Annotated in this window: 44 protein-coding genes, 5 pseudogenes and 1 riboswitch (1 of these 50 cut by a window edge); of the genes and pseudogenes, 32 read left to right on the forward strand and 17 right to left on the reverse strand. The window is 70.9% G+C overall.

The window, feature by feature from the left end:
- The 5 genes in view from ACYVF7_RS29570 to ACYVF7_RS29590 are tightly spaced (at most 2 nt apart) and all read left to right on the forward strand, a layout consistent with a single transcriptional unit that may run on beyond the window.
- Window positions 1–425, forward strand: the final stretch of a protein-coding gene (locus ACYVF7_RS29570; protein WP_460347199.1) for a cupin domain-containing protein. The gene continues 649 nt to the left of window position 1, outside the view; 425 of the gene's 1,074 nt are visible here — the last part of the coding sequence; its start codon lies beyond the left edge, outside the window; it ends in the stop codon at window positions 423–425.
- Window positions 422–586, forward strand: coding sequence for a hypothetical protein (locus tag ACYVF7_RS29575; RefSeq protein WP_460347201.1), 165 nt, complete (start codon window positions 422–424; stop codon window positions 584–586). Before ACYVF7_RS29570 ends, ACYVF7_RS29575 begins: the two co-directional genes overlap by 4 nt.
- A gap of 2 nt (window positions 587–588) precedes the next feature.
- Window positions 589–2,202 carry an FAD-dependent monooxygenase gene (locus tag ACYVF7_RS29580; RefSeq protein WP_460347203.1) on the forward strand — a complete coding sequence of 538 codons (1,614 nt, stop codon included), beginning with the start codon at window positions 589–591 and terminating at the stop codon, window positions 2,200–2,202.
- Complete coding sequence (locus ACYVF7_RS29585) at window positions 2,199–4,328, forward strand: acetate--CoA ligase family protein (protein WP_460347205.1); 2,130 nt, start codon at window positions 2,199–2,201, stop codon at window positions 4,326–4,328. Before ACYVF7_RS29580 ends, ACYVF7_RS29585 begins: the two co-directional genes overlap by 4 nt.
- Window positions 4,309–5,952 carry a (2,3-dihydroxybenzoyl)adenylate synthase gene (locus ACYVF7_RS29590; RefSeq protein ID WP_460347207.1) on the forward strand — a complete coding sequence of 548 codons (1,644 nt, stop codon included), beginning with the start codon at window positions 4,309–4,311 and terminating at the stop codon, window positions 5,950–5,952. Before ACYVF7_RS29585 ends, ACYVF7_RS29590 begins: the two co-directional genes overlap by 20 nt.
- A gap of 31 nt (window positions 5,953–5,983) precedes the next feature.
- On the opposite strand, the gene ACYVF7_RS29595 is transcribed toward ACYVF7_RS29590, so the two are convergent.
- Window positions 5,984–7,360: a cytochrome P450 gene (locus ACYVF7_RS29595; protein ID WP_460347209.1), complete on the reverse strand. Its 1,377-nt coding sequence runs from the start codon at window positions 7,358–7,360 to the stop codon at window positions 5,984–5,986.
- Between the two features lie 286 nt (window positions 7,361–7,646).
- Between ACYVF7_RS29595 and ACYVF7_RS29600 the strand changes: the two are divergent.
- The 15 genes and pseudogenes from ACYVF7_RS29600 to ACYVF7_RS29670 form a co-directional block, all read left to right on the forward strand.
- Window positions 7,647–8,231, forward strand: a pseudogene (locus ACYVF7_RS29600) (polyprenyl synthetase family protein); the annotation flags it as partial.
- Window positions 8,232–8,272: 41 nt separating this feature from the next.
- Window positions 8,273–8,854: a polyprenyl synthetase family protein gene (locus ACYVF7_RS29605; protein WP_460347212.1), complete on the forward strand. Its 582-nt coding sequence runs from the start codon at window positions 8,273–8,275 to the stop codon at window positions 8,852–8,854.
- Window positions 8,855–8,863: 9 nt separating this feature from the next.
- Window positions 8,864–10,816 (forward strand): class I SAM-dependent methyltransferase, encoded by a 1,953-nt coding sequence (locus tag ACYVF7_RS29610; protein ID WP_460347214.1) that lies wholly within the window; start codon window positions 8,864–8,866, stop codon window positions 10,814–10,816.
- A 3-nt stretch (window positions 10,817–10,819) separates the two neighbouring features.
- Window positions 10,820–13,360 (forward strand): annotated as a pseudogene (locus ACYVF7_RS29615) (thiamine pyrophosphate-binding protein); the annotation flags it as partial.
- 223 nt (window positions 13,361–13,583) lie between these two features.
- A pseudogene (locus ACYVF7_RS29620) lies at window positions 13,584–13,994 on the forward strand (thiamine pyrophosphate-dependent enzyme); the annotation flags it as partial.
- A 214-nt stretch (window positions 13,995–14,208) separates the two neighbouring features.
- Window positions 14,209–14,982 (forward strand): transmembrane-type terpene cyclase, encoded by a 774-nt coding sequence (locus tag ACYVF7_RS29625; RefSeq protein ID WP_460347216.1) that lies wholly within the window; start codon window positions 14,209–14,211, stop codon window positions 14,980–14,982.
- A complete protein-coding gene (locus ACYVF7_RS29630; protein WP_460358637.1) occupies window positions 14,979–15,230 on the forward strand; it encodes a ferredoxin in 252 nt (83 codons plus the stop codon). The genes ACYVF7_RS29625 and ACYVF7_RS29630 overlap by 4 nt, the downstream gene beginning before the upstream one ends.
- 19 nt (window positions 15,231–15,249) lie before the next feature.
- Window positions 15,250–16,440: a cytochrome P450 gene (locus ACYVF7_RS29635; RefSeq protein ID WP_460347218.1), complete on the forward strand. Its 1,191-nt coding sequence runs from the start codon at window positions 15,250–15,252 to the stop codon at window positions 16,438–16,440.
- A gap of 31 nt (window positions 16,441–16,471) precedes the next feature.
- Window positions 16,472–16,666, forward strand: a riboswitch (cobalamin riboswitch).
- 33 nt (window positions 16,667–16,699) lie between these two features.
- Complete coding sequence (bluB, locus tag ACYVF7_RS29640; protein WP_460347220.1) at window positions 16,700–17,320, forward strand: 5,6-dimethylbenzimidazole synthase; 621 nt, start codon at window positions 16,700–16,702, stop codon at window positions 17,318–17,320.
- A gap of 339 nt (window positions 17,321–17,659) precedes the next feature.
- On the forward strand, window positions 17,660–18,235 hold the full coding sequence (locus tag ACYVF7_RS29645; protein ID WP_460347222.1) for a PadR family transcriptional regulator: 576 nt from the start codon (window positions 17,660–17,662) through the stop codon (window positions 18,233–18,235).
- Window positions 18,232–19,737: a sulfatase family protein gene (locus ACYVF7_RS29650; protein ID WP_460347224.1), complete on the forward strand. Its 1,506-nt coding sequence runs from the start codon at window positions 18,232–18,234 to the stop codon at window positions 19,735–19,737. Before ACYVF7_RS29645 ends, ACYVF7_RS29650 begins: the two co-directional genes overlap by 4 nt.
- A 258-nt stretch (window positions 19,738–19,995) precedes the next feature.
- On the forward strand, window positions 19,996–23,142 hold the full coding sequence (locus ACYVF7_RS29655) for a tetratricopeptide repeat protein (RefSeq protein WP_460347226.1): 3,147 nt from the start codon (window positions 19,996–19,998) through the stop codon (window positions 23,140–23,142).
- A gap of 255 nt (window positions 23,143–23,397) precedes the next feature.
- Complete coding sequence (locus ACYVF7_RS29660) at window positions 23,398–23,664, forward strand: hypothetical protein (protein WP_460347228.1); 267 nt, start codon at window positions 23,398–23,400, stop codon at window positions 23,662–23,664.
- Window positions 23,657–24,709, forward strand: a complete 1,053-nt coding sequence (locus tag ACYVF7_RS29665) for a polyprenyl synthetase family protein (RefSeq protein ID WP_460347230.1) — start codon at window positions 23,657–23,659, stop codon at window positions 24,707–24,709. Before ACYVF7_RS29660 ends, ACYVF7_RS29665 begins: the two co-directional genes overlap by 8 nt.
- Before the next feature lie 35 nt (window positions 24,710–24,744).
- Window positions 24,745–25,935, forward strand: a complete 1,191-nt coding sequence (locus ACYVF7_RS29670; RefSeq protein ID WP_460347232.1) for an oxygenase MpaB family protein — start codon at window positions 24,745–24,747, stop codon at window positions 25,933–25,935.
- A gap of 104 nt (window positions 25,936–26,039) precedes the next feature.
- On the opposite strand, the gene ACYVF7_RS29675 is transcribed toward ACYVF7_RS29670, so the two are convergent.
- The gene (locus ACYVF7_RS29675; protein WP_460347234.1) at window positions 26,040–27,224 is read right to left on the reverse strand and encodes a cytochrome P450 family protein; all 1,185 of its coding nucleotides are present in this window, start codon (window positions 27,222–27,224) and stop codon (window positions 26,040–26,042) included.
- Window positions 27,225–27,371: 147 nt separating this feature from the next.
- On the opposite strand from ACYVF7_RS29675, the gene ACYVF7_RS29680 reads away from it, so the two are divergent.
- A complete protein-coding gene (locus ACYVF7_RS29680; RefSeq protein ID WP_460347236.1) occupies window positions 27,372–27,881 on the forward strand; it encodes an alcohol dehydrogenase catalytic domain-containing protein in 510 nt (169 codons plus the stop codon).
- A gap of 20 nt (window positions 27,882–27,901) precedes the next feature.
- Window positions 27,902–28,033: pseudogene (locus tag ACYVF7_RS29685) on the forward strand (NAD(P)-dependent alcohol dehydrogenase); the annotation flags it as partial.
- 123 nt (window positions 28,034–28,156) lie between these two features.
- Here the strand turns inward: ACYVF7_RS29685 and ACYVF7_RS29690 are convergent.
- Both ACYVF7_RS29690 and ACYVF7_RS29695 read right to left on the reverse strand, forming a co-directional pair.
- The gene (locus ACYVF7_RS29690) at window positions 28,157–28,984 is read right to left on the reverse strand and encodes a hypothetical protein (protein WP_460358638.1); all 828 of its coding nucleotides are present in this window, start codon (window positions 28,982–28,984) and stop codon (window positions 28,157–28,159) included.
- Between the two features lie 690 nt (window positions 28,985–29,674).
- Window positions 29,675–30,337 carry a hypothetical protein gene (locus tag ACYVF7_RS29695; protein WP_460347238.1) on the reverse strand — a complete coding sequence of 221 codons (663 nt, stop codon included), beginning with the start codon at window positions 30,335–30,337 and terminating at the stop codon, window positions 29,675–29,677.
- Window positions 30,338–30,577: 240 nt separating this feature from the next.
- Here ACYVF7_RS29695 and ACYVF7_RS29700 point away from each other — a divergent pair, with 240 nt between their 5' ends.
- From ACYVF7_RS29700 to ACYVF7_RS29710, 3 genes are all read left to right on the forward strand, one after another.
- Window positions 30,578–31,771, forward strand: coding sequence for an FAD-dependent monooxygenase (locus tag ACYVF7_RS29700; protein WP_460347240.1), 1,194 nt, complete (start codon window positions 30,578–30,580; stop codon window positions 31,769–31,771).
- Window positions 31,768–32,631 (forward strand): dioxygenase family protein, encoded by an 864-nt coding sequence (locus ACYVF7_RS29705; RefSeq protein WP_460347242.1) that lies wholly within the window; start codon window positions 31,768–31,770, stop codon window positions 32,629–32,631. The genes ACYVF7_RS29700 and ACYVF7_RS29705 overlap by 4 nt, the downstream gene beginning before the upstream one ends.
- A gap of 106 nt (window positions 32,632–32,737) precedes the next feature.
- Window positions 32,738–33,793: a maleylacetate reductase gene (locus ACYVF7_RS29710; protein WP_460347244.1), complete on the forward strand. Its 1,056-nt coding sequence runs from the start codon at window positions 32,738–32,740 to the stop codon at window positions 33,791–33,793.
- On the opposite strand, the gene ACYVF7_RS29715 is transcribed toward ACYVF7_RS29710, so the two are convergent.
- From ACYVF7_RS29715 to ACYVF7_RS29725, 3 genes are all read right to left on the reverse strand, one after another.
- Window positions 33,790–35,028, reverse strand: a complete 1,239-nt coding sequence (locus ACYVF7_RS29715) for a cytochrome P450 (RefSeq protein WP_460347246.1) — start codon at window positions 35,026–35,028, stop codon at window positions 33,790–33,792. The genes ACYVF7_RS29710 and ACYVF7_RS29715 overlap by 4 nt on opposite strands.
- Window positions 35,029–35,056: 28 nt before the next feature.
- Entirely contained in the window at window positions 35,057–36,070 is a 1,014-nt protein-coding gene (locus ACYVF7_RS29720; RefSeq protein ID WP_460347248.1) for a PDR/VanB family oxidoreductase, read from the reverse strand.
- Window positions 36,071–36,284: 214 nt separating this feature from the next.
- On the reverse strand, window positions 36,285–36,431 hold the full coding sequence (locus tag ACYVF7_RS29725; protein ID WP_460347250.1) for a hypothetical protein: 147 nt from the start codon (window positions 36,429–36,431) through the stop codon (window positions 36,285–36,287).
- Window positions 36,432–36,499: 68 nt separating this feature from the next.
- Here ACYVF7_RS29725 and ACYVF7_RS29730 point away from each other — a divergent pair, with 68 nt between their 5' ends.
- The gene (locus ACYVF7_RS29730; RefSeq protein WP_460347252.1) at window positions 36,500–36,724 is read left to right on the forward strand and encodes a hypothetical protein; all 225 of its coding nucleotides are present in this window, start codon (window positions 36,500–36,502) and stop codon (window positions 36,722–36,724) included.
- 103 nt (window positions 36,725–36,827) lie between these two features.
- On the opposite strand, the gene ACYVF7_RS29735 is transcribed toward ACYVF7_RS29730, so the two are convergent.
- Together ACYVF7_RS29735 and ACYVF7_RS29740 are read right to left on the reverse strand one after the other, a co-directional pair.
- The gene (locus ACYVF7_RS29735) at window positions 36,828–39,161 is read right to left on the reverse strand and encodes a serine/threonine-protein kinase (protein WP_460347254.1); all 2,334 of its coding nucleotides are present in this window, start codon (window positions 39,159–39,161) and stop codon (window positions 36,828–36,830) included.
- Between the two features lie 168 nt (window positions 39,162–39,329).
- Entirely contained in the window at window positions 39,330–40,052 is a 723-nt protein-coding gene (locus ACYVF7_RS29740) for a DUF2470 domain-containing protein (protein WP_460347256.1), read from the reverse strand.
- 112 nt (window positions 40,053–40,164) lie between these two features.
- On the opposite strand from ACYVF7_RS29740, the gene ACYVF7_RS29745 reads away from it, so the two are divergent.
- Window positions 40,165–40,686, forward strand: a complete 522-nt coding sequence (locus ACYVF7_RS29745; RefSeq protein WP_460347258.1) for a MarR family winged helix-turn-helix transcriptional regulator — start codon at window positions 40,165–40,167, stop codon at window positions 40,684–40,686.
- Window positions 40,687–40,700: 14 nt separating this feature from the next.
- A complete protein-coding gene (locus tag ACYVF7_RS29750) occupies window positions 40,701–41,405 on the forward strand; it encodes a DUF998 domain-containing protein (RefSeq protein ID WP_460347260.1) in 705 nt (234 codons plus the stop codon).
- Between the two features lie 6 nt (window positions 41,406–41,411).
- Here ACYVF7_RS29750 and ACYVF7_RS29755 read toward each other — a convergent pair whose 3' ends face one another.
- Window positions 41,412–42,506 carry a YbfB/YjiJ family MFS transporter gene (locus tag ACYVF7_RS29755; protein WP_460347262.1) on the reverse strand — a complete coding sequence of 365 codons (1,095 nt, stop codon included), beginning with the start codon at window positions 42,504–42,506 and terminating at the stop codon, window positions 41,412–41,414.
- Between ACYVF7_RS29755 and ACYVF7_RS29760 the strand changes: the two genes are divergently transcribed.
- Window positions 42,413–42,601 carry a hypothetical protein gene (locus tag ACYVF7_RS29760; RefSeq protein ID WP_460358639.1) on the forward strand — a complete coding sequence of 63 codons (189 nt, stop codon included), beginning with the start codon at window positions 42,413–42,415 and terminating at the stop codon, window positions 42,599–42,601. The two genes, ACYVF7_RS29755 and ACYVF7_RS29760, sit on opposite strands and share 94 nt — an antisense overlap.
- Before the next feature lie 133 nt (window positions 42,602–42,734).
- On the opposite strand, the gene ACYVF7_RS29765 is transcribed toward ACYVF7_RS29760, so the two are convergent.
- On the reverse strand, window positions 42,735–42,857 hold the full coding sequence (locus tag ACYVF7_RS29765; RefSeq protein ID WP_460347264.1) for a hypothetical protein: 123 nt from the start codon (window positions 42,855–42,857) through the stop codon (window positions 42,735–42,737).
- A 226-nt stretch (window positions 42,858–43,083) separates the two neighbouring features.
- Between ACYVF7_RS29765 and ACYVF7_RS29770 the strand changes: the two genes are divergently transcribed.
- Window positions 43,084–46,020 (forward strand): hypothetical protein, encoded by a 2,937-nt coding sequence (locus tag ACYVF7_RS29770; RefSeq protein WP_460347266.1) that lies wholly within the window; start codon window positions 43,084–43,086, stop codon window positions 46,018–46,020.
- 99 nt (window positions 46,021–46,119) lie between these two features.
- Here the strand turns inward: ACYVF7_RS29770 and ACYVF7_RS29775 are convergent, their stop codons facing one another.
- Complete coding sequence (locus ACYVF7_RS29775; protein ID WP_460347268.1) at window positions 46,120–48,345, reverse strand: RICIN domain-containing protein; 2,226 nt, start codon at window positions 48,343–48,345, stop codon at window positions 46,120–46,122.
- Between the two features lie 383 nt (window positions 48,346–48,728).
- On the opposite strand from ACYVF7_RS29775, the gene ACYVF7_RS29780 reads away from it, so the two are divergent.
- Together ACYVF7_RS29780 and ACYVF7_RS29785 are read left to right on the forward strand one after the other, a co-directional pair.
- Window positions 48,729–49,730 carry a LacI family DNA-binding transcriptional regulator gene (locus ACYVF7_RS29780; RefSeq protein WP_460347270.1) on the forward strand — a complete coding sequence of 334 codons (1,002 nt, stop codon included), beginning with the start codon at window positions 48,729–48,731 and terminating at the stop codon, window positions 49,728–49,730.
- A 417-nt stretch (window positions 49,731–50,147) separates the two neighbouring features.
- Entirely contained in the window at window positions 50,148–50,297 is a 150-nt protein-coding gene (locus tag ACYVF7_RS29785) for a hypothetical protein (RefSeq protein WP_460347272.1), read from the forward strand.
- Window positions 50,298–50,330: 33 nt separating this feature from the next.
- Here the strand turns inward: ACYVF7_RS29785 and ACYVF7_RS29790 are convergent, their stop codons facing one another.
- The 5 genes and pseudogenes from ACYVF7_RS29790 to ACYVF7_RS29810 all read right to left on the reverse strand — a co-directional run bounded on the left by ACYVF7_RS29790 (window position 50,331) and on the right by ACYVF7_RS29810 (window position 57,654).
- Window positions 50,331–51,365 carry an integrase core domain-containing protein gene (locus ACYVF7_RS29790; RefSeq protein WP_460347274.1) on the reverse strand — a complete coding sequence of 345 codons (1,035 nt, stop codon included), beginning with the start codon at window positions 51,363–51,365 and terminating at the stop codon, window positions 50,331–50,333.
- A 94-nt stretch (window positions 51,366–51,459) separates the two neighbouring features.
- Entirely contained in the window at window positions 51,460–54,321 is a 2,862-nt protein-coding gene (locus ACYVF7_RS29795) for a helix-turn-helix transcriptional regulator (RefSeq protein WP_460347276.1), read from the reverse strand.
- A gap of 1,357 nt (window positions 54,322–55,678) precedes the next feature.
- Window positions 55,679–56,281, reverse strand: a complete 603-nt coding sequence (locus ACYVF7_RS29800) for a hypothetical protein (RefSeq protein WP_460347278.1) — start codon at window positions 56,279–56,281, stop codon at window positions 55,679–55,681.
- Between the two features lie 98 nt (window positions 56,282–56,379).
- A pseudogene (locus tag ACYVF7_RS29805) lies at window positions 56,380–56,715 on the reverse strand (hypothetical protein); the annotation flags it as partial.
- A gap of 66 nt (window positions 56,716–56,781) precedes the next feature.
- Window positions 56,782–57,654: an NADP-dependent oxidoreductase gene (locus tag ACYVF7_RS29810; protein WP_460347280.1), complete on the reverse strand. Its 873-nt coding sequence runs from the start codon at window positions 57,652–57,654 to the stop codon at window positions 56,782–56,784.
- Window positions 57,655–57,671 lie beyond the last annotated feature (17 nt).

The following is a 57,671-nucleotide window of genomic DNA, read 5'->3' on the forward strand; positions in this document are numbered from 1 at the left end:
CGTTGATGGCCTATCGCTGGGAGCACACCGACGCGGCGCTCACCGCCCAGTTGCAGCTGGAGGACGAGGGCTTCCCCGGTGTCACCGAGCCCGGTCACGCCGTCGTCCGCTTCACCAATCCGGCCACCGCGCGCGACGCGCTGTCCACCATCCGCACCGAGATGCACCGGCTCCGGCCAGGGACCCGCACCGCGACCGTCCGGGTGGTCGGCTCGGCCGTTTGGCAGGTCTTCGACGGCAGCGGCACGGTGACCGTCGCAGACCGCCGCTACGAGGTGACCACCGGCGACCTGTTCGCCGTCCCGTCATGGGCGCCCCTGACCATCGAGACCCGTGACGGCCTTGACGCCTTCCGATTCTCCGACGACCCCGTCTATGAGGCCATCGGCCTGGCCCGCACCCGCCGAGAGGAAGGCTCGGCATGAGGCTCGCCACGATCCGTACCCCTCATGGCACCCGCGCCACCGGTACGCCCGGCGGGGTCGGCCACGCTCGCAAGCCGTCGCGTTACCTCGGCGAAGGCACCGAGCTGATCACCCGCATCGAGGGCATCGGCGAGTGCCGCGACCTGCTGGTGAGGCGCTGACCATGCGCATCGCCGTCGTCGGCGGAGGCCCGGGCGGGCTCTTCTTCGCCACACTGATCCGGCAGGCCGTCCCCTCGGCCGACGTCACGGTCTTCGAGCGCAACCGCGCCGACGAGGCGTTCGGCTTCGGCGTCGTGTTCTCCGACCGTACGCTCGCGGCCATCCACGCCGCAGACCCCGTGCTGCGGGAGGCGCTGACGGCGCACGGCCGCCACTGGGACGACATCGAGGTACGGCTGAAGGGCGAGCGGATCCGCTGCGGCGGCAACGGCATGGCCGCCATCGCCCGGCGCACGCTGCTCGCGCTGCTCCAGGAGCGCGTCCGTGAGATGGGTGCCGACCTGCGCTTCCGCACAGAGGTACGGCCGGCCGACCTGGACGGGTACGACCTCGTGGTCGCCGCCGACGGCACCGGGTCGGCCATCCGCACCGGCTTGCAGGAGCGGCTGGGCCCTTCGGTGGAGACCGCGGCCGCCAAGTTCATCTGGTTCGGCACCGACTACATGTTCGACGGTCTGACCTTCGTGCACGAGCGCGGCCCGCACGGCGTGTTCGCCGTCCACGGCTACCCCATCAGCGCGGACGTGAGCACGTTCATCGTGGAGACCGACGAGATCTCCTGGCGCGCCGCGGGCCTTGACGCCTTCGACACCGGCCGGCCCCCGGGGCCGAGCGATCTCGCCAGCAAGGCGTACCTGGAAGAGCTGTTCGCCGAGCAGATCGACGGGCATCGGCTCCTGGTCAACAACTCCCGCTGGGGCAACTTCCGGACCCGCCGGACCCGTCACTGGTACCTCACCGAACCACGCCCGGTCGTGCTGCTCGGCGACGCCGCGCACACCGCGCACTTCTCGGTGGGCTCGGGTACGAAGATGGCGATGGAGGACGCGGTCGCGCTGTCGGCCGCGCTGGCCGAGCACGGTGACGACCTTCCGCTGGCACTGGCCTCCTACGAAGCGGCAGCGCGGCCCTCGGTCGAGGCGATCCAGGACGCGGCGGGGCCCAGCCTGGCCTGGTGGGAGCATTTCGGCCGCTACCACGACTCCTTCGAGCCCTGGCAGTTCGCCTATCATTTCCTGTCCCGCAGCATCGGCGACGCGCGGCTCTCCCGCCGGGACCCGCGGTTCGTACGGCGGAGCCACGACCAGTGGCGTGCCGAGCACGGCGCCGATCCCCTCGCCACCCCCTGCGCCCTTGCGGGGTGGACGCTGCCCGGCCGGGTCCTCACGGTGGAGACCGCCGGTTCGCAGGCGGTGGCCCGCTCCGCCACGGGCCCGGCGGAGCCGCTCCCTCTGCTCCCCGCCCCTCCCCGCGACCGGGAGATCCGTTGGGGAGCATGGCTCGCCGCTCCCAGCGACGCCTCGGCCCTCGACGCCGCCAACGACGCGCTCGCGGTCCTGTGCGCCGCGGGCCCGGTGCTCGTGGCCGTCCATGGCGGCACGCCTCACCTCCGCACGCTCCTTGCCGAACAGACGCGCCTCCACCATCGGCTGCCCGCGCTCCTGGCCGACGACACACTGGACCGAGACCGGGCCGTGACCGCCGTCCTGTCCGGCCGTACCGACCTCGTCGGCGTCTCCGCCACCACCCTCGCGACCTGGCAGGACCCCGCATGACCGCCGAGGCGCTCAACGGCCGCGCGGCCCGGGAGCCCGTGGCGGGCGGCCGGCGGGACGGGTCCCTGGGCGCGCTCTTCGCGCCGCGAGGGATCGCCGTCGTCGGGGCATCGCGCGATCCGGGGAAGCTCGGGGCGGCGCTGGCGCGGTCGGTGCGCGGTTTCCCGGGCCATGTCGGACTGGTCAACGGCCGAGATCCGGACCCCGCGGCAGGACTGTGGCCGTCGATCCAGGCCGCCGCGGAGCACGGGCCGGTGGATCTGGCACTGATCTGCGTTCCCGCCAGAGGATGTGCGGCCGCCCTCGCCGAGGCGGCGCGAGCCGGGGCCCGGGCGGCCGTCGTCTACGGCGGCGGGTTCGCCGAGGCGGGGCCCGAGGGTGAGCGGCTCCAGCGCGACCTGGCCGAGGTGGCGGCGAGCACCGGGATCCGGGTGCTCGGGCCGAACACCTCCGGATTCCTCGCCCCCGGCCGCGCGCTCACCGCGAGCTTCGTGCCCGGCGTCGCGGACGTGCCGGCCGGACGGATCGCGGTCGTGGCTGCGAGCGGCGGGGTCAACCACGCGCTGGCCTTCCTGCTCGCCGAGGCCGGCCACGGCGTCGGCCTCGCCGTCGGGCTGGGCAACGGCATGGACGTCACCGCCGCCGACGTGCTCGACCACCTGGTGGACGACGCCTGCGCCGACGCCGTCGCCCTGCACGTCGAAACGGTCACGGACGGGCGGCGGCTCACCGCCGCCGTCGCCCGGCTGACCGCGACCCGTCCGGTCGTCGCGCTGGTGGTCGGCCGGAACGACGTGGGCGCGTTCGCCGCCTCGCACACCGGCGCGCTCGCGACCTCGTGGCGGGTCACCCGGGCGGCGCTCGCCCAGGCTGGCGCGGTTCTCGTCGACGACGAACGGGAACTCGCCGACGCCGTAGGGGCACTCTCGCTGGCCCGGCTGCGCCCGGCGGCCCACCCGAGAGTAGGCGTCGTGACCGCGCAGGCCGGACCCGGGCTCCTGCTCCTGGACGACCTGCGCGGCCGGGGAGCCCGCGTGCCCGAGCTCACCGAGTCCTCCCGTAACGCGCTCGCCGACCTGCTGCCCCCGATGACCTATCAGCGCAATCCGGTGGACACCGGCCGTCCCGGGCCCGCCTTCGCGGGCGTGCTCAACGTGGTCGCCGCCGACCCCGCGGTGGATCTGGTGACCGGGTACGCCCTGCACGAGCCCGACGCGTTCGACCTCGTCGCGGCTGTGGACGCCTTCCTCGCCTCGGCGCCCGGCACTCCCCTGCTGCTCGGCGTCGGCGGCGCGGGCGAGGCCGTACGGCAGACGCGCCGGGCGCTCCTCGACCGCGGGGTGCCCGTCGCCGCCGAGCCCCGTAGCCTGGCCGCCATGACGGCGGCGCTGCTCACCGACGCCCAGGCCCGCTCCCGCCGGACGGGTATCGGGGCACCGGCCCGTACGGCCGTCCCGGACCCGGGCCCGGGCCCATGGGATGAGCACCGGGCCAAGGCCCTGCTGGAGGAGCTGGGCGTGCCGACGATGCCCCGGCGGGCCTGCGCCGACAGGGCCGCCGCCCACCAGGCGCTCGCCGACCTGCCGGGACCGGTCGCGGTCAAGCTGCTCGACGCGGCCGTCCTGCACAAGACCGAGATCGGCGGGGTCTTCCTCGGCGTCGCCACTCCCGGCGGCCTCGATACGGCCCTCGACGCGCTCGAAGCGGTGGGCGCCCGCCGCTTCCTCGTGGAGTCGATGGCGCCGCCGGGCGTCGATCTGGTCGTCGGGGCCCGGCGGGACCCGGTGTTCGGCCCGGTCATCCTCGCCGGGCTCGGCGGCACCACCGCGGAGGCGTACGCCGACGTCGCCGTCAGGCTCGCCCCGCTGAGCCACGCGGAAGCCGCCGCGATGCCCGCCGAGCTGGCCGGGCACGCGCTGCTGGACGGCTGGCGCGGCGGACCCGCCCTGGATCGTCACGCGCTGGCCCGCGTGGTGGTGGCCCTGGGCGACCTGCTGGCCGCACACTCCTGGATCGCCGACATCGAGATCAATCCACTTCGGCTGACCGCGCAAGGCCTGATCGCCCTGGATGCCGTGTGCGTCGCCACCGACCCGGAGGTGCCCGATGGCCGCACCCATCAGTGACGGCACGGTGCCGTGGCCCGAGGCCGACGCCCAGCGCTACGCGGCGGCCGGATATTGGGCGGGCCGGCCGCTCGGCGACCTGCTGCGCGAGCGCGCGGACCGCAGTCCCGAGGCGATCGCGCTGGTCGACGGCGAGGTCCGGCTGACCTACGCCGAGCTGGCCGATCGCGGCGACGCCGCGGCCGTACGGCTGCGGGGGCTCGGCCTCGCCGCCGGTGACCGGATCGTCGTCCAGCTCGGCAACGGCTGGGAGTTCACCGTGCTCACCTGGGCCTGCCTGCGCGCCGGGATCGTGCCGGTGATGGCGCTGCCCGCGCACCGCCGCGCGGAGCTGGCATACCTCGCCGCCCACTCCGAGGCCGCCGCGATCGCCGTCCCCGACGTGCTGCGCGGCTTCGACCACCAGGCGCTCGCCCACGAACTGGGCGAGCAGGTCGCAGGCCCGTGGCATGTCCTCGTGGCCGGCGAGGATATCGCGCCCTCAAGCATCGACCTGCGGGCGCTCTGCGCCCCCGGCGCCCGCGAAGAACCGAAGCCGCCGAGCAGCCGCGACGTCGCGGTCTTCCTGCTGTCCGGTGGCACGACCGGGCTGCCGAAGCTCATCGCCCGCACGCACGACGACTATGCCTACAACGCGCGGGCCAGCGCGGAGGTCAGCGGTGTCGACGAGGGCACCGTCTACCTCGTGAGCCTGCCCGCAGGGCACAACTTCCCGCTGGCATGCCCCGGCATCCTCGGCACCCTGCTGGCCGGCGGCCGGATCGTGATGCTGCCCTCTCCCGAGCCGGTACGCGCGTTCGCCACGATCGAGGCTGAGCAGGTGACCCACACCGCCGTCGTCCCCGCCGTCGCGGGCCGCTGGCTGGAGCACGCGGCCCGGAGCGGCGCGGGTCCGCTGGCCGGCCTGCGGGTGCTCCAGGTCGGCGGGGCCCGGCTGGCCGACGAGCTCGCCCGCCGGATCGGCCCGGTGCTCGGCGCCAGGCTGCAGCAGGTGTTCGGCATGGCCGAGGGGCTGCTGAACTACACCCGTCTCGACGATCCCGACGAGGTCGTCCACACCACCCAGGGCCGCCCGTTGTGCCCGGATGATGAGGTACGGCTGGTCGACGCGTTCGACCAGGACGTGCCCGACGGGCAGCCCGGCTCCCTGCTCACGCGCGGTCCGTACACTCCGCGTGGCTACTACAAGGCGCCCGAGCACAACGCCCGTGCGTTCACCGCCGATGGCTGGTACCGCAGCGGCGACATCTGCCGCCGCACCCCCGCGGGCAACCTCGTGGTCGAGGGCCGGGACAAAGACATGATCAACCGCGGTGGGGAGAAGATCTCCGCCGAGGAGGTCGAGAACCTGGTCTACCAGTGGACGGACGCGGCGCAGGTGGCGGCCGTGGCCATGCCCGACGCCGAGATGGGGGAACGCGTCTGCGTCTATGTGGTCATGCGGGCCGGAGAGCCGACCCTCGACGAGGTGCGGGCCGCGCTCGATGCCGCAGGCGTCGCCCGCTTCAAGCTCCCCGAACACCTGGTCCTGGTCGACGAGCTGCCCACCACCAAGGTCGGCAAGATCGACAAGAAGGCGCTGCGCGCCGACATCGCCACTCGCCTCGTCGGTGGTGTCACGTAAGCGGAACCGCCGGGCTCGGTGCCGGCCGCGGTCAGCGGTCCCGCACCGCTGTGACCCGGGCGAGCACGCCGCCCTTGGGTGACATGGCGGTGAACCCGGTCGGCTCCACCGTCGTCGACAGCAGGTCGAGCTCGGTGCGCTGCAGCAGCCGCGCGAGCGTGGCGGTGATCTCCGGCCGGGCCAGGTTCGCCCCGAGGCAGCGTCGCGCGCCGACACCGAAGGGCAGGTACTCGTAGTTCGACGGGCGGCGGTGGCCCGGTCGGTCGCGGTCCCATCGTTCCGGCCAGAACCGATCGGCGTCGGGCCACAGGCGCGGCAGCCGATGGGTGACGTACTGGCTGAACACCACCAGCTCTCCGGCGCGGACCCGGTGCCCGGCGAAGGTGAACGGCTCGGCGACCTGCCGGGCTCCCGCCATCGCCGGCGGATAGAGCCGCAGCACCTCCGACGTCACCCAGTCGAGGTACGTCAGGTGCCGGAGGTCGGCCAAGGTGGGCGGTTCGTCCCCGAGCTTCGTCCGGACCTCGTCGCGGGCACGCCGCAGCGCCTCGCGGTCGGACCAGAGGGCGTGGACGGCCCAGGCCAGGGCCGCACTCGTCGTGTCGTAGCTTGCGACGATCAGGCTGACGACCATGTCGCGCAGCTCACGGTCGCTCATCTCCCCGCTGTCCAGCAGCAGCCCCAAGATGTCGTCGCCGTACGAGCCGACCTTCTCGCCGTGTGCCCTGACCGCGACGGCGGTCTCCGGCGAACGCCCGCCCGAGACCGGGCATCGTGCCCCGTCCACGCCTCCGGAGTCATCGCCCGGCGCACCCGCGTCCGCGCGGGCGGCGGCCCGCCGGCGCGTGATCTCTGAGTGGACCCGCCGGTCGATCCGGGCGATGGCCGCCTCCGCTCGGCGCCACACCGGATTCGGCACCCGTTGGAGGATCTGCTGCTTGGGCAGTGAGTGGTTCATCGTGCGCAGCACGGTCTCCAGGTCGGCGCCGAGCTCGCTCGCCTGGGCGGCCAGGCTCGGCCCGAAGAAGCCGCGGATGGTGGATGCGCGCACGGTCGTGCGGAAGTCGGCGTACAGGTTGACCGGGCGGCCTGGCCGCCAACCGTTGATGAGCTCGTCGATGTTCTGGAGGAGAACGGCCAGGTAATGGTCGATGCGGGTGCGCTGGAACGCGGGCACCACCAGCTCGCGGCGCCGGTCGTGCCCTGTACCGTCGCTCACCAGCAGCGCCGTCTCGCCGGCCAAGGGGATGAGCGTCTCGAATCCTCCTCGCCAGCGGAACAGCCGCGGGTTGCGGAATATGAATTCGTTCGCCTCCGGCCCGAACATGAAAGTCACTCGCGTCGGCCCGGCCCCGAACGTGCACACGGGGCCGGCCATCTCGTTCAGGCGGGTCATCGCGACCGCCATTCTCCGATCGAATTCGATTGCCATTCGAATGGAACGCCACGGCGACAGAGTCACGACCTACCTCCAGCTACGAATTCAGACACGCGGATTGTCACTCAGATAATCACGACGGTCAACGCAATATTTATGTCACCCTCTCCGTGAGTACAATAAGGTATTTTGAAATGTTAAGATCGCGCGCGAATAACAATTAATCATTCGCCTATCAAGGTGACAATTATCACGTTGTAAATAATCTTGAAAATTTGCCCGTTCACGCAAACAATCCGCTCATCTCCGCCATTCGGTGTGCGCTTCGGCGGCACAGGTCGGCGGCCCGATCACCTGGAGGCACCAATTGGACACGTCACTGGACAACTCACCGGACACGGCATCGGACCCGGCACTGAGGACGACAGCGGACGCGAAACCGGAAAGGACGCCGGGTCCGGCGGACCCCAACTTGGTCGGCGGTTCGCCGCCCGCGCGCGACCCCGTCCGTGGTCGGGTACAGGCGCTCCTCGAGACCACCCCCCATCGGGTCGTCGCGGAGTTCGCCGGAGAGTCCCGCCTGGCGGCGGACCTCGCCGAATGCGTCACGGAGCTTGGCCGCGTCGTCCCGGACGACCTCCCCGTCATCTCGGCGGCGACGCGGGAGATCCTCGGCGGTGGCAAGCGCCTGCGTCCGCTGCTCGTGCTGACGACCGCCTACTGCGGGCCGGCCGATCGAGAACGCTCCATCGGGGCGGCCGTCGCCGTGGAGCTCCTGCATGTGGCGAGCCTCGTCCACGACGACGTGATGGATGAGGCCCCGCGCCGGCACGGCGTCGCGAGCGCCAACGCACGGACCGGCAACATCCGCGCGATCCTCGCGGGTGACTACCTCCTCGCCCAGGCGCTGGCCACCGCCGGCTGGGCCGTGCCGAGTGCCTCTTGGCGGCCGAGACGTTCGCCCGCCTTTGCGAGGGACAGGCGCACGAGTCGGCGGCGCTGTTCGACGTCGCCCGGCAGGAGAGCGCCTACCACACGGCGATCGGCGGAAAGACCGGCGCCCTGTTCGCCGCCTCCTGCCGGCTCGGTGCCATGGCCGCGGGCCTCGGGGCCGAGGCGACGGCCGCGCTGGGCGACTTCGGCCTGCACCTGGGCGTCGCCTATCAGCTCGTCGACGACCTTCTCGACCTCACCTCCTCGTCCGGCGTCCTCGGCAAACCGGCCGGCCACGACGTGCTCGAAGGCGTCTACACGCTGCCCGTCCTGCACACGCTGCGGGCGCACCCGCCGGTGGCCGACCTGCTGCGCCGCGCCCGTACGGGTTTGGACGGGGCCGAAGAGGCCGCACGGGAGGTCGCCGACGTCGTACGGGACAGCGGAGGCCTGACGGTCACCCGCCGCGCCGCCGAACACCGGACGGCGCTGGCCGTCGGGGCGCTCTCCGGTGCGGCCGGGGAGATCGACGCGACCGGGATCGCCATGCTCACCGAGCTGGTCGCCGCACTCGTCGGCCGCGGGCGATGAGGAGGCCCCATGTCCACCTCTCCCCTCTCCGCCGACCTCGGCGCGGCGGCTTTCCGCTCACTGCCGCCTGACGCGCAGGCTCAGGCCGTACGCGGTGGTCGCACGCGGGCACGACCGGGTGAGGCCCTGCGCCTGCTGATCATGCTCGGCCGCCCACGGACGTGCGTTCCCGGCCTGCTCGCCTACGGGCTGGGCCTCGGATACGTCGGTGCGCCCTCAGCGCCGCGCACTGTGCTGGGGGCGGTCCTCGCCTTCCTCGTCGGCTTCTCGGCCAACCTCCACAACACCTACACCGACGTCGAGGAGGACTGCCGGAACCTGCCGGGGCGGATGTGGCTGCTGTACCGGTTCGGCCGGCGCCGTCTCGGCGCGGTCCTCGTGGCGACCGACGTGTTCATGGCGGCGGCCGCGCTGGTGTACGGCACGGGATTCTTCGTGTTCGTCCTGATCGGGCTGGCCGGGCTGCACCAGTACTCCTTCGGCCCGCTGCGAATGAAGGCCCGTCCGATCCTGGGGCTGTACGTCTTCGCCCAAGCCGTGGTCGGCCCCTTCCTCATCGGCTGGTTCGGCGCCATGAGCGACGTACGGGCGCCCGACGGACCGATCTGGGCGATGCTCGCCTTCCTGTTCCTCTGGTTCGTGGCCAAGGGATTCTTCAAGAACGTCCCTGACTACGACGGTGACCGCGCCGTCGGACTGCGCACGTCGGCCACGCTGTTCCCCAGCCGGGCCGCCGCCGCGCGGGCCGCCGCGGCCGTCACCGTCCTCGCCTACCTGGCGATGCCGCTGCTCGTGCCGGCCGGTGCGAGCCCGCGCCGGGTCCTGTTCGCCACGCCGCTGACGCTCGTCGCCGCGGTCCAGGCCCGCCGGCTCGTCCGGGCCTCCGACGGCGCGGCCGCCAATGACGTGCTGCGGACCGACATGGTCCTGTCGAGCGTGTTCCTGGCCGCCGTACTGCTCCTACAGGATCCGACCTGGACGAGTGGGGCCCTGGTGGCGGCGGGCCTGGCCGCGATCGTCGGCTCCGACCTGCTGGCCATGGACTCTCGCCGTCCGGCCGACTCCACCGCCCCGCCCATCGCGGTCACCACCCCCGCGCGGAGGCCACCCGCCGACGACGCCCCTACGCCCACGGCACTCGGAGCACCGCCGGTCCCGGCGTCCAGGCCGCCCGCCGACGACAGCCCTGCGCCCACGGCACCCGGAGCACCGCCGGTTTCCGTTCCGCCGGCGGACGGGCCCGAACCGCCGCGCGGTACGAGCCGTCCGGCCACCCCGCAGGCGCTGTTCGACCGGGTCGCTCGACGCTACGACCTGCTGAACTCGCTGCTCAGCGCCGGCTCGGACCGCCGTTGGCGGCGTAAGACGGCGCGTGTGCTGGGCGCCGGACCCGGCGACCGGGTCCTCGACGTGGCGACCGGCACCGCGAGCCTCGCCATCGCCGTCGCGGAGGCGGCGCCCGGTGCCGAGGTGATCGGCTGTGACCTGAATGCCGCGATGCTCGCGGTCGGGGCCGAACGCGTCCTGCGTCGCGGCCTGGCGGACCGTGTCGCGCTGTTGCGGGCGCCGGGAGAGACCCTTCCGTTCGAGACGGCGTCCTTCGACGCCGTATGCATCGCGTTCGCCATCGACGACATGGCCGACCGGCGACGCTGTGCCGCCGAGATGGCGCGCGTCCTGCGCCCGGGCGGCCGCCTGGTGCTCCTCGAACTGGGAGTGCCGGAACGCCCGGCACTGCGGTCGGCGTACCTGGCCGGCCTCGGCGTGATGAGCCTCGTGGCGCGGCTGCGCGGGATGGACGGCTACGGGCACCTCCGCGAGGAGATCGCCGGCTACCGGGGGGCCGAGGCCGTCCGCGCGCTGTTGCTCGACGTGGGATTCGAAGGCTACGCCCGTACCCCGCTGACCGGGGGGATCGCCGTGTTGCACGTCGCGACCGCCCCTGCCGCCGGAGAGGAGTGAAACGTGCAGGCCAACCGACACGTTTACGCCGACCTGCTCGGTCGGCGGCGGTTCGCCGACGCGGCCGTGTCCGCGCTTGCCGAGGCGGGCGTCCGCGCCCTGTTCGGGATGCCCGCCGAGTCGCTGAACGCCCTCATCGACGCCGTGCGCCGCGACGGGCGGATCCAGCTGGTGGGCGTACGGCACGAGGGCGCGGGTGCGCTGATGGCCGCGACGTACGGCAAGCTGACCGGCGTCCCGGGCGTGTGCATGGGAACCGCGGGCCCGGGCGCGACCCACCTGCCCTTGGGCGTCTACGAGGCGCGGGCCGACCGCGCGCCGTTGCTCGCCCTGTCGGGGCAGGTCCCGGTCGAGCACGTCGGCCTCGACTCCTTCCAGGAGATCGACCCGGTCGCGCTGATGACCGGGGTGACCGCGTACAACCGGCACATCGGCTCGCCGCGCCAGCTCGGCGTGCTCTACCGGGCGCTCGCCGAGGCCGGGCTACGGCGAGCACCGGCGCACGTCGCCTGCTCGTCCGACGTCTTCGCCGCCTCGGTCGGCGGGTCCGGCTTCGTTCCGCGCGCCGGACGGCCCTCGGCCGGGACGACGGCGGACAAGACGACACTGACCGAGGCCGCGGAGCTGATCGCCGCGCCCGGCACGGTGGTGCTGGTCGGCGCGATCCCGGATCGGCTCGCGGCGTCGATCGAGAATCTGGCCGAGCGGGCCGGCACACCGGTGCTGGTGCTCGCCGAAGGGCACCGGTACCTCGGCGCGGTCCCCGGAGGACGAGGGGTCGCGATCCTCGGCAGTCGCGCGGACGCATGCGCGGACCTGCTGTCCCGGTGCGCGCGGCTGGTGGTCGTCGGTCCGGCCAGTGCCTCGGTCGACGCGCTGGCGGGTGGCCTCCCGGTGATCCAGATCGCGGACGGGGTCGAGGGCGCGCACCCGAACCCGGCCGGCTGGCTCCGGCTGCTGGGCGAACCCGCGGCCGTCCTGGAACGCCTCGCCGACCTCGTGGAACGCCGCGCGGACGGCGAACTGTCCGCGGCGGTCGACGAGCTCCGCGGGACCGCGGCGTCCGGCGCGCTGTGGGCCGCGCTGGACGGCGTCCTGCCCCACGATGCGACGCTCGCGGTCGAGTGCGGGGACCTGGTGGACGGCGCGCTGAGCGCGCTCCCGTTCCGCGACCGGTCGATGACCTCCTCGTACGGGCTGGGCGTGAGCGGGAGCGCGGTCCCCGCCGCGATCGGCGCCTGGTTCGCCCGGCCGGGTCACCCCATCGTCGCCGTGACGACGGATCGCGGGATCGAGGACTTCGCGGCCGAGCTCCTGACCATGCGGCGCTACCGCGTGCCGGTGACCGTCATCGCGGTGGAGGAGACCGGGCACGCCGACACTCGGCGGCTGGCGGCCGCGAGCGGCCTCACGGCGTATCGGGTGGAGGACGCCCGGCGCCTCGGCGAGAGCGTGGCGGCCGCCCTCGACGAGGACGGCCCCACCCTGGTCGCCGTACCCTCGGTCCTGTCGCGACCCGCTCGCGTCACCGCCGGCCGGGCCGCGACACCGACCGGGGCCGCCGCGATGACGACGGCCGCCGAGACCGGCCCGGACCCGGTCGCCCCCACCCGGCCCGCCGGGCCGGACGTACGGCCCACCGCCCGGCCGCGGACGCAGCCGACCGGCCGGGAGACGCCGGACGCCGCTGCGGCGGGCACCGTCGGCGCGGCGCTGGGCGCACTCCTCGCGGAGATCGGGGTGGCCGCGGCCTATGTCCGGCCCTGTGCGGAGGCCGCGTCGCCGGCCGAGGTGTGCCGCGCGGCCGGGATCACGGTGAACGACGTGCGCCATCCGGAGTCCGCGGCGATGACCGCGTCGGCCGTCGCCAAGCACAGCGGGCGTCCCGCGGTCTGTGTCGCCGCCGGGGACGCCGACGTGATCCTGCAGCTCAACGGCGTATTCGACGCACTGTTCGACCACGCGGCGGTCGTCGTCCTGGGATCGGCGTGCCGCGTGGTCGACGGGACGGAGCTGTTCGCGGGCATCGCCCGGACCGTCCGCCTGGACGGTTCTCCCGGCTCGTGGGGGCGGGTCTCCCGGGCGCTGCGGGCCCTCGCCCGGGAGCCCGGCGTCGTCTACGTCGACGTCGATCCCGGCGCGTTGACCATTCCGGTCGAGGACGCCGGGCCGACCGCGATCGGCGCCCAGCCGACCGTCGTGCTGCCCGCCGAAGCGGACCTCGACCGCGCCGTGGACCGGCTGACCGCGGCCCGCCGGCCGGTCCTGCTGGTCGGCCGCGGCGGGCGCGACGCGAGCACCGAGGTCACCGCGCTGGCCGTGGCGTTGCGGGCCCCGGTGGTGACGACGATGCCCGGTCGCGGCGTGGTTCCCGACGACCATGCTCTCTTCGCCGGAGCGGTGGGGTCGTCAGGGCACCAGTCCGCCACGGAGACCCTGGCGATGGCGGACGTCGTCCTGGCGTTCGGTATCTCACGCCGCGGCGCGTCGGCCTTCGACCTGCCGGGCGACTACACCCTCATCCAGGTCGACCGCGACCTCGGCCGGGCTCGCCAACGCGCCCCGCGCCGACCTGGCGCTGGCGGGTGCGGCGCGGGAGACGTCGCAGGCGCTGGCGGAACGGATCGGCGCGGTGTCCGCGCCGGACCCGGCGCGGGCGGCGTTCGTCCGCGACCGCCATGCGCGGTACCTCGCCACGCGGCGGCGCACGAGCCGGATCCCGACCCGGCCTGGCCGCCCGATCCGACCGTCCGCGCTGGCACTGGCGATGGCCGACGAACTGCCGGACGCGCTGGTCACCGTGGACGTCGGTCTCACCACTCTGTGGATCTACCGCTATCTCACCGGCCGGCAGGAGTTCGTCTGGACCAGCTCGTTCGCGACGATGGGCTTCGCGCTGCCCGCCGCGGCCGGGCTCGCCCCGCTGGCGGGCGGGCGACCGGTCGTCGCCGCGGTCGGCGACGGCGGGGTCGCGGTCACGCTGAGCGAACTGGGCGCGCTCCGCGACCTGGACCTGCCCGTGGTGGTCGTGGTCTTCGACAATGGCAAGCTCGGCGCGATCAAATTCGAGCAGGAGATCATGGGCTGGCCGGAATACGGGTCGGCCCTGCACAACGGCGATCTGGCCGAGATCGCCCGCGCGTACGGCGTGGCGGCCGAGCGCGTCACGTCCATGCCGGAGCTCCGTCGCGCGCTGCGGGTGGCCGCCCTCGTCCGGCGTCCCTTCCTCATCGACGTGGCGTGCGACGCCAACGAGATACCTTCGCCGGCCCAGGGCCGCCCGGCGGCGACCCAGGTCACCGGCTACCTCCTCGCCCTGGCCCGCGAGGGCCGCGCCGGCTTCGAGGCGGCGGCCCTGAGGACGGCCCCCTCACCTCCGGAAGGATCCGATCGTGATCGGTATCGTCATCCAGTCGTTCGCCGGCCTGCTGTGGACCGTGGCGTACATCCTGATCATCCGCGAGGGCGGCCGCAGCCGCGTGTACGGCATGCCGATCGTCGCGCTCAGCGCCAACCTGGCCTGGGAGTTCTTCTACACGTTCGTCGCGCTGCCGCCGCACCACGACCCGGTCAAGCTGGCCGCGCAGTTCGTCGTCAACTTCGTGTGGTTCGCCTTCGACCTCGTCATCCTCTGGCAGACGCTGCGGTACGGGCCGGCGCAGTTCTCGTGGCTGGTGTCCTGGTGTGGCCGGGCCGGCTTCTACGCGATGTTCGCGGCCTCGCTGGCCATCACCGGCGCCACCGTGGTCCTCCTGAACGAGGAGTTCCACGACGTGTACGGCGTGCGTGCCTCGTTCGTGCAGAACCTCGCCATGTCGGGCCTGTTCCTCGGCATGCTGAACGCCCGGCGCTCGCTCGCCGGCCAGTCGCTCGGCATCGCCCTGTCCAAGATGGGCGGCACGCTGCTCGCCGCGCTCGGAGTGCTGTTCTATCCCCCCGCGCCGGTGTACCGGCACTCCACACTGCTGCCGTTCCTCTATGTCGCCATCTTCGCGCTCGACCTGACCTACACCTGGATGGTCCGGCGCCTCGGCAGGACCCCGGCCACGGACGCCGCCGCCGGGACCACGGCGGCGCCCGTGGACACCGGAACCCCGCCGCTCCCCGCGAACGGCGCCCTCGAGCCGCCGCTCACCCCGCTCGGGCGCCGGGACCGCTCCCGATGACCCGGCCGTCCGATGAAACCGAGGCCGCCGGCCCCTGGCAGGTCGAGGTCGCCCCGCACTGCGTCGGCAGCGGGATGTGCGCCGGCACCGCGCCGGAGTACTTCCGGCTCCACGGCCCGCGATCGCGGCCCCTTCGCCCGCGCTCCGCGCCGGACCCGAAGCTCATCGCCATCGCCGAGTCATGTCCGGTGGAGGCGATCCGCATTAGCACGGCGGACGGCGTTGTGCTGGCCCCCGAAGACGACTGAACCGGAGAAAGGACAGGACATGACCGCACCGGACTACCCATTCGGCGACGGAACCCGGCTGGAGATGGAACCGGAGTACGGCCGCCTGCGGAAGACCGAACCGATCAGCAGGGTCCGGCTGCCGTACGGCGGCGACGCCTGGCTCGTCACGCGGTACGACGACGTCCGCCAAGTGCTGACCGACCAGCGGTTCAGCGCCCGCGCGATGACGTCGAGCCAGGACCCGCCCCGATTCACCCCGATGCCGCTGTTCCCGGCCGGGGTGATGAGCATGGACCCGCCCGAGCACACGCGCATCCGCAGCCTGGTGTCCAAGGCGTTCACGGCCCGGCGCGTCGAAGCGCTGCGGCCCCGGATCACTGCGATCGCGGACGACCTCGCCGATCGCCTGCTCGCGCAGGGACCGCCGGCGGATCTGGTGGCGCTGTTCGCCCTGCCGCTCCCGGTCACGGTCATCTGCGAGCTGCTCGGCGTCCCCTTCGAAGACCGAAATCGGTTCCGGGTGCTGTCGGACGCGCTGCTGTCCACGACCGCGCTCCCGATGGAGGAGATCGGGGCGGCGGTGGCGGAGCTCAACGAGTACCTCGCCGGCCTCATCGCGCTGCGGCGCGAGGCATCCCGGGACGATCTGCTCACCGCGCTCGTGCAGGCGCGGGACCAGGAGGACCGGCTCTCCGAGCAGGAACTCGTGGAGTTCAGCGTCGGGCTTCTGGTAACCGGCCACGAGACCGCGGCGACCCAGATCGCCGACTTCGCCTACGTCCTCGCCCGGCATCCGGACCAGCTCGCCGCGCTCCGCGCCGACCCGTCCCTGGTGCCGCAGGCGGTGGAGGAACTGCTCCGGCACACACCGCTCGGCGCGGTCAGCGGCATCCCCCGCATGGCGGTCGAGGACGTCAAGCTCGGCGACGTGCTGATCCGGGCGGGCGAGGCGGTGATCCCGTCCATCAATTCCGCCAACCACGACGAGGGGGTGTTCGACCACCCAGAGGCCCTCGACATCCGCCGAGAGGCGAATCCGCACATCGCGTTCGGCCACGGCGTGCACTTCTGTCTCGGCTCGCAGCTTGCCCGGGCCGAGCTGCAGGTCGCGCTGGAGACGCTGGTGACGCGCCTGCCCGGGCTGCGGATCGAGGTCGCGGACCAGGATCTCGCCTGGAAGACGGGCCTGCTGATCCGCGGCTTCCGGGAACTGCCCGTCTCCTGGTGATCGGGGGCGGCGGGGATTGATACGCTCGCGGCGGCATGAACTGACGCGAGGTGCCCCTACGAGGGGAGAATCGGGAAGCCGGTGAAATTCCGGCACGGGCCCGCCGCGGTAACCGGGGAGCCGCCGTCCACGCGCACACGCGCAGCCACTGGCCGCCAGGCCGGGAAGGCGGATGGTCAGGCATCGATCCGGAAGTCCGAAGACCGGCCTCGCTCCACCGGCCACCGCCAAGGTGGCCTGACGCAGCGGGAGCCTGCCCATGAACCCCGGCATCTACGACGTGGTCCACCGTCGCCGTGACGTGCGCGCCCAGTTCACCGGCGCGCCGATACCAGAAGACGTCATCCACCGGATCCTGACGGCCGCGCACGCCGCGCCCAGCGTCGGGCTCTCCCAACCCTGGGACTTCATCATCGTGGCGGACCCGGCCGTCCGGCACGCCTTCTACGACCACGTCCAGCACGAACGCGCCACGTTCACCGCCACCCTCACCACAGCCGCCGCCGACCGTTTCGCCCGGATAAAGATCGACGGTGTACTGGAGAGCAGCCTGTCGATCGTGGTCACCTACGATCCCGACCGAGGCAGCCCCGCGGTCTTGGGCCGACACGCCATCGCCGACGCGGGACTGTACTCGGTCTGCCTGGCCATCCAGAACCTCTGGCTGGCCGCCACCGCCGAAAACCTCGGCGTCGGCTGGGTCTCCTTCTACCGCGAACCGCATCTGCGTCAACTGCTCGGTATCCCGACCGGGATCCGGCCCGTCGCCTGGCTGTGTCTCGGGCCGGTCACCCACCTGGAACCCGTACCGGACCTCGAACAGCACGGCTGGCGCCACCGCCGCCCCCTGGAGACCACGATCCACCACGACCACTGGTGAGCCCCGCAGCGCGTCATCGTAGGTCCACGGCGACGACCCGGGATGGCCGCCGTACTCGTCGTCCCGGTCGGTCATGGTGTTCGACACCGAACCCACCGTCGTCAGCGGAGGCTACGACTCGGCCCGCGCGCTCGCGCCGCGCTGACCCCGACCTCATCCAGGTACAGCCCTCGCCCAACGGGTCCTTGCGGGAAAAGCTCTCGGCAGTATATGCACACGGCCATAGCCACAGTCTCTGGCGCATGGCCCTGGCACGTCCGGCTCCCCCAGCACCATCCGCCTGACATGCAGTATCCGGGCATGTGATCACTTGACTTTCCATTGGCTCGCTATAGCCTAGTGCACATAGATACCACGACTCATCTCACCAACACCGAGGCGATCGTCCTCGGCGTTCTGGCACGCCGACCCGCCTCCGGCTACGACCTGCGGGCGTGGCTCGAAAGGCATGGCATCTTCCTCGGCTACCGGGCCTCGTTGTCGCCGATCTACCGCACGCTGGCGAGGCTGGAGCAACAGGGCCATCTGCAGCACCGGCTCGAGGACCGTCCCGCCGGCCCGGACGCGAAGGTGTACCGGCTGACCGCGGTGGGACGGCGGGCCGTCGTGGCCTGGGCGCGTTCCCCGTTCACGCCGTCACCCCGGCCGATGGACCCGGACTTCACGATCCGGTTCGTCCTCGGCGGGCAGTTCGGCAAGGACATCGCCGTCGAGGTCCTGCGCACGGAGCTGGAGTACCGGCTGAAGCAGAAGACCGGACCGGACATGACGCCCGCGCCTGCCACCGGCCCGATCCCGGAGCTCGACCCGGATTGGTGTGCCGAAGTACAGACCCTGGCCCACGAGCGCGGGTACGCCTCGACGGCCGCCTACATCGCCTGGCTCGAGCTCACCCTCGCCCGTTTGGAGAGATGATGCGGATCATCTACGTCGACGTCGACACCCTTCGCGCCGACCACACCGGGCCCTACGGATACGCCCGGCCGACGACCCCGAACCTCGACCGGCTCGCGGAGCGCAGCGTCGTCTTCGACCACTACTACGCGTCGGACTCGCCCTGCCTCCCGTCGCGCACCGCGCTCACCAGCGGTCAGTTCGGCATCACCAACGGCGTGATCGGCCACTGGGGCGAATCGGCCCGGTTCCGGCTCGACACCGGGCACGGCGCGCCGGAGGAGCGCCCCCTCCTGGGGCAGCACCTACAGCGACACGGGCACTACCTGGCCGCGGTGTCGATGTTCGCCGAGCGGCACCGGGCGTACTTCTTCCTGGGCAACTTCCGTGAGTCGGTACGGGCCACCGACCGGCTCACGGACGAGACCGCGGAGGAGATCAACGAGGTGGCCTTCGACTGGCTGCGCCGGCACGGTCAGGACGAGGACTGGTACCTGCACCTGACGTACTGGGATCCGCACACGGACTACCTGCAGCCGGAGGAGTGGACGCGGAAGGCCGCCGAGTCCGGTCCGGCACCGGCGTGGCCGGACCAGGAGGCCATCGAGGCGCACCACGAGATCTATGGGCCACGGACGGCGCTGGACCTGCACTACGCGTTCGGGCCCCGGACGTCGCCGGTCCCACACAACATGCCGGACGCCATCAACGATCGCGCCGACTTCGAGCACCTCATCAACGGGTTCGACGGCGCGATCATGTATTGGGACCATCACTTCGGCAAGCTGCTGGAGCTGCTCCAGGAGCTGGGGATCGCCGACGAGACCGCGATCATCGTCAGCGCCGACCACGGTGAGTCTTTCGGTGAGCACGGGTCGTACGGTGAGCACGGCCTGGCCAGCGAAGAAGTCCACCGCCTGCCGCTGGTGTTCCACTGGCCCGGTGTGACCGACCACCTCCGTGACGACCAGCGCCGCAACGACGCGCTGCTCTACAACATCGACCTCGCGCCGACGCTCTGCGAGCTGCTCGGCATTCCCACCCCGGCCGGCTGGCAGGGCGAGTCGTTCGCCGATGCCGTCCGCGGCGAGGACCACGCGTCCCGCGACTATCTGGTGCTGGGCCACGGCGCGCACACCTACCAACGCTCGGTCCGCACCCGCGACCACCTCTACACGCGCACGTACCATCCCGGTGCCTTCATGGCCGAGTGGGAGCAGCTGTTCGACATCACCGAGGACCCGCACCAGACCCGCGACCTGTCGCCGTCGCACCCGGAGCTCGTCGACCACATGCGCAGCCTGCTGGCGGAGTGGTGGAACTTCTACGCCGCCGCCCGGTGCCCAGCCCGACCCGATGCTCACCACGCTCGAGAACGGACCGTCGCTGTACAACAACCCGGTCAGGTATGCCGAGCATCTGCGCCGGACCGGCCGGGAGCACCTCGCCAAGGACCTCGAAGACCGAATCGCCACCGCCGCCGGCACGGTTCCGGTGTCGTGGCACGCGAGCATGCCCGGTGATTATGGGATCGGACGCTTCGCCGCCCCAGGGCAGCGGCGACCGATCCATCCCGGACCGGGCCACGCTCAAGCGGACTGACCGCCGGAAACAGGGCACCCACCGACGTACGCCCGGGTGCCACGGCACAGTTCTCCACCACTCTGATGAGCCGCTCGCCTCCCCAGGTTGGCCGGGAAGCGCCGCTTTCTGGGATTTTGACGGCTAGGGTCGCTCTCGGGGACGGCCGCGGGGGCACGGGTGGGCAAAAGGAGAATGCGGTGACGGGGGACGAACCGCCGGCGGTAGCCGCCGCTGGAGATCTGAAGCGCGCGGACGACCGCCCGAGCGGGACCGGAATCCGGTTGCGGGCGGAGGCGAGCGGGAAGGCCCGGATCTACCAGGCCGGCCGCGACCTTTACGTGCGGGAGGCCGGACCGCCCGAGCTCCGTCCGGTCTCCGAGGTCGCCGCGCCCTCGCCGCTGATCAACATCCCGCGCCGCGACCGGTTCATCGGGCGTAAAGCCGAGCTCACCCGGCTTGAGGACCTGCCGTCGAATAAGGCGGCGATGGGCGTGCTGCACGGCCTCGGCGGCGTCGGTAAGTCCGCCCTCGCCGCGCACTACGCGACCTTGCCGGCCAGGACTGTCAACCCGGTGTGGTGGGTCACCGCCGACACCCCCGCCGGGTTAGAGTCCGGACTGGCCGAGCTGGCGGTCGCGCTGGAACCACAGCTGGATGAGGTGCTCTCGCCCAAAGCGCTGGCCCGGCGGGCCATAACGTGGCTGGGCGCGCATCCCGGCTGGCTGCTGGTGTTGGACGATGTCACCCATCCCTCGCACCTCGACCCGTTGCTGAAAAGCGTCCGCGAGGGTGGCACGATGATCGTGACGAGCCGGCTGGCGACCGGCTGGCAGCGCCTGACCCCGTACGTGATGCCGCTGGACGTCCTCGCCATGGACGAGGCGGTCGAGCTGCTCGCCGCGAGCGCGGGAACCGCCGACGCCGACGAGACGCGAGAGTTGTGCGCCGAGCTCGGCTGCCTCCCGCTGGCCGTGGAACAGGCAGGCGCCTACCTGGGGCAGATCGGCACCAGCCCGCGCGCCTACCTTGAACAGCTCACCCGCCATCCGGCCACGGTCTACCAGCAGACCGCCGAGACGACCCTGCCGCAGCGCAGCATCGCCCGGATCTGGCGAGTCACCCTGGACCACCTCGAAGCCACCGGGACCCCGGACGCAGGGGACCTGCTCCGGATTCTGGCCTGGTTCGGTTCCGAGGCGATCCCGCGTGACCTGCTGCAGCCACTGGCCGACGGTCCCGAGCTGAACCATGCGCTGGGCAGGCTGGCCGCCTACAGCCTCATCTCGCTGACGCCAGACGAGATCACCGTGCACCGGCTGGTCCAGGCGGTGGCCCGTACGGCCGACCCCGACGACCCGCACCGGCAGGCCGCCGACCTTGACGAGGCACGGGTGGACGCGACCCGGCTGCTGGGCTCGGCCATCTCCGATCCGCGGGAGGCGTCCGGCTGGCCACGCTGGCGGTCCGTACTCCCCCACATCGCGGCCCTGGCCGATCACATACAGGACACCGACGATTCGATCGAGCAGGCCTATCTGTTCAATGAAGCGGCGGTGTTCCTCCACCACCAGAGCGCTTACGCCGAGGCGGTCTCCTACTATCAGCGGGCCGTCGCCGCGTTCGCCCGCACGTGCGGGCCCGACTCTCCGGAGAACCTCGGCGCCCAGGGCAACCTCGCCGGGGCGTTGATGGAGACCGGCGATGTCACGGGGGCCATCAGCGTGTTCGAGCGGGCCTTGGCCGACTGCGAACGGGTCCTGGGCGTCGAGCACCGCACCACCCTGACCTTCCGCAACAATCTCGCCGCCTCCTACCGTGTGGCCGGCGACGCACGTCGGTCGGTCTCCCTGCACGAGACCAACCTCGCGGACGCGACGCGAATCCTCGGCGGAGACGACCCGGACACCGTCCTGTTCCAGACGACGCTCGCGAACGCCTATCGCGAGACCGGACAGATCCGCGCGGCGGTCGAATTGCACACCAGGGTTCTGGAGAACATCGAAAGGGAGCAGGGCCCGCTTCATCTGCACGCCTTGACCGCTCGCAACGACCTGGCCCGGGCGCTCGCCGAGGCCGGTGAGCCGGATGCGGCCATCGAGGTGCTCGAACGCGCACTGGAACTGCACACCGATGCGCTGGGAGAAGGACACCCGCAGACTCTTTCCTGCCGCAACGGCCTTGCCCTGGCCTATCAGGACGCCGGGAACTCCGGACGCGCCATCGAGTTGCATGAGCTGAACCTCGCCGCGCAGACCCGGATGCTCGGACCCCGCCACCTCCACACGCTCTCCACCCAGGGCAACCTCGCCGGCGCCCACCTCGCGGCGGGGAGAATCGACAAGGCCGCGGAACTCTTCGAGCGGACACTCGCCGAAGAACTGCAGGTCCTCGACGACGACCACCCGAACGTGCTCTCAATCCGGAACAGTCTCGCCGTGGCCTACCGGACCATGGGCGACCCCCAGCGAGCCATCACGCTGTTCGAGCGGAATCTGGCGGTGCAGCTCCGCGTCCACGGAGAGAACGACCCGCGCACCCTGGCGACACGTGTTCATCTGGCGGTCGCCGTCGCCGACACCGATGACATACGGTCGGCGATCCGATCGCTGAAGGGCGCCCTGGACGACTACCGGCGGATCCTGGGAGATGATCACCCGCAGGTGCTCGGCACCCGCGACGACCTCGCAGTCGTCTACGAGAAGGCAGGCGACTCACGCCGAGCGATCAGAATGTACGAACAGAACCTGAAAATCTGCCTTGGCGCATTCGGCCAGGATCACCTCCAGACCATTCGCGCAGCGGTTCACGCCGGCACGGCCCACGCCAACGCAGGCGACCCGCACACCGCGGTCCGGCGATACGAACACGCGGCGGCGAGCGCGGAGCGTACGTACGGGGCCGGCCACCCGACCACGCTGGCGATACGCGGAAGACTCGCCGAAGCCCTGCGGGCGTCCGGGACCCCGCTCGCGGCCATGCCCGTCTACGAGCACCTGGTCTCCGCCCACGCACAGGCGCTCGGCGCCGATCACGAACAGACCCTGCTCGCCCGGGACGGTCTGGCCCTCGCGCACCTTGAGGCAGGCGATCCGCGGGCCGCGGTGGATCTCCTCAGGCCGCTGGCGGAGACCATGGTCAGGGTGTTCGGCGCGGACCACCTCAGCACGTTGGCGACCAGACACCACCTGGCAGTGGCCTACTACAAACTCGGCAACACGCGGCGAGCCGCACGCCTCCTGAACGAGGTCGCCGCCGATTGCGAACGGGCGCTGGGCCCAGATCACCCGCAGACACTCGCGGCTCGAACCAACGGCACGCGGGTCAACAAGGCCACAACGGCGTAACCCGGCTACGCGTCCGTGGCCACCTACGGCCACCGTCGTTGACCATCTGCGACCGGTACGCGACCTTCGGTCACCGGCCCTGCCCGCCGTCTACCACCGGTTTTCACCGTCCACCGGCAGCCGGCCGCCGTGCCGCCGGGTGACCCGAGCCACGGGTTCTGCCCGCCCGACTCTCCGCCCGCTCTTTTCATTGGATGCGGCCGCCGCTACAGTTGCTAAAAGTAGTGACATGAGCACTCAAAGTAAGGAATGTTCATGACGGGGAAGGGCAAAGAACAGGCCCGGTTGGGCGAGGCGCTCGTCTACGCGGCCGCGGGGCTCGCCGACCTGGGCATCAGCCGGGTCCGGGAGTTGTCACGGCGATCAGATCTGGGCGACCAGGCCAGGGAGGGATGCCGGGAGCTGGTCGCCCGCGGAGAGTTGTCGCTCAACCGGCTCAGGCACCTCGCGAACGCGCCAGAGCCCTATTTCGAAACGCTGGCCCGGCGGGCCGCCGACCGGGCCGATCGCGACCATGCATGACCATGAGCTCTTCAAGGCCCGGGTCGACCGGATCCTGGAGACCGTCGTCGAGCAGGAGATCGCCGAGCTGATCGCGATCGACGAGGTGCTGGCCCCGGTGGCGGAGCAGGTCCGGTCGGCCGTGATGCGCGGCAAACGGCTGCGGGCCGCGTTCTGCTACTGGGGATGGCGAGCGGCCGGCCAGCCGGACCGGGATGCGGCCGTCAAGCTGGCCGCGGTCATGGAGCTCGTGCACGCTGCGGCGCTCGTGCACGACGACGTCATCGACGACAGCCCCACCCGTCGCGGCATCCCTTCGGTGCACGTCGCACTGCGCTCGGTGGCCTGGCCCGATTGGCGCGGGTCCGACGAGTCCCGCCAAGGGGCCGCGCTCGCGATCATGGTCGGCGACCTGCTCATCGCCATGGCCGGGCACCTGTTCGCCGACTGCGGCCTGCCCGCCGGCTACCTGAGGCAGGCGCGACCGCTGTGGTCGGCGCTCACCCGAGAGCTGATGGCGGGCGAATGCCTGGAGATCCTGGTCACCGGGGAACGCCCCCGGCTCGAGCGGTCGATGAAGATCAACCGGTTGAAGACCGCCAAATACACCGTCGAGCGCCCGCTCCAGATCGGCGGCGTCGTCGCCGGGGCGCCCGACTCGGTCCTGGGGGCCTTCACCGCGTACGGCGTGCCGCTCGGCGAGGCGTACCAACTGCGCGATGACCTGCTCGGGGTGTTCGGCGACCCGCGGACGACCGGCAAGTCCAACCTCGACGACCTGCGTGGCCACAAGCCCACCGCCATGCTGGCGCTGGTCCTGGACGAGGCCGACCCGGAGACCCGCCGGGCGCTGGGCAGCCTGCTGGGCCGTCGTGATCTCGGCGAGCAAGATCTGCAGACCATCCGGGAGATCATCGACAGCACCGGAGTGCCGAGCCGTATCGAGTCGATGATCAAAGGACGGACCGCCGCCGCGCTGGACGCGATCCATCGCGCGAGGCTGCCTTCCGACGCCACCCTCGCGCTGACCGATCTGGCCGACGCGCTGCTCGACCGAGCCGCCTGACCAGCCACCACGCACCGGGAAAGGGCCGAACCGCCATGTACACCGACCAGACCATGGATCTGCTGCGCAGCCAGGGCGACCCTCTCGCCGACGCAACCGTCGAGACGCTGTTCGAACGCGGCGAGGTCGAGAAGTTCAACACCCTGATGCGCTGGTTCACCACGTCCGGCCATGAACTGCCGGACGGCATACCGGAAGCGGCACGCCAATACCTGCAGGAGACCGCCGAGCCGCCCGCGTGGATCGACTGGGAGATCATGGAACGGGCCCGGCTGTTCTTCATCGACAACAACGTCCATATCTCCACGGCGCTGGCGTTCGCCTCGATGCCGCTGTCGTACGCGGTCCCGCACGTGGCGAAGCTGCTGAGCGCCACCCACAGCCTGGAATACCCCGCCCGACGGATGTCCGAGACCGGGCAGTTCGTGGTTTACCTGATGCGGTCCGACGCTTTCGAGTCCGGAAGCCGCTTCATCCCCGCCGTCCAGAAGGTACGGCTGCTGCACGCATCGGTGCGCTACCACCTGCGCCGGAAAGGTCTGTGGAACGAGGCGGTCCACGGGGTGCCCGCGTGTCAGGAGGACATGATCGGCGGGCAGATGTGCTTCTCGATCTACGTCCTGGACGCCCTGCACCGGCTGGGCATCCACTTCAGTGAGGACGACGCCGAGGCCTACTACTACGCCTGGCGTGTCGTGGGCGCGATGCTCGGCTGTGACCCTGAGCAGAGCCCACCCGACCTCACGGCCGCCCGCGAATGGTCGGACCTCTACATGCTCCGCAGCCTGGGCCCGTCCGACGAGGGCGTCAAGCTGACCGAACAGCTGATCAGACTGTACGAGGGGGTCGTCCCGGGTACCTTCTTCGACCCGGTCGTCGCCGCCCTCATCCGCTTCCTGGTCGGCGACACCATCGCCGACTGGCTTCAGGTTCCCGCCTCTGGTGCTTGGGACCGGGTGGCACGGACCTCTCCGGTGATGTTCGACTTCCTCGAACGCATCGAGGACAGCGGTCCCTGGGGCGAGTGGGTCGCCGACAAAGTCGGAGCCGTCGTCGCCAACCTGGAGCTCAGCTCCCTCACCCGCGGTCGCGTCATGCACTACGCCATCCCCCCGCAGTTGAAGAAGGACTACGGAGTCAGGACGCCCCGCCGCCAAAGGTGGCAGCCTCCGCCGCCTTCCGCGCACATCACCCGAAGGTCGGTGGGCAGTCTGGGCGCCGTCTGAGGACGGCGCCTGTTTCCCGAAACCCGTGCGGTTGGGCCTTCCCATACCGCCCAGCCGGCCCCTCGCCGCCCCGAAGGCAGTGCGGCGAGGGGCACGGTGCGGGTTCAGTACAGGTGGACCGGGAGCGAGGCGGGGCCGCTCGTGGTGAACGAGGTGTACCTCACCTCGGACCGGTCGACCGCCATGCGTAGCTTCGGGAAGCGCCGGTACAGCGCGGACAGGCCGATCCTGCCTTCCAGGCGGGCGAGCGGCGCGCCGACACAGAAGTGCGGCCCGTGCCCGAAGGCCAGGTGGGCCCGCTGGGTGCGGGTGATGTCGAACCGGTCGGCGTCGGCGCCGTGCTGGGCCGAGTCGGTCCCTGACAGGGACAGCAGCAACGGGGCGCCGGCGGGCAGGTCCACGCCGGCCAGCGTGGTGTCCTGGGTGGTGAACCGGAAGACGGCCATCGGCACGGAGGGGTAGCAGCGCAGTGTCTCCTCGACCACCTGTTCCCACAGGCCGTCCCGGATGGCGAGGTCGCGCTGGTCGGGGTGCGCTGACAGGCCCACGACGGCGTTGTCGAGCAGGTGCATCGTGGTCTCGTGCCCGGCGATCACGAACAGGAAGAGCATGCCGGCGAGTTCGTCGTCGGAGAGGGTGACCTCGCCGTCCTGCTGCACCTTGATCAGCATTGAGGTGAGGTCGTCCCGCAGGTCGGCGCGCCGGCGTTCGGCGAACCGGGCGAGGTAGCCGACCATCGCGAACTGCGCCTCGACCGACTGGTCGCCGGCGCTGATCACCGATTGGGTCCAGTCCCGCAGCGGTGCCCGGTCCTCCTCCGGGATGCCGAACAACTCGCAGATCACCTTGATCGGCAGGGCCTCGCCGAAGGCCGGGACCAGGTCCACGCCGTCACCGGCCGCGGCCAGATCGTCGAGGAGCTCGGCGGTGATCTCCTCGATGCGGGGGGCCAGAGCCGCCACCCTGGAGGGAGTGAACGCCTTGTTCACCATCGTGCGCAGCCGCCGGTGGTCCAGGCCGTCCGCGGTCGCCATGTGGTCGGCCTCGATGAACGGCCGGAACGGCCAGTCCGCCGGGATGCTGCCGTCGTGCAGCGCGGGCCAGTTGCGGGCGTGGCGCGCGTACGCCTTGTCGTTGGCCAGGACCTCGTGCGCCGCGGCGTGCGTGGTCACCGCCCACGCGCAGACTCCGCCGGCGAGCTCGATCGGCACGACCGGCCCGATGTCACGGAGCCGCGCCTGAGTGTCGTAGATGTGCTCTGTCGGTACCGGGACCGGCTGCGGAGCCACCTGTTCCTCCAGGGGGAAGGCATGGAACGTTCCGACCTCACGGTCCGATCATCGTTGATAAATGCCTGGAATGCGAGGCTTCTACCGATTCCGCGACATAGCCGCGTCTCCGCCGACGACATCCGCGCGATGGACACGGTCGTGGCGGTGGATCCGTTGACAGCGACGGCGGCGCTCCTAGCCTTCGACTTCCAGTCCGACCTGCACGTCATCGACGCCGCTCCAGGCGTCATGCCCTTCGCGTCCGGGTTCACCCTCGGGCACGAGGCCGCCGGCCGGGTCGCGGCCGTGGGAGCGGCCGTCACCGGAATCGCCGTCGGCGATGCCGTGGTGGTGTACGGACCATGGGGGTGCGGGCGCTGCCGACGCTGCTCGGCGGGCCGGGAGAACTACTGCGACCGGCGAGCGACGCTGACCTGGGCCGGGATGGGACTCGGTCGTGATGGAGGGATGGCCGACTACGTCCTCGTGCCGTCCGCCCGCCACCTCGAGACGATCGGCGACCTCGATCCCGCGCAGGCGGCACCGCTCTCCGACGCCGGACTGACCCCGTACCACGCGATCCAGCGACGCCGGCCCTGGGCGAGGGATCGACGGTCGCGGTCATCGGGGTGGGCGGCCTCGGGCATCTCGCCGTCCAACTTCTCCGGGCCCTGACTCCGAGCCGGATCCTGGCGATGGACGTACGAGAGGAGGCACTCGCCCTCGCCGACCGCTGCGGCGCCCATCTGAGCACCCGGGCGTCGGCCGACACCGGCCGGGTCCTGCGGGCGGCGGCCGAGGGCGACGGCGTCGACGTCGTGCTCGACTTCGCGGGCACCGACGCGACGCTCGCCCTCGGCGCGAGCAGCCTCCGCGCCGACGGGCGACCTCGTGCTGGTCGGCAGTGGAGGCGGCCGGGCTGGCCCTCCGGAGACCACGCCCTCACGGGTTCAGGGGTTGCTGACGCGCCAGACGGAGTTGGCGGTGGGGAAGGTGGCGTGCAGGCTGGGGCAGCCGAATATGGTGCCGGTGGGGTCGGTGGTGGAATCGGAGCCGGTCAGGGACTTCCAGGTGCCGTTTTCTCGTTGCTGGATATCGCTGGCGGTGAAAGAGCTTCCGGCGGTGTCGCCACAGATGTAGGGGCGTCCGGTGGAGGGGTTGGTGGCGGAGTAGACCTCGAAGGCGTCCCAGCCGAAGTTATAGACGCCGTTGGGGCCGTGGGAGGTGAAATAGGGATCCCACTTCGATGTCGTGAAGTTGTAGAGCACCATCTGCCAGGTGTTGGTGGCCGCGTCGGTCTTGTCGACCATGACCCGGTAGGCGCCATCGCGGACGTAGGTGGACTGGAAGGCGGAGTCCATCACCGTGAGCTTGCCGACGGTTTGGCTCTGGCACCAGTCCCAGGCCCAGATCACGGCGCTGTCGTGCAGGTAGGCGGTGGTGTCCTCAATGCAGGCGTTACCGGAGGGGTACATCGTGGGCGCGTAGATGACGTCGCTGCTGTTCGAGGCGCGCAGGTTCGGGAGGACCGAATGGGTGGCGGAGACGCCGGTGGGATTGTTGCCGGCCGTGGGGTAGACGGCCCAGAACTGGTGGCCGTCGTCGTCGGCGCGGACCGCGGACGGAGGGCTGTGCCGAGTAGGAGCGCCGCGCCAGAGGGCGTGGCGGCTGCGGAACTGGGCGCGTTGCGCGGGAGTTAACCAGTTCGCGGCGGCGCGGCCGGTGATCCCGGGGACCGGGTGCGAAGAGACCGGGGCGGACAGGACCGGGTCGGTCACGGCGGGATGGGGAGACGGCGTGCTACTGGAGGCGCCGGCCGTGGGGATGGCGGCGAGGCAGAATGTGAGAGCGCCGGCCGCGATCGTCGCGGCCAGTCCTGCCTGCCGCTTCGTCTCACGGTAATGTCCGAAGGCCCTCATTTCAGGCCCCGAATGGAAACGATTGCGCGGGGGGACAACGTAACGACCTCCTGTTCGCAGGTTCGTGAAATCGCGTGTGCTGCGGCACGGTCAAGAGCCGGAAGCGTCAGTGAGGCGGGGTGGGCTTCGCGCAGCGTGACGCGATGGCCGGCGAGAAAGCCGTTCCGCGGGCGCGGGGACGGGACGCGGCACCGTGGCATGGCAGCCACGCATGGTCGCTCTCCTCTGGCGGGGGTGAGGACGGGGCGGGTCGTCAGATATCGGTCATGTGAAAGGCATGGGGGCAGGGCAGCCGGTCGTCGCCGGCAATGGGTTCGCGGCTGGGTGAACGAGACGGTAATTGGCGGGCATCGCCGGTTCTAGGCCCAGCTCAACGCTCGCCGGACAAGCTGTTATCGACGCTGGACACCCAGGTCAGCGATTCGGCAGGTCGTGGGGCGGCACTTCGCTGGAATCGCGCAGCGGCGGGCGGAGAAAACGGCCTCGGGGAGAGTGACGATTGCTGAAAGATTCAGACCCGCCACGACGAGTTGGGGAGCGGTACGGCCGTCAGGGCGCGTTCTGCGGTGCCAGCCACGGGGAGACGCGATCACGATCGAGGAGCTCAGGCTTGGCGAGCTGATCCAGCATGAGGTGCACCAAGTCTGCCGCGTCCTGGGTCCACGCGTAGCACTGCTCTTTGCCTCCGCACTGGATCGCGGCGCGGCTCTGCGCCACAGCGACGATCGCCGGCGCGTCGGCCCGGACCTGCTCGCCGTCCGCGGCGGGGTCCCGCAACGGTGTCCCGGCCGCCGCAGCAACACCGGCGATGTCGGACAACTGGTCGTGCAGCCACTCCCAGGGTGTGGCTTTGACCTCGTCGGCCCAATGACGTTCACACGGCTCGACACCCTCGAAGCGCGGATGGAAGTGCGCCGCCTCGAACCCTCCGCGCACGCCGTCGACGCGATCGAAGAGATCGGCTCGCCACAGCGGCTGATCCGCCACGATCCTCTGGGCCGCCGACTCGGTCCCGCGATGTGGCTCGGGGCTTCGCAGGCGCAGCTCGATGCGCACCCCATGCTCGAGGTGACTGTCCTCGAGGCTGACCTCGAACCAGTGCCGGATGAGGATCGCGATCTCGTTGTAGACGAAGGCGTGTAGCACCGCACCGCTCCTCAACGATCGTCGGGTGGCCGCCCAGGCGCAGGGCCACGACCAGTGGTCGATCACGGTCGGCGCCCGGACCGCCGAGGCAACAGATCATTCTTTTCACGCCCCACCCGACGCGCGCAATCACCGCCGCCGCGCGGTCAAGGATCAGACCATGGTGCTATCGGCCGGGCGGCGCCGGCGTGCCCCCGTGATGGAATGGTGTCCGATCAATGAACACCGCCGTTCCCCGCGGTGCGGGAACCGGTGACGATCGGGGTGTCATCAGAACGTTCTCTTCGGGGACGGAGGAGTCGATCGATGCCCGCAAGCGCGCCCGGTCCGCGGATCGTCATCGTCGGGGGTGGCATCGGTGGCCTGGCCGTCGGCGCCTTCCTGCGCCGCGCGGGGTTGACGGCCACCGTGTACGAGCAGGCGTCCGCCCTCACCGAGGTCGGCGCCGGGCTCGTGATGGCTCCCAATGCCGTACGGCTGCTGCGACGCCTCGGTGTCATGGAACGGTTCCTCCGCCGGGCCGTGCCGCTGGACTGGGGCTGGGAGTTCCGCCGCTGGGAGGACGGCAGCGTGCTGTCGGTCGAGCAGCTGAGCGGTGTGTGCGAGCGGCTCTACGGCGAGCGCACCTATGTCCTGCATCGGGCCGATCTGCTCGACACGGTCAGAGAGGCCGTGCCCGGCGAGTGGGTTCGGCTGGGCGCGCGGTGCACGGCGGTCGAGGCGGACCCGGACGGCGCGCTGGTGCGCTTCGCCGACGGCAGCCGGGTCCAGGCCGACGTCGTCATCGGCGCCGATGGCGTGCACTCCGTGGTCCGCGGCGCCGTGGCCGAGCCCTCGCCGCCGGAGTACTCCGGTATCTGCGCCTTCCGCACCATCGTGCCCGCCCACGCCGCTCCCGGCTTCGCCCTACGCCGTGCCCAGACGCTCTGGCTCGGGCCCGGCCGGCACTTCGTGCACTACCCGATCGCCGACGGGCAGGCGGTCAATGTCGTCGCGTTCGCCCCTGCCGGGGACTACACCGACGAGTCCTGGAGTGCGACGGCCACGATCGAGGAGTTCCACGCCGAGTTCGCCGGCTGGGATCCGCGGGTGACGGACCTGATCGCCGCCGGCGGTGTGCCCGGGCGCTGGGCGCTGCTGGACCGGGCGCCACTGCGACGCTGGAGCCGCGGCAGGGTCACCCTGCTCGGTGACGCGGCGCACCCCATGTTCCCCTTCTTCGCGCAGGGCGCGGCCCAGTCCATCGAGGACGCCGCGGTCCTGGCTCGCTGCCTGGCCGCGTGCGCGGACGACCCCGAGCAGGCGCTGAAGCAGTACGAGGAAGCACGCGTGGCACGCACCACGCGCCTTCAGCGGATCAGTCACGCCCGCAGGGACATCAACCACCTTGCCGACGGGCCCGAGCAACAGGCTCGTGACGCCGCACTGGCCGGATCCGACCCACTGGTCAGGAACGGCTGGATCTACGGCTACGACGCCGAGGAGGCGTCCGCCTCGTGAACGACCACGCCGACGACAGGAGGAACCTCAGCATGGCCAGCACCACTCCCCCGGTGTCGGACCGGCAACGTCAGGTCGAGGAGGACCTGGTCCGAACCGTGCTCGCATCGTTCCGCGAGACCCCGGATCCCCGGCTCAAGGAGCTGATGCAGGCCCTGGTGCGGCACCTCCACGCGTTCATCCGTGAGGTGCGCCTGACGGAGTCGGAATGGCAGCAGGCCATCGACTTCCTCACCGCGGCCGGGCACATCACCACGGACCGCCGCCAGGAGTTCGTGCTGCTGTCCGACGTCCTCGGCGCGTCCATGCAGACCATCAACGTTGACCACGAGGCCACCGCCGGCGCCACCGAGGCCACGGTGGTCGGCCCGTTCTTCGTCGAGGGCTCCCCCGAGATCCCGATCGGGGGTGACATGACCGCCGGCGCCCCGGGCGAACTCTGCTGGGTCGAGGGCACCGTCACCGACACCGGCGGCGACCCGGTCCCCGGCGCGCGCCTCGAGGTGTGGGAAGCCGACGAAGACGGTCTCTACGACGTGCAGTACGCGGATGATCACCTGGCCGGCCGGGCGCACCTGTTCACCGGCGACGAGGGCGACTACGCCTTCTGGGGGCTCACTCCCACGCCGTACCCCATCCCCCACGACGGGCCTGTCGGGGCCTTGCTCGACAAGACCCGGCGCTCGCCGCTGCGCGCGTCCCACCTGCACTTCATGGTCACCGCCCCCGGCCTGCGCACGCTCGTCACCCACATCTTCGTCGACGGCGACGGCCTGCTCGCCTCCGACGCGGTGTTCGGCGTCAAGGAATCCCTCGTCAAGCGGTTCGAACGGCAAGCCGCCGGGCACGCCGGCTCCTGACGGACGCGACCTGGCCGGGAAGAGCTGGTCCCGCGTGCGATTCGACATCGTGCTGCCAGTGCTAGACGGCCGCTGAGCCGTCGACGAACGAACAGGAGTACGACTGGTGCGTTTCGCACACGAGACCCTGGCGCAGCGCGTGTGCTTCGCCCCCGGCGAAGCGCCGGCGGTCGTGCGCGCCGAGGTGGAGCGGCTGGGCGGCTCGCGGGTGATGGTGATCGCGGCGGCATCCCAGGCCGGCATCGCCGGGAGGGTCACCGCCGATGTGCCGGTCGTGCTCGGCCACGACGAGGTGGTGATGCACGTTCCGGTCGAATCGGCCGAGCGGGCGCGCGCCGCGGCGGCCGAGCGGGAGGTGGATCTGATCGTGAGTGTCGGCGGGGGCTCCACGACCGGGTTGGCGAAGGCGATCGCGCTCACCAGCGGGATCCCGATCGTGGCCGTTCCCACGACGTACGCGGGGTCGGAGGCCACCAGCGTGTGGGGACTGACCGCGGGGGCGCGCAAGACCACCGGAGTGGACGCGCGGGTTCTGCCACGCTCGGTCGTGTACGACGCGACGCTGACGCTGTCGTTGCCGGTGGCCATGAGCGTCGCATCGGGGCTGAACGCCCTCGCGCACTGCGTGGATTCCCTGTGGGCGCCACGGACGGATCCGGTGGACCAGGCGCTGGCGGGCGAGGGCATTCGCGCGTTGGCGGCCGGATTGCCGGCGGTGGTGGCCGATCCCGCCGGGCTCGAGGGCCGTGAGCGGATGCTGTACGGGGCTTACCTGTCGGCGGTGGCGTTCTCCTCGGCGGGTTCGGGGCTGCACCACAAGATCTGTCATGTGCTGGGCGGCACGTACGAGCTGCCGCACGCGCAGACGCATGCCGTCGTGCTGCCGTACGTGCTGGCGTTCAACGGACCCGCCGCGCCGGCGGCCGAACGCCGGATCGCGGAGGCGTTCGGCACCCCCTCGGCTGTGGAGGGCCTGCGGCGTCTGCGGGTCGCGGTGGATGCTCCGAAGGCGCTGCGCGACTACGGGTTCGATGAGGCCGACATCGACGATGCCGTGAAGGCGATCCTGGAGGTGGTCCCGGCGAACAACCCACGCCCCGTGACCGCCCACGGCCTGCGGCGGCTGCTGCATGCCGCGTGGCAGGGCGCGGACGCACTCTAGTCATTTGGGGCGCACCGGGCCGCTCGAGCCGGCCGGACTCGCACGGGCAGGGACTGCCACGAGCGCAGCGTGTTGTTCGGGTGGCGGCGCGGTGTGCCGGTGAGTTCGATCCGTTCGACTCGGCCGGCCAGAGCGGTGAGCAGAGCCTCGGCTTCCAGGCGGGCGACGTGCTGGCCGACGCACTGGTGGATGCCCATGCCGAAACCGACGTGCCCGGACGGGTCGCGGGCAAGGTCGAACCGGTCGGGCTCGGCCCAGCGGGCTGGATCGCGGTTGGCCGACCCGAGGAACATGAGGATCTTCGTGCCCGCCGGGATGACGGTGCCGGCGATCGTCACGTCGGTGGTGGCGGTGCGGAAGAACGTCTGGACAGGCGACTGCCAGCGCACCGCCTCGTCGAACGCGACCCGCGCCGGCTCCGGCCGCTCACGAAGGCGTCGCCACTGGTCGGGGTGCGTGGCCAAACCGTAGAGCGCGGCCGCGAGGCCGTGCACGGTGGTGTCGACGCCGGCGGTGAGCAGGGAACGCACCACCAGCGGCGCCTGCTCGTACGTCAGCTCCCCACGGTCGGCGGCGGCCCAGATCCGGGCGCCGAACCCGTCCTCGCTCAGCGCCTCGCGGGCGCACTGGGCGGTCACCCACGCCGACAGTCCGGCCACGCGGTGCGCGTCGGCCCGTACCAGGTCATTGACGGGTCCGAAGGCGTTGAAGGCGAGGTTGCCGTACGGCAGGAGGTTCTCCCGCCCGTCGGGGCCGAGGCCCACGGCGTCCGGGAAGACCCGCAGCGGGAACGCCTCGGCCAGCGCGGTGAACGCGTCGAACTCCGGCCCGTTCGAGAGCACCTGGTCGACGAGTTCCTCGGCTCCCGTGGACCACGCCGCGCGCAGGCGGCGCAGAGCCGGCGGGGCGAGGATCTCGCGCAGCACCCGGCGGGGAGCGTCATGCCACGGCGGGTCGGCCTCCAGGAGCAGGCTCGGCGGGCGCCACGGCTCCTCGTTGCGGAAGTCGGCCAGGCCCACGCCCGCGCCCGACTCGAAGTGCTGCCAGTCCAGCAGGGCGGCGTGCACCTGCTCGTAGCGGGCCAGGGCGTGCACGTCGTAGCGGGACAGGTACACGACGGGACCGGCCTCGCGCAGAGTCTGGTGCAGCGGCTCCGGATTCAGGAGGACCTCGCGGGCGAACGGATCGGCATCGCTGACAGGCGGTACGACGGCGCGCTCCGGTGCTTCGGTCATTGCGGCTCCTTCGGGAAGCGCGGAGGTCTCACAGGTCGAGGACGAGACGGTCGCCGCAGGACCGCGACACGCACAGGAGCATGCAGTCGTTCGCGGCCCGTTCGTGGTCGGCGAGGATGGAGTCCCGGTGGTCGGGGCGGCCCTCCAGGACCGGCGTCAGGCATGTGCCGCAGGTGCCCTGCTCGCAGGAGGACAGCACGTCCGCTCCGGCTCGGCGCACCGCCTCCAGCACGGAGACGTCCGGGGTGACGGCGACGGTGCGTCCCGTACGCCGCAGTTCCACCTCGAACGGGGTGTCCCTGAGCGGCACGGCCTCGGCGGCGGCGAAGCGTTCGGTGCGCAGCGTGTACGGCGGCCAGGACGCGCAGGCCGCCTCCACCGCGGCGAGCAGCGGGGCCGGGCCGCAGCAGTAGACCTTGGTGTCCGGGCGCGGAGTGCTCAGCCAGGTGTTCAGATCCAGCAGCCCGAACTCGTCCTGCGGGACGATGCGCACCCGCTCGCCGTACGCCGCCGTCAACTCGTCGCGGAAGGCCATCGACGCACGGGTCCGGCCGCCGTACAGCAAACGCCAGTCCGCACCGAGCAGGTCCGCCTGCCGCACCATCGGCAGCAGCGGCGTGATGCCGATGCCGCCCGCGATGAACAGGTACTTCTCCGACGGCACCAGGGGGAAGTGGTTCCGCGGGCCGCCGACGCCGACCAGGTCACCCGGCCGGAGCCGGTCGTGAACCTGGGCGGACCCGCCCCGGCCCGCGGGCTCTCTCAGGACGGCGATCCGGTAGGTCCGCGCGTCCCATCGATCGCCGCACAGGGAGTACTGCCGGGTCGTCCCGTCCGGGAGTACCAGGTCGATGTGGGAACCCGGCGTCCAGTCCGGCAGCCGGGCGCCGTCCGGATGCCGGAGCGCGAGGGACACGACGCCCTCCGCCACCCGTTCCTTGGCGGAGACCGTGAGAGTCACCGCGTTCGCCGCTCTGCCCGGCGTCGGCCGTCCCGTGCCGGCGCCGGACACGGCACCCGCGACCACGCTGGTTCCGGCCACGTTCTCGCCTCCCGTCGTTGGCTTCCCGGCAGGATGCGCAACCAGGACGGACGGCCGCGAGGGCATTCTCAAACAGTGAGAGACGAACTTCCGGCGCGCTTTCACACCGCCTGCCTTCCGGCGCGCTTCACACCTCCTGCGCACTGCCGTCACGTGAGCCACGACGTCGGCCGCCGGCATGAGGGCCTCGATCGCGCGAGACACCGCGTACTTTTCAGCTCCAGGCCTGTCGTTCCCGGCTGCGCGGGTCGTCGACCTGGGTCCACTCGGCGTCGATGCGCATCGTGGCCCTGCGTTCGGTGTCGTACGGGTCCCAGCCGGGGTCGCCGGTCCTGGCGAACCGGACCCAGGTCTCGTGCATGCGGACGGCGAGATCGGCGGGGGCTTGTCGGGGCCGAGCATGGCGGCGGGGCCGTGCAGCCGAGGCAGGTGCGCGAGATCGAAGACGAAGGGCAGCTCGACCGCGTGGGTGGCGCCGAGCTCTCCGTTCAGGGCATGGGAGCGCCTCGACGATCGGGGCCGCCGCGAAGAGGCGGCCAGCGCACGGTCGGCTCGCACCTCTACCGCAGCTTCCCCAAGCTCGGCGTCACCGCCCGATCCCAGCTGCGCGACCTCATCGAGGGCGCCCTCGCGAGGGCCGGCCACCAGGAATAAGGGCACGCCCTCCTCTGTCGTGCCTCTGGCTGGCGGCTTCACGGCGGTGGTCACCTCGTTGGCGATCGTGCCCCCGCGGCCCCGTACACCCTGTCCATGCGGATCAGGAAGCGGTCGGTGTCGAAGGCCGGTACGCCCTGGCGATGCTGAGCAGGGCGACGGCCCGGGGGGCCGGTTCGGTGATGGTGCGGGCGATGCGCTCGGCACGGTCAGTGTCGTGTTCCGCGCCGATCTGGGCGATTCGCGACAGCGCGTGCGCTCGGCGCTGCGGGTCGCTGATCGCCGACGTGATGATCCGCTCGGCCTGGCCCGGACTGTAGGTGGCCACGACCGCGGCGATCTCACCGAAGAGGCCTGGGTCCGGCTCGAGATTTGCGCCCGCCATGCCGGCGAGGCGCTCGGCGTCGTCAACGAGCCTGCGGGCGTTGCCGGGATCGGTCACAGCCACGGCCTTGGCGGCGAGGGCGAGAGCGACCGCGCGCTGGTCCACGGCGTGGACATGGTGGGCCAGACGCTCCGCCCGGTCCGCATCGACATCGGCGAGCACCGGGATGAGCTCGATCATCAGCCGCCCGCGCAGACCGCAGTCGTTGATCTGAAACGCGGCCCGTTCGGCCTCCGGAGAACGCAGCCGGATCAGCGCTTCGCCGATGTCGAACTTGATCAGGTCTCTGGTGGTGCTGGACGAGACATCGCCGTCGACACCGAGCTCAGTGAGTCTCAGGAAACCTCGTGCGGTCTCCGGGTCGTGGGCGGCGACGACATTGGCGAGGCGCGCCCGCGCCCGGTGCCGTTCCGCGTCGCCGGAGATGTACTCGAGGAGGCGTTTAGCCTCCTTCTGGAGCCATGGGGTCTTTGCCAGGTCGCCGGCGGCCAGCGCGTGGACGACGGCCGCGCGGGCGCCGTCCCGCTCGGCGTGCGCGATTCCGCCGAGCGCCCGTTCGGCGTCTTTGAGGATCCTGGCGGCGCGCACCGGATCATAGGCCGCGATACGGGCCGCGATGTGCGCGAGGGCCCCCGACTGGTGGAGAGGATCGAGGGTGCGGGCGAGGCGTTCGGCATCGTCGGTGTCGTATCGCACGGCCGTATCGGCCAACGCGACGATCACGTCCTGGCGCCGTGCCGGATCGGGGATGCCACGCGCCGCGTTCTCGGCCCGGGCGGGGTCGTGCGGATACCATGCGCGTGCGACCAGTCCCAACAACGCCTCGGTGTTCTGGGCGGTGAAGAATTCCCGGTCGGGATCCGCGCGGGCGAAGTTCTCCGCGCTTTCCAGAAGCCCTCGTGCACGCTCGGCCGTGAGCACATCCACGATCGCCGACCAGGCGGTCAGCAGTTCGATCCAGACCAGCGACAGGGCGAAGGCGTCGTCGGTAGCGCCGATCAGGCGTTCGGCGTCGTCGATGAGACCACCCACGCGGCCGGGTTCATCGACGCACGCCTCTGCGGCGATTCTGATGAGCGCACGGGCCTGCTCGGGCGGGGAGTCGATGGACCGTGCGGCGGCCTCGGCGTCGTCGATCAACCGGCGCCGGACGGCGAACCGGTCCGCGCTCGAGGTCTGCGCGGCCGGCCGCGCCGGGCCACTGGAGACGGTGGTGTCCGCTCCGGCGGAGAGCAGGTCACCGATCCTCTCCAGCCTCGCCACGACGGCGGCGGCGCCGGCGGGACGGTCTTCGGGGTCTTTGGCCAACAGTTCCAGAACGAGCGCGTCGAGTTCTGCAGGCACCTCGGAACGGACGGCCCGTGGACCGGCCGGCGCCACCGCCAGGTGCCGGTGCATGAGCGCCGGTAGCCCTCCGGCGGCGAAGGGCGGCCGGCCGGTGAGCAGAGCGTGCAGAACACATCCGAACGAGTACAGGTCCGCGCGTGCGTCGACCCGCTCTCCCCGCCACTGCTCCGGCGACATGTAGTGCGGCGTGCCCAGCGCCTCGCCCTTGGCGGTGAGGGGTGATGTGGCATGCGCGGCCCACGCGATTCCGAAATCGCAGATCTTCACCTGTCCGTCGACCACGAACAGGTTGGAGGGTTTCAGATCACGATGGACGACACCGCGGTCATGAGCGACGGCCAGGGCCTGGCCGATCTGCACGCCCAAGGATATGACCCGGTCGATGGGCAGACCGGTCGGCGCGGTGGCCAGCAAGTCTGACAGATCCCGGCCGACCAGCAACTCCATCACGATGAACCACTGATCGCCATCTCGGTCGACGTCGTGCACCACGGCGATTCCGGGATGCTGCAGTCCGGCCGCGATCAGTGCCTCACGACGGAACCGCTGGATCAGCCGGGGATCGGAATGGAGACTCAACAGCACCTTGATCGCGACGCGTCGATGCAGTCTCTGATCGAAGCCGCGCCAGACCTCGCCGAAGGCACCGCGGCCGATTCGTTCCTCCAGCCGGTAGCGCTCACCGAGTTCGTTCCCGGGCTCCACCGCATGGACCTCCGGTGCCGTCGATCACAGTTCGAGAGACCGGCTATGGCAGGCGATTCATCCTCACCAGATCTGCTCTGAAATAGACGTCCCGCGAACCGGATTGGTTTCCACCCCGCCTCGCTTGCCACGAAGACGATTCGTGCTCGGGCGACGGCGTCGAAACCGTCAGCGCCATGAGCGGCGGGGGCAGGCCTTCGCCTGGGCCAGCAGGGCGCGTATCTGCAGCACGCCGTGGGCCGGGTTGCGCAGCGGGGTCGGGAAGGGCAGGCGTACGTCGTGGTATCCGCTCGCCCGGCGAAGGCGCAGGACGACGCCGTAGCGGTCCAGCCGCAGCGGGTCCACGCAGGTCACGCCGTGCAGGAGCCGGCGGTCGACGAGCTGGGCCAGGAGCTCGACGGCGTCCCCGTGGGCGCCGGCGAGGTGGGTGAGCAGCTCCGCCTCGGTCGCCGCGAGCGGATCGGGCTCGACGGCGGCCAGCTCGTCCATTTCCAGCTCGAACCGCTGACCGTCGTACTGGAGCTCGGCGATCTCCGTCTCGAAGCACAGGGCCTGCGCGCTCGCGCCCTGACGGTCGAAGCTCAGCCGGCCTCCCAGCAGGACGCGGGCGCGGACCCGGTCGGACACCGTCACCGGAGCGACGTCGGTGAACGCCAGCGAGGCCGCAAGGCCGCCACCCGGTGCCCAGGCCACCTCCACGCCCACGTGGCTACCGGCCGGAACCGTGAGCAGCAGGCGGCCGGGTGTCTCCAGCGAGTGCAGGCCGACGAGGTCGACGCGGTGTCCCTCGGTGGTCAGGGTCAGGGACGAGGCCGCCTCGAGCACGGAACGGACCAGCTCGGCGGGGGTCGGTTCCGTGACCGGTGCTGCGAAGTGATCGGTGGCGGACATCCAGCCTCCATAAATTAGGTAAGGCTAACCTTAGCTAGAGAAACGATGTCCATGACAGGCCCTGCCACTCTCGCTAGTGCTTCGATTTTCGGAATATCCTATAGTCTGAGTTATGTCAGACAGAGAGATCACGGTCGCCCGGTTGAGCGCCGCGATCCGGCGTTACCAGCGCGAGATCGACGCCTTCGACCAGGCCGTCGCCGAACGGCTGGGGCTCAACCGAACCGATCTTCGGTGCGTCGACCTACTCCTGGACCGGCCGCTCAGCCTGACCGAGCTGGCCGAACACGCCGGTCTCAGCCAGTCCGCGATGACGACGGCACTCGACCGCCTGGAAAGGGCCGGATACGCCTGCAGAACCCGTGACCCCGACGATCGGCGCCGCTACCTCGTGCAGCTCACACCCGCCGTCCTGACCCGCATCGCCGAGATCTTCAAACCGTTCGCGGCCGAGGCCACCGCCGAGCTTGACCGCTATTCCGTATCCGAGCTGGAGACCCTGGTCCGGTTCTTCGCCGACGGGTCCGAGCGGCGGGCCCGCCACGCCCAGCGCCTCCGGACCACACCGAAGGTTCGCCAACGGTCCGCACGCCCGGACGACGTCTCGCCGAACACGAGCCCGTCGGGCTCGTGAAGGGAAGGCACAGCATGACCGACATACGACCCGCGTCCCCCGGCACGGCCGCGCGGCCCGCGACCGGCTCCCTCGTCCGATGGGGCTGGATCGGCCTGATCTCGGAAGTCGTCGCCGTGTGCACGTGGCTGGCGGCCGGCGCATGGCAGGGCTCCGACTACAGCCCGGTTCACCACGACATCAGCGACATGGGCGCCCTCACCGCCCCGCACGCGTGGGCGTACCTCATCCCGCAGGCGCTCGCCGGTGCCGGAAGTATCGCCTTCATCCTCTTCGGGCTGCGTCCGTCGCTCGCATACGACGGGCGAGCCGGCCGATCCGGCCCCTGGCTGGCCGCGCTCTCGGGGGTTCAAGACCTGACCGACGCGGCGTTCCGGCTCGACTGCCGGGCCGCCGACGGCTGCGGCCAGGCCCGCGCGACCGCTTCCTGGCATGCGCAGCTGCACAGTGCGATCGGCTTCGCATGCGTCCTGGTGCTGATCGTCACGCCGTTCGTGCTCGCCCGCCGCTTCAGGCGCCTGCCACAGTGGCGTAGGTTCACCGTTCCCTCGGTCCTGCTGGGAATCGTCTTCATCATCGGCCTGATCGCGGTGCTGGCACCCCAGACGGCCGCATATCAGGGACTGAGCCAGCGAACGCTCGCAATCGGCGGCGCGATCTGGGGCATCGCCGTGGCGGCCCACGTCGTCCGGCTGGGACGAGACGGGAACCGTCGCTGACCGATGTCAGTGCCACCACCAGGCCGGAACCGTCCCGGTGTCGGCGGTCTCGGCGGGAGTGTCATCCCCGATCTGCCGGGATGCCCGGCTCCGGCCGTACGGATGAAACGGATGGCTGGAACAGGGCACACGCGGCGCTCGCCGCGAGCAGCAGCGTGCCGGTGAGCAGGCCGGCGCGAGACCGTACGGGCCGTCGGCCATCGCTCCGCTGATGAGCGGACCGGCGCACTGCCCGACCCCGAACGCGGCGGTGAGGCCGGCGATCGCGGGCGGCCACTGGGTGGGCGGCAGGGTCTGGCGTGCGGCGGCGGTGACGGTCGCGCTGACCGAGAAGAAACCGCCGAACAGCGCGGCGGAGGCCAGCTCGGCCGCGCGGGTGCCCGAAAGAAGGGGAAGGGCCGACGCCAGCGCGGTCATCGCCACCGGCGCGGCGACCCCGCCGCCCCCGCCGATCCGGCTCAGTGGCGCGGCCAGAGTCAGGCCGATCACGATGCCGACCGCGCCGAGGACGAACCAGAACCAGACGAGCTGGCCCGGCGTGCGCCCGTTGCCGCGCAGGTAGGCGACGGAAAAGGTCATATAGGTGATGTAGCCCGCGCCGAACAACCCGTACGAGGCGAGGAGCGCGCCGACGCGACGGCGCTCCCACGACCGCGGGCCGCCGCCCCGGACCGGCCGGGCGAGCGGCATCCGCGCCAGCACCGGGGCGACCAGCGCCACGCACACCGTGCACAGCGCGCCGGCCAGCAGCCAGCCGGTACGCCAGTGCCCGCTGACGGCGACGGGCGTGACGAGGAGAGCCGACACCGCGATGCCCAGCCCGGGCCCGGCGAAGTACATCCCCAGGGCGCGCGTCTCGCGCTCGGCGGTGAGTCGCGTCAGCACCGCGGCGCCCGCGACGAAGGCGACAGCCCCCGCCGCTCCGGCGACCGCCGCGGCGCGCGGGCGCGCTCGCCGATTGCGATCCGCCGAGGCGGGCCGCGGGCGTCGCGGCCGGCCTGCACGCGGTGGTGCCGCTGCCGGAGGGCACGCGCGACGCGCTCGCCCGCCTGGACCGGGTGGGTGTGGCCGTGAACGACATGAGCCGCTACACCGGCGCACCGAACCCGAACGCCCTTGTCGTCGGCTACGCGACACCACCGGGCCACGCCTGGCCGGCCGCCCTGACCGCCCTCACCACCGCTCTCGATCCGTGACCTGAACCAGTGCTCAGGCACTGTCTGGGGTTCGAACGCCCGCGCCCGGTCTCATGGGACCTGCGGCGCGACAGTGCCGACCTCGGTCAGGACCGTTCTGGGCGCGTGGCCCGTGCGGTGATCACCGTTGGGGTCAGTGGGTGTAGTGGTCCAGCAGCCAGGTGGTGATCGCGCGGGTGGCTCCGCCGAGGGCCCCGCGTAGCGCGGCTGCGGCGAGCAGGAGTCGTTCGGCGCGGGTCAGGTCGGGAGAGGTCATCGCAGGTCTCCTTCATCCGGTGTGGACGGGTGGTGTGCCGTCGGCTGGTGTCCAGGCTGTGCCCGCCCTGGGGTCCGGTTCTGAGTTGCGATGAGTGCGCGGGTACGCCCGGGCGTGTGCGCGTTTCAGCCCGCGTTGGCCGTCGGCGGGGTGATGATGGTTTGCGATGGGTGGCGATGGCAAGGTCGGTCCGGTGCGGCGGCCGCGTGTGATCGAGCGGCCTCGGGTGCCGCGCGGGCCGCTGGGTGATCTCAAGGCCTTGCTGTATGAGCTGTATCTGGAGGCCGGGGCTCCTTCGCTGGATGAGATCGTCGCCTGGGTCGCGGCGGACGATCGGCTGCCTGGGGCTCCGGGACGGGACACGATCAACCGGATCATCGGGGGCGCCGAGGTGCCGCCTTCGCAGGCCGATGTACTGGCGGTGGTCACCGTGCTGGCCCGCGCGGCCCGGTGGGATCGCGGCGATGCCATGGGCCGAGCCCGGGAGCTGTGGGTCGCGGCCCGGATGGACTCGGCCGTGGGGGTGCCGCTCGCCCAGGTGAGTGACCCGTTCGCCTTGGAAGTGCACCGGCCGATCAGTTTGCGTGAGGAGGAAGGTTTCCCGGTCCTGCCCGTGTACGTGCGGCGACGTCATGATGGGCGGCTGGCCCAACTGGTGGCTCAGACCGCGGGAGGCGCGAGTGCGATGGCGGTGCTGGTGGCCGGGTCCTCAGCAGGCAAGACCCGGGCGTGTTGGGAAGCGTTGGAGCCGCTGCGGGAAGCGGGCGGTTGGCGATTGTGGCACCCTTTCGACCCGACCCGGCCCGAGGCGGCGCTGGAGGCGCTGGGCCGGGTGGGGCCGCGCACGGTGGTGTGGCTGAACGAGACGCAGGAGTACCTGGGGGCGCGCGGCGACGGTGGGGAGAGGGTCGCAGCCAGGCTGCGCAGCCTGCTGAGCGATCCGGCGCGGGCGCCGGTGCTGGTGCTGGGCACCTTGTGGCCCGAGCACCATGCGGCCTTGACTCAGCGTCCTGGGTCACAGGTACGGCTGGTGCTGGAGGGCACGGTCATCGAGGTACCCGAGGCGTTCACCGGAACCGACCTGGCCGCCCTGAAGCAGGCGGCCATGATGGATCCTCGGCTGGCCTTGGCGGTCGAGCGTGCCGATGACGGTCAGATCACGCAGTACCTGGCGGGCGGGCCGGAGTTGCTGGAGCGGTTCCACGCCGCCCCGCCCGCGGCCAAGGCGTTGATCTTGGCGGCGATGGACGCCCGCCGCATGGGGCATCGCAACGCCCTGCCGCACGCCCTCCTGGCGGAGGCCGTACCGGCCTACTTGACCGACGCCCAATGGGACCGGCTGGGCGCAGACTGGCTGGAGCAGGCCCTGGCCCACACCTGTCAACCCTGTAAAGGCGCGCAGGGGCCGGTCACCCGGATCCGCCCACGCACCGGCCGCCGGACAACTCCCGCCGGCACGAGCGACGACGCGCCGGTGTACCGGCTGGCCGACTACCTCGACCGGTACGGCCGTGCCTATCGCGCCGACCAGATCCCTCCGATCGGCTTCTGGGCCGCGGTCGCCGCCCACGCCGACCCGACCGACCTGAACGCCCTCGGACGCGCCGCCTATGACCGCGGGCTGTACCGAGACGCCGTCCAACTCCACAAACACGCCACCGCCTGCGGCGATCCTCGGGCCGCCGGCTCCCTCATCGCCTGCACGCACTACCCGGACCTGGCCACTCGCCCGGCTGCCCGCTGGGCCGTTGCCCATGCCGCTCTCGATGCCCCAGAAGCCGTTGCGACGCTGCTGAACTGGTTGCGCGAGGACGAGGCGTACGCAGAGCGCGCCGCGCTGCTGGCCCGCGACCCCGCCGCCCACGTAGTTCTCAACGACCCGGGCGCCGTTGCCGGCCTGCTGCACTCGTTGCGCGACGTGGGGGCATATGACCAAGCAGCCGTGCTGCTGGCCCGTGACCCGGCCGCCCATGCGGTCCTCGACGACCCGACCGACGTCGCTCTACTGCTGGAAAAGCTACGTGAGGCGGGGGCGGACGACCAGGTCGCCGTGCTGCTGGCCCATGACCCGGCCGCCCGTGTCGCCCTCGATCACTCGTACGGCGTCGTCGATTACTCCTACGGCATCATCTGCCTACTCGAAGCGCTCCATGCGGTAGGGGCGGACGACCAGGCTGCGGCACTCGCCGAACGGGTCGCCGCCCAGGTCTCCGTCGACAATCCAGAAGCCGTCGCAAGCCTGCTGGACAAGCTGGGTGAGCTGGGCGCGGACGACGAGGCTGCCGCACTCGCCGAACGGTCCATCGCCCACGTCGCCGTCGACACCCCGGAAGCCGTGGCCAGACTGTTGAACGCGTTGCATCGTAACGATCAGGTCGCCATGTTGCTGGCCCGTGACCCCGCTGCCCATGTCGCTCTCGACGACGCGGACGCCGTTGGCGCACTGCTGTTCGGGCTGCATGTGAAGCGGGCGAAGACCCAGCTGACCGTACTGACCGAACGGATCGCTGAGGTCGCCGTCGACAACAACGCCGGTGCCGTCTCCGGCCTGCTGGACGGGCTGCGCGCGGTAGGGGCGGAGGATCAGGTCGCCGTGTTGCTGGCCCGTGATCCCGCCGCCCACGTCCCGCTGAACGACGCGCAAAGCATCGCCGCTCTGTTGCACCGCCTCCATGCGCTGGGAGCGGACGACCAGGTCACCGCCTTGCTGGCCCGTGGCCCCGCCGCCCACGTCCCGCTGAACGACGCGCAAAGCATCGCCGCTCTGTTGCACCGCCTCCATGCGCTGGGAGCGGACGACCAGGTCACCGCCTTGCTGACTCGTGGCCCCGCCGCCCACGTCCCGCTGAACGACGCGCAAAGCATCGCCGCTCTGTTGCACCGCCTCCATGCGCTGGGAGCGGACGACCAGGTCACCGCCTTGCTGGCCCGTGATCCCGCCGCCCACGTCACCCTCGACGACTCGTACGGCATCGTCCGCCTGCTTGGCGCGCTACGTGCGGTGGGGGCGGACGACGAGGCCGCCGCGCTCGCCGAACGCTTGCCTGCCGCAGGCCTGTTCCATCAGTTCATGGAGATCGGTGATCATAAGGAGCGGTTCCGGTTCGGGCGGGAACCGGACGGGACCGCCGCCGCTCCCTGGGCGTGGGAGGATCTGGAGTAAGGAGCATTCCCGCGTGCGCGGGGAGCACTGCGGAACCGGCTGCTCGACGTAGCGAGGAGTGAGGGCCGGGGTGCGGCCCTCACTCCCGGTGTTCTCGAATCAGGGACCGCTGGTCAGGTAGGCGACGGTGCTGCCGGAACGGACGGCGCCGCCGGAGTTGTTGATGACGTGGCTGATGGTGCCGGTGCCGCCGAGGGAGACGGTGACCATGTCGTGGAAGGCCGAGCCGGTGGAGGGGACCTCGATGGCCCGGTCGGCGACCACGCCCGAGTTCGTACTGAAGTAGCAGTAGACGCCGAGCCCCCAGGCCTGGTGGGAGGTGACGCCCGCGGCGACCTTGTAGGAGGGGTAGCCGTTGGTGCCGCCGCCCGGCGTCCAGCTCGCGTTGTCGGGGACGTCGTACGGCATCTCGGACTGGTAGAAGTACGTGCGGCCGCCGTTGCCGTTCCACAGCACCTGATACTGCTGATAGTGCTCGGCGAACAGGCCGTACGCCGTGACGTCCGCGCCGTTGACGACCAGGCCGTTGGCGGCGGTGTTGGTGTTCCAGTCGACGGTGCCGCCGTTGCCGTGGTCTGCGCGCCAGAGCCACGAATGGTCGATGATCGTGTTGTTGCTGTTGACCACCAGCGACTGGGTGGCCTTGCCGGCGACGTCGCCGCCGACGCGGAAGAACACGTCGTGCAGGGTGATGGGGTCGGCGGAGTGGCCGGCGGAGGAGCCCGCGGGACCGACCTGCATGAGCGTCTGGCTGTTGGTGGTGCCGGCGCTGATGATCAGGCCGGAGATGTCGATGCCGTCGACGTCGGCGGTGGTGATGGCGGTGACGCCGTTGTCCGGCACGAACGTGGCCAGGCCGAGCCCGAGGACGACGGTGTCGGACCGCGTGATGTTCAGCGGCGCGTTCAGGTGGTAGACCCCCGGGGTCACCAGCAGGTTCTTGCCGGACGCGAGGGCCGCGTTGATGGTCGCCGCGGTGTCGCCGGACTTGACGACGTAGAACTGGCTGATGGGAATGGTGGCGCCGGCCGTGCTGCCGGAGGTCCAGTCGGTCCCGACGGAGTTGGTGCGCTGGGCGGGAACGCGCACGTTGTAGAGGCCGGAAGAGTCGACGTAGAGGTACGGCTTCTCGCGCAGTGTCGGGGTGGCGGACACGTTGGTGTACGTCGGGAAGGACTGCCCGGGGGCGCCGGTGTCGCCGACGAACACCATGTTCCAGTTCGAGCCGGTCCAGCTGCCCATCGCGGTGTTGCGGGTGAGGAACTGCTGCTGGGTGCCGGAGTTGATCTGGCCCGAGACACGGCTGTCGCCGATGTATCCGCCGGATGACCAGTTGCTGGAGTTGTTGCCCGAGGTGTAGTCGTCCAGCGTCATGTTGCCGTGGACGTCGACGCGCCGGAACGGGTCGGCCTGCGAGACCGCCCATTCCAGGGTGCCGGAGCTGGGCGTGTCAGAGAGGTTCTCGACTCCGCGCCAGAAGTTCTGCGTGGCGTTGCCGCCGGACCAGGCCGCGTCCACGTGCACGCCGCCGCCGGTCAGCGAGACGTCGGTGGGCTGGGCGCCGAGCCCGGCCACCTGCGTGTAGAAGCCGACGGGGACGTCGACGTTGTAGCTGCCGGGCATGAACAGCATCGCGTACCGGTTCGTCCCGAACTGGTTGGTCTGCTGGGAGCTGTAGACCGAGTTGATCGTGGACTGGATGCTCGATGCCGACATCGACGGGTCGAAGATCTTGACGTTCGGTCCGAGATCGGGGTTGTTCGGGTTGGTCGGCGGCGTGTTCCCGCCCACGGGAGTGAGGGTGAACGACTGGGCGCCGGTGCCGTTGCAGGTGTACTGCTGGAGCTGGACACCGTCGGCGGTCGACGCCCCGGGGACGTCCAGGCATTTCCCGCTGTAACGGTCGACGAAGTGGTAGTTGCCGCCGGACTCCTGCACCGGCTGCCACTCCTGGCTCGTCCAGCCGCCGTTCGACCACAGGTGGATCTTGGCGCCGTCGGCGGTCGAGGGGCCGTCGACGTCGACCGCGGGCTGCGATCCGTTGGCGTTGACGATCACGTAGTAGCCGGCGTCGGCGGCGGTCTTCAGCTGCCACTGCTGGGCGGTGGTGGCGTTGCAGGTGTACTGCTGCACGGCGGTGCCGTTGGCGGTTCCGGCCGCGGCGGCGTCGACGCACTTGCCGCTGTTGGCGCTGACGAAGGTGTAAGGCGTGTCGACCGTGATTGCCGCGGACACGGGCGCGGCGGCGAGGGCGCACAGGGCGGCGACCGCCAGCACGGTCGCCGAGCTCAGCGCGAGCGCGCGTCTACCGGACAGATGTCGCATGGGGGTTCCTTCGCTTCGGGGCAGGATCGCGGTGGATCGCAGCGGAGGCATGGCGCATTTCGTGGGGCCCGACGCGCTGGCGGGCACGTGCCGGCCCCGGTCGGGACGTTCCGGTTCCGGTTCCGGTTCCGGCCCGCCCGTTGCCTCCGTCGAGGCGCGTGCCGGGCCCGGACGCCGCAACGGTGGCAACTGGAAGGAAACACCGAACGAAACAACGTGTCAATCAGATGACGCCTCTTTTTTCTCGCCGTGAATAAAGTGCGCCTCTCCTTCTAGACAGAGCTCTCGCGTCCTCGGATGATGGACTCGAGGTGGCATGGGACCCGTCGACTACCCTCGGAGAAGGAGGCCACATGTAACGGGTGATGAAAGAGGATCAGCCTGTGCGACAGCGAGCAACCGTCCGGCAGGTCGCCGAGGAGACCGGGCTTTCGATCGCCACCGTCTCCCGCGTGCTCAACGGCCAGAACAACGTCGCCCCGCGCACTCGTGAGGTGGTGCTGGAGGCCGCCGGGAGGCTCGGCCGCCGACCGCCGCACCGGCGCTCACCCGTCATCTACGTCCGCTGCCCGTACGTCCTGAGCGACTACTTCGGCCTCATCGTCTCCTCGATCGCCGAAGCCGCCGCCACCCAGCGGCTGGAGGTGCTCCTCAACGCCGGCGAGTCCGCCCAGCGCACCGACGCGCTGCGCGGCCTGCCCGCACGAGCCGGGGTCGGCGGCGCCATCCTCATCCTGCCGCCCGAACCAGCCGACGACCTCGTCCGGCTGCGCGACAGCGGCTTCCCCTTCGTCGTCGTCGACCCCCGCACGACTCCCCCGCGCGACATCGCGGCGGTCTCGGCCGCCCACTTCACCGGGGCCCGCGCGCTCATGTCCCATCTGGTCGCCCTTGGGCACCGCCGCGTGGGCATCATCGCCGGCCCGCGCGACTGGCTGGTCACCGACGCGCGCACCGCCGGTTACCTCGCGGCCCTCGCCGACGTCGGCGTCCTGCCCATCCCGGACCTCATGCGACACGTCCCCGAACCCACCGTCGACCATGGCCACCGGGCCGCCGCCGAGCTGCTCGACCGGCCCGGCCCGCCCACGGCGCTGGTCGGCTTCAACGACAAGATGGCCGTCGGCGCCCTACGCGCGGCCACCGAGCGCGGCCTGCGCGTGCCGGACGACCTCTCGATCGCCGGCTTCGACGACATCGACCTCAGCCGCGCGACCCACCCGCAGCTGACCACCGTCCGGCAGCCGCTGGCCGAGATGGGCCGCATGGCCGTCACGCTCTACACCCGGCTGCTGGACCAGCACGAGCACGAGGCACTCCACGTCGAGCTCGCGACCGAGCTCATCGTCCGCTCCTCCACCGGCCCCGCCCCGCTCCAGCCGTGACCGAGCGCCAGTCGTGGCCACGCGCCCGGATCGGGCGAACTGGCATAGCCTGAGGGTCAGAGCACTGACCTGACGCGAGAGTAGCGGACTCTCAATCCCCGAGTTCGGGGTTCAAGTCCCTGGCGGCGCACCCATCCCGACCTGGGCGTCCTCGGTACCGACCGCGAACGCCCAGTCTCCCTTTTGGGATAGTTGTTGCTCGGATGCCACGATCTTGCCAAAACGCAGCCTCGGTCGGCGCCCTACGGCCCCGGAAGGAGCGGTCGCAGGCGCGGTGGAACGCCCCAGCGACCAGCGATCAATTTCGACCAGCCCGCGTGTCTCAGCCGGGCCTTGTCACAATCGGTGGGAGCTACCGTCGAGGTCGGTAGTGGTGGACGTCGGTTTTTGTGCTCGACGAGGGCGGTGGTGGTTGTAATGCTGCTCATAGTCGGCGAATACGCGGCTTGGGTGGCGGTGGGTGTAGATCAGGAGCCGGTCGGTGCATTCGTGCCGCACGTCCCCGATCCAGCGTTCGGCAATCGCGTCGACGTCACCGCACCTGCCTGTGCGGTGCCAAAACAGTGAATGCTGGTACTGAGCTGGGCGTTCGCCGGTCGATCAGGCAAATCTGCGGTACTCGCTGATCAGCCCGGTGACGGTCTTTCGACGGTGAATCCGGGCGGTCATGTCGATGACTTCGCTGGGATCGTGCAATGGCGGTCGGAGAGAACGGGCCTGATGCGGGCGGTGATGGTTGAAATGGCGTTCATACTCGGCCAGGACCGTGCGCAGGTGCCGCTCACCATAGATAAGTAGGTGGTCGAGGCAGTCGCGGCGTAGCGTTCCCACGAATCGCTCCGCGAACGCGTTCGCCCGTGGCGACCGGACGGGCGTCTTGATGATCCGCACACCACTGGCGGCGAACACCTCATCGAACGGGCGGACGAGCTTGCCGTCACGGTCCCGGATAAGAAACTTGAAGGTGCTGGCGCGTTCGCCCAGGTCCATCAGCAGGTTCCGGGCCTGCTGGGTGGTCCAGGCACCGGTCGGGTTGGAAGTGACGCCCAAAATATGGACGCGTTGGGTCTGGATCTCCATGACGAACAAGACGTACAGGCGCTTGAGGAACACGGTGTCGACGTGCATGAAGTCGCACGCCAAGACTCCGGCGGCTTGGGCGATCAAGAACTGCCGCCAAGTCGGTGATGCCCGGCGTGGCGCTGGGCCCAGACCAGCCGCGGCCAGGATCCGGCGGATGGTGCCTTCACCGATCCGATGGCCGAGGCCGAGCAGTTCCCCTCGGATGCGCCGGTGCCCCCATCGCGGATTCTCGCGGGCCAACCGGACCACCAGATCCCGCAGTTCGTCCGAGATCGGCGGACGCCCGACCGTGTTCGGGTAAGTCCAGCGCTTGGTGACCAGCCGGCGATGCCAGGCCAACAAGGTGCCCGGTGTCACGATCCGGTGGAGCCGAAGCCGCGCAGGCAGCAGCCGAGCCAGCGCGGCTAGCAGTGCCCGGTCGGCCCAGTCCGGTCTCGGCCGGGTGACCTGACGGCGCAAGATTGCGACCTCGTGACGCAGTACCAAGATCTCCACCTCCTTGGCGGCGTCGCTTCGCGTGAGGAGCGTCAACCAGCCGAACAGCCGGACCATCAGCAGATACACGAGGCGTAGAAACACGAGCGCTGAGCGTAGAGGGCCAGGTCACATGGTGTGGAGGAGTTGTGGCACCGCACACGCGCCTCAATCACATGTCCGAGGTGTGGTCGGCGGCGAGTCTGGCGAGTTCGACGCGGGAGCCGATGTCGAGTTTGCGGAAGACTTGGCGGAGGTGGAACTTGACCGTGTGTGGGGAGATGAACATCTGGGTGGCGATCTGGGGGTTGGTGAGTCCTTGGGCGGCCAGTGTTGCGACGTTGCGTTCGGTGTCGGTGAGGCTGTCCCATCCGGAGACCGGGCGTTCGGATTGACGCCAGTGGCGGCGTCTTATGCCGAGCTTGCGTAGCCTGGCGCGGACGCGGGCTGCATCCCGCAGTGCGCCGGTTTGCTGGTAGTCCTGGAGTGCCTGGTCCAGGCTGTGGATCGCCGCGTCGTGGCCGGAGCCGCCGGGCGCGTGAGCGTGCAGGACGCCTAGATCTTCGGCGGCCGAGGCACGGGCCCACGGGCCCACGTGGGTGGCGGCGGCGCGGGCCAGGGCGGCGGGGTCGTGGTGGAGGATGCCGCGAGCGTGGGCGGCCGAGGCGGCAAGCGTGGGGAAGTCGCGGTTGTCTTCGGCGAGACGTTCGGCGGTAACCGCGATGGTCTCGGCGGCGGAGCGGTCGCCGGCGGCGAGCGCGGTCCGGGTCAGCCAGCCCGCGGCGCCGGGTTCGGCCATGAGCAGCCACTGTCGTTCCGTGGCAATGGCGAGTAGGCCGCTGAGCGCGTCGATCGCCTGATCCGGGCCAGCTCGGGCCTCGGTCACCAGCGCCATACCCCACTCGCACCATACGCGCCCGTACATCTCGCCTTGGCCTGCCTGACGTTGAGACTCGTAATGCTCGGCGTGCCTGGCGGCGGTGTCGATGTCCCCGCGGCGTGCTGCGACGATGGCGAGCACGGCGAGCCCCAAGAGATCGAATGCATGCATGCCCAGCTGGTCGGCCATGGCGAGCCCGGCTTCGGCCTCGGCCGCGGCGTCGTCGAGTCGGCCGGAGGCGAGCCGCAGCCGGGCTCGGAAGATCGCGGGGCTGGCGGCGTATGCGGTGTGGCCGAGCGTTGTGATCTCCTGGTCGACGGCCTGGAGCATGCTCTCGGCCTCCTCGAGCTGCCGAATGGACGTGAGCGTGTTGGCCAGGAGCAGGCGCGGATGCGCGTGCTTGGCTTGGATCGGCCCGCCGTTTGCGATGCGTACCGCTTCGCGGAGGTGACCGATCGTATCGACGGCCCGTCCCTCCGCCCAGCCGATCCCGGCGAGCAGTATGTGAGCCCCGACCCGGGCGGGAGGGTCGTGGCGTTCGGGGGCGGCCACGATGGTCTGCGCCCGCTCTCGCCCTAGTCGACGGTCGTGGGCGGCGAACAGCCCTTGGAACAGCACTTGTTCGGTAAGGCCTTGTAGCTCACCGGGTAGGTCCGGTTGGCTGAGCGCCGCCCGTGCCTCGGCCACCGCCTCCGCCGGTCGGCCGGCCAGCATCAGGACGTAGGCCAGTACGTAGCGCAGGTGGGAGGTCTGCTCGGGCAGCGTGGCCTGGCTCAGCGCGGTGCGAGCGAGCTCCGCCGCCTGGGCCAGCCGCCCGGCCGCCGCAAGAGCGTAGACGGCGGTCACCCTACGGTCGAAGTGGCCGGGAGCCGACGGCGCGGTGAGGTCGAGCGCCCGGACGGCCAGATCGGCCGCGGTCTGCGGGGAGGACGGCAACACCTCACCTACCGCCCGGTCAAGGCCCTCCAGAGCGGCCATGTCCCCCGGCCGCGTACTACACATCAGGTGGGCTGCGGCGGGAATCGCCGACCCGCCACGCTCCAATAGCATCTGCGCAGCCTGACGGTGCAGGGCTTGGCGCATCGACACCGTAACGGTCTCGGTCACGGCCCGCCACAGTAGATCATGCCGGAAGGCCAGCTGGTCCTCCGCGGGCACCACGACTCTAGCCGCTTCGGCCTCTTCCAGCGCCGGCAGCAGCCGGCTGGGCGGCTCGCCGAGCATGTCCGCGAGGTCGTTCGCGTCGAAGGAGCGGCCCAAGATGGCCGCGACCTGCAGCAGATGGCGTGTAGGTGAGGACAAACCACACAACCGGCTACGCGCGATCTCCTGCACCCGGCGCGGCAGCCGCCGGGAGACCAGACGCGCGTCACCGCCGCTGATCTCGACCGCGCCCTCGTTGCGAAGTCCCTCAAGCCATTCCATGAGCAAGAACGGATTGCCTCCCGCCCCGGCCGCCAGCGCGAGCAACTCCGAATCCGGCGCCGCATCGAGCATGTCGGTGATGACCTCGGCCACGGCCTGGTCGCCCAGCGCCTCCAGCACCAGCCGCGTGGCACCATCGCGTTCGAGAACCTCATACAACCGGTCCAGCCCCGAACCGCCACTGCCGATCGTACGAGACAAGATCCATACCATCGGGTACGACGCCAGCTCGGGTATCAACGAGCGCAACGCCAGCAACGTCATCGGATCGGCCCACTGCAGATCATCCAGCGTGACCAGATACGGACCATCTGCGGCCCGGTTCTCCAGCCGGGCCTGCAACTCCTCCACCAACAGCAACCGCGCATCCGCAGGCATCATCCCCCGGGACGCCAGCAGCGTCTGAGTGGACTCCCCGAACGCTGACATCAGCGGCTTCAGCGGCGCCAGCCGGGCTGACTCATCCGCCATACCCCGGGCGAGCACGAACCCCAATCCCGCTGCGGCCTCGACCGCCTCGGCGAGCAGCCGGCTCTTGCCCACGCCCGACTCACCCTCGACCAGCAACACCCCACCGCGGCCACTCACGGCCGCCCGCAGCGGACCTGCAAGAACCTGCCACTCGCGGTCCCGGCCACGCCAGCCACGCCGCGACGATCGCCCGAGGTCGATTCCAGTCGAGGTGTCTGAGACAGACGGCCACACGCCCGGCGAATGTCCATCAGACACGCTAAGAGCCTATCCGGTTGAGACCCTTACCACCTCGTTGACCTGCGGACGGGTAAGTGCGGCGGCGCATTCGACATCAGGCAGTGACGTGTCCACGTTGCCGTCAGGCATGGTCTTCCGGTGCACCGACCGGGCCCAGCCCCCTGAACCTGGGCCCGGTCGGTACGCCGTCACCGCGAGCTCCGAGCGGCGACATCAGCGCGACCATCGGTCGGCCTGGCCGACGATCTGAGCGCCGTCCCCTTGCGGGCCCAGCTCGATCGGTCACCGTCACCGCGAGCTACGAGCGGCGATAACTAGATACTGCTAAGAGGCCACGACCTCCGCATCGCCCATCCGTGCAGGATGCGCGAGCCGCGGTTCAGGCCAGAAGGTCCTACGCGACGCACAGGTCATAGGCGGCACATGTGTCAATGGAACCCCAATGTCGGCTCAGGCACTGATTCCGTGATCCTGACCGGGCGGTGACCCGCCCGAGCCCATCGAGGACCCCGCGGGTCAGGCTCAGCCGCGCAGTCGCGAGGGCGAGTTCCCCACCTGATAAGTCACCCGCGACGGCGGTCCGGCCGCGCCGCGCGACCTCTACCGCGTAGGGCCGTTCCGCCTCGCCATCGAGCGCACCTCAGACACCACCTGACACGTGACAGGCGGCAATACGGACAGAATCGGCGGAACCGCCGTGGGGCTCACAAAGCTCAGTTCGGCCGCCCCGCCGTGCCACTTTTGGCCGTAATCACCCTTCCACGCCGACGGCAGGCGTACAAAGCCCGCTCCGATGGGCGATGCGGGGTTATGGCCAGCCAAGCCGGGTGTGTGGCGACGCTCGGGGGGCAACGCCGCCACACACACCGTCGACAGCGCCGGCCGCCTGGGATCCGTTACCCGTCCCTGGGTTCGCCGGTCGTCCGGCGTGCGACGACCGTGCCCGCCGACGGCTATGAGGCCGCTGGGCGCCTCTGGGCCTGACGGAGGGTCAGAGTGTTGAACACGAACGCCTGAGCGGGCTGCTAAGGAGGAAGAAGCCCATCGATCCCGGTGGTCGGCGCGGCCGTCGTGGTGCGACCGACGGTTCGGCCGCCCGTCCCGGTGCGTGGCTTGGTGGCGGGGGCCGATTTGCCGGGAGCCGGCCGGGCGGATCTCACCGGCGCCACCTGTCGCTTCGCCAAGGCGGGCGTGCGGATCGATGTATGACGCACGGACGCCGCCGGGTGCGGCTGCGCGCGGGGAACGCGAGTCGGTGGGACGGCCTCGACCCACGATCGTCCGGACATGGACCGGTCGGGCGGCCTGCACCCCCAGGATGTGGTCGGGTGCGCGGTCACGCCCAGGATCCGGACCCGGCGACTGGCGCGTTCGATCACCGCGAGCACGTACATGCGTGCTCCGGCCAGGGGTGACCGTCTCGAAAATCACATGCCAACAGGGCCCCAGCCTGGGAGCGCAGGAAGCCAGCCCAGGTGCTGCAGACGCGCTCAGGAGCCGGGTCGATACCGGCCTCCTGCAGGATCTCCCACACCGTCGAGACGGCCACCTTCAGCCCCAGGACCAGCAGCTCACCGTGGACACGCCTATACCCCCAGCTCGGATTCTCCCGGACCAGACGCAGCACGAGGACGCGGACGGAACGCACCGTCGGTGGCCGACCCGGCCGTTTCGGCTTGGACCCGGCGGCGTGCCGCCGTGCGATCAGATCGCGGTGCCAGCGCACGATCGTGTCCGGGCGTACCAGCAGCCGCAGCCGACGTAACGCCTCCTGCGGCAGGCGGTGCAGCAACGCTGCCAGGAAGGCACGATCGGCTGGGGTGAACCGCGCCTTCTCGTTGCCCAGTTGGCGCTCCAGGACGGCGAACTGGTGGCGCAGGGCGAGGATTTCGGCGTTCTTGTCCCGGTCGCTCGTCGGGAGCAGCCGCAGCACCGCAAAGGTGTTCGTCACGGTCAGGTAGGCCTGACGCAGCAGCACAGCGGACCATCATGGCGTGGTGACCGCTTCCCGCGTGGCCCACTTCGACCTTTCGGCCGTGGCCGCCCTGCCGGGAGCCATACCGGCCTCCAACGCTCTCACCTGGGCGGATGATATTTTTGGCAACCGCAGCACCGCTGCCGAATGTCACCGCGTTGCCCGCCGGAAGTCGCCTGGGACACCTCGATGACGAGCTGCACCTGGTCGACTCGTTGAGCGCGGCGCCGGGATCGAAGACGGCGACGTCGGGCTCGGGCTGACCGTCGGCGGGCCCACAGCCGCCCGCCGACCTGTTTGGCGACGTCCCTGCGAATGGAGCCGATCAGACGCTGGTAGCGCTTGGCCATGCTCGCGTCGGACCAGCCCATGGTGGCCGTGGCGGCGGCGGTCGGCACTCCGAGCATGAGTAGGACGGTGGCGGCGGTGTGCCGAGCGTCGTGGAATCCGGCTCCCCGGACCCACGTCCACTGATGGCCCCCACCTTCTCAAACACGCTCTCCTTATGGACGAACGTTGATGATCGTCTTCCCTTTGCGGCGCTCGGTTGAGTTGATGGCCGCGACGGCGTTGTCGAGGGTCGTGACGGTGCCGATGTTGGTCCGCAGTCGTCCGTCCCGGACTCGCTGGACGATCTCACCCAGCTGGGCACGATCGGACTCGACAACGAAGTCGACCGCCAGGCCATCGGTGGGCCGCGCCTCGGTCGGCCCGACGACGGACACCAGCGTTCCTCCGGCTCGAATCAAGCCCGCGGACCGCGTCTGGATGTCACCGCCGATGACATCGAACACCAGGTCGACGCTGCCGACGTCTTCCAGCGCGTCGTTCTCAAGGTCGACGAACTCTTGCGCGCCGAAGTCGAGCGTCTTTTGACGGTCGGCCGCGCGTCCGGTGCCGATGACGTAGGCGCCGAACTCACGTGCGAGCTGCGTCACCATCGACCCGACTGAGCCGGCCGCGCCGTGCACGAGGACGCTCTGCCCCGCCCGAAGACGGCCATGCTCGAACAACCCTTGCCACGCGGTCAAACCCGAGATCGGCAGGCTCGCGCCCACCGTGAAGTCGACGTCGCCCGGCAGCGGCGCGAGGTTGCGTGCCTCGACGGCCACATACTCCGCCAGAGTGCCGTCACGATGCCAGTCCGTGAGGCCGAACACCCGCTGTCCCACCGACAGCCCCGTCGTGCCATAGCCGAGAGCGGTGACCACCCCGGCCAGCTCGTGCCCAGGGACCGACGGTGCTCGGTCACGGTCGGCGCGATCGGTCCAGGTCGAGGGCCACGCCATCTCAGTCGGGACGAACCCCGACGCATGAACCCGCACAACGACGTCGTTTATCGCCGCCGGCGGCTCGGGCCGCTCCACCAGCGCCATCCCGGCCGTTCCCGCGG

It is taken from the genome of Actinoallomurus acanthiterrae, from assembly GCF_054775715.1.

Bases quoted from the DNA above. Each gene is read 5' to 3' on its own strand.
- ACYVF7_RS29575 (WP_460347201.1), top strand. From the start codon at position 422: ATGAGGCTCGCCACGATCCGTACCCCTCATGGCACCCGCGCCACCGGT.
- ACYVF7_RS29580 (WP_460347203.1), top strand. From the start codon at position 589: ATGCGCATCGCCGTCGTCGGCGGAGGCCCGGGCGGGCTCTTCTTCGCC.
- ACYVF7_RS29585 (WP_460347205.1), top strand. From the start codon at position 2,199: ATGACCGCCGAGGCGCTCAACGGCCGCGCGGCCCGGGAGCCCGTGGCG.
- ACYVF7_RS29590 (WP_460347207.1), top strand. From the start codon at position 4,309: ATGGCCGCACCCATCAGTGACGGCACGGTGCCGTGGCCCGAGGCCGAC.
- ACYVF7_RS29595 (WP_460347209.1), bottom strand. From the start codon at position 7,360: ATGGCGGTCGCGATGACCCGCCTGAACGAGATGGCCGGCCCCGTGTGC.
- ACYVF7_RS29610 (WP_460347214.1), top strand. From the start codon at position 8,864: ATGTCCACCTCTCCCCTCTCCGCCGACCTCGGCGCGGCGGCTTTCCGC.
- ACYVF7_RS29630 (WP_460358637.1), top strand. From the start codon at position 14,979: ATGACCCGGCCGTCCGATGAAACCGAGGCCGCCGGCCCCTGGCAGGTC.
- ACYVF7_RS29635 (WP_460347218.1), top strand. From the start codon at position 15,250: ATGACCGCACCGGACTACCCATTCGGCGACGGAACCCGGCTGGAGATG.
- bluB (WP_460347220.1), top strand. From the start codon at position 16,700: ATGAACCCCGGCATCTACGACGTGGTCCACCGTCGCCGTGACGTGCGC.
- ACYVF7_RS29650 (WP_460347224.1), top strand. From the start codon at position 18,232: ATGATGCGGATCATCTACGTCGACGTCGACACCCTTCGCGCCGACCAC.
- ACYVF7_RS29660 (WP_460347228.1), top strand. From the start codon at position 23,398: ATGACGGGGAAGGGCAAAGAACAGGCCCGGTTGGGCGAGGCGCTCGTC.
- ACYVF7_RS29665 (WP_460347230.1), top strand. From the start codon at position 23,657: ATGCATGACCATGAGCTCTTCAAGGCCCGGGTCGACCGGATCCTGGAG.
- ACYVF7_RS29670 (WP_460347232.1), top strand. From the start codon at position 24,745: ATGTACACCGACCAGACCATGGATCTGCTGCGCAGCCAGGGCGACCCT.
- ACYVF7_RS29700 (WP_460347240.1), top strand. From the start codon at position 30,578: ATGCCCGCAAGCGCGCCCGGTCCGCGGATCGTCATCGTCGGGGGTGGC.
- ACYVF7_RS29715 (WP_460347246.1), bottom strand. From the start codon at position 35,028: ATGACCGAAGCACCGGAGCGCGCCGTCGTACCGCCTGTCAGCGATGCC.
- ACYVF7_RS29725 (WP_460347250.1), bottom strand. From the start codon at position 36,431: ATGCACGAGACCTGGGTCCGGTTCGCCAGGACCGGCGACCCCGGCTGG.
- ACYVF7_RS29740 (WP_460347256.1), bottom strand. From the start codon at position 40,052: ATGTCCGCCACCGATCACTTCGCAGCACCGGTCACGGAACCGACCCCC.
- ACYVF7_RS29745 (WP_460347258.1), top strand. From the start codon at position 40,165: ATGTCAGACAGAGAGATCACGGTCGCCCGGTTGAGCGCCGCGATCCGG.
- ACYVF7_RS29750 (WP_460347260.1), top strand. From the start codon at position 40,701: ATGACCGACATACGACCCGCGTCCCCCGGCACGGCCGCGCGGCCCGCG.
- ACYVF7_RS29765 (WP_460347264.1), bottom strand. From the start codon at position 42,857: ATGACCTCTCCCGACCTGACCCGCGCCGAACGACTCCTGCTCGCCGCA.
- ACYVF7_RS29775 (WP_460347268.1), bottom strand. From the start codon at position 48,345: ATGCGACATCTGTCCGGTAGACGCGCGCTCGCGCTGAGCTCGGCGACC.
- ACYVF7_RS29785 (WP_460347272.1), top strand. From the start codon at position 50,148: ATGCTGCTCATAGTCGGCGAATACGCGGCTTGGGTGGCGGTGGGTGTA.
- ACYVF7_RS29790 (WP_460347274.1), bottom strand. From the start codon at position 51,365: ATGGTCCGGCTGTTCGGCTGGTTGACGCTCCTCACGCGAAGCGACGCC.
- ACYVF7_RS29810 (WP_460347280.1), bottom strand. From the start codon at position 57,654: ATGGCGCTGGTGGAGCGGCCCGAGCCGCCGGCGGCGATAAACGACGTC.